Origin of the sequence: Promicromonospora sp. CA-289599 (assembly GCF_050936155.1) — a bacterium.
In the GTDB taxonomy this organism is placed as follows: Bacteria; Actinomycetota; Actinomycetes; order Actinomycetales; family Cellulomonadaceae; genus Promicromonospora.
On sequence record NZ_JBNJNI010000001.1, the window covers coordinates 4670192 to 4726695 of the forward strand.

50 protein-coding genes and 1 riboswitch (2 of these 51 running past the window's edge) are annotated in these 56504 nt (G+C 72.1%); of the genes, 34 read left to right on the plus strand and 16 right to left on the minus strand.

Going from position 1 to position 56504, the window contains the following annotated elements:
• The 5 genes from pyrH to ACQEVI_RS20825 all read left to right on the plus strand — a co-directional run.
• Positions 1-429: the 3' portion of a UMP kinase gene (gene pyrH, locus ACQEVI_RS20805; protein ID WP_116677620.1), read on the plus strand. The gene continues 291 nt to the left of window position 1, outside the view; 429 of the gene's 720 nt are visible here — the last part of the coding sequence; the start codon falls outside the window, past its left edge; the stop codon is at positions 427-429.
• Between the two features lie 125 nt (positions 430-554).
• Complete coding sequence (frr, locus tag ACQEVI_RS20810) at positions 555-1112, plus strand: ribosome recycling factor (protein WP_432902291.1); 558 nt, start codon at positions 555-557, stop codon at positions 1110-1112.
• A 50-nt stretch (positions 1113-1162) separates the two neighbouring features.
• Positions 1163-2005: a phosphatidate cytidylyltransferase gene (locus ACQEVI_RS20815; RefSeq protein ID WP_432902293.1), complete on the plus strand. Its 843-nt coding sequence runs from the start codon at positions 1163-1165 to the stop codon at positions 2003-2005.
• Between the two features lie 65 nt (positions 2006-2070).
• Positions 2071-3165, plus strand: a complete 1095-nt coding sequence (gene rlmN / locus ACQEVI_RS20820) for a 23S rRNA (adenine(2503)-C(2))-methyltransferase RlmN (protein WP_419707855.1) — start codon at positions 2071-2073, stop codon at positions 3163-3165.
• 5 nt (positions 3166-3170) lie between these two features.
• Positions 3171-3713: a DivIVA domain-containing protein gene (locus ACQEVI_RS20825; protein WP_116674497.1), complete on the plus strand. Its 543-nt coding sequence runs from the start codon at positions 3171-3173 to the stop codon at positions 3711-3713.
• Positions 3714-3814: 101 nt separating this feature from the next.
• Here the strand turns inward: ACQEVI_RS20825 and ACQEVI_RS20830 are convergent, their stop codons facing one another.
• The gene (locus ACQEVI_RS20830; RefSeq protein WP_432902295.1) at positions 3815-4210 is read right to left on the minus strand and encodes a MerR family transcriptional regulator; all 396 of its coding nucleotides are present in this window, start codon (positions 4208-4210) and stop codon (positions 3815-3817) included.
• Positions 4211-4268: 58 nt separating this feature from the next.
• On the opposite strand from ACQEVI_RS20830, the gene ACQEVI_RS20835 reads away from it, so the two are divergent.
• Complete coding sequence (locus ACQEVI_RS20835) at positions 4269-5570, plus strand: MFS transporter (RefSeq protein ID WP_432902297.1); 1302 nt, start codon at positions 4269-4271, stop codon at positions 5568-5570.
• Positions 5571-5639: 69 nt separating this feature from the next.
• Here the strand turns inward: ACQEVI_RS20835 and ACQEVI_RS20840 are convergent, their stop codons facing one another.
• Positions 5640-7004 (minus strand): hypothetical protein, encoded by a 1365-nt coding sequence (locus ACQEVI_RS20840; RefSeq protein WP_432902299.1) that lies wholly within the window; start codon positions 7002-7004, stop codon positions 5640-5642.
• Between the two features lie 130 nt (positions 7005-7134).
• Between ACQEVI_RS20840 and ACQEVI_RS20845 the strand changes: the two genes are divergently transcribed.
• Entirely contained in the window at positions 7135-7428 is a 294-nt protein-coding gene (locus ACQEVI_RS20845; RefSeq protein WP_432902300.1) for a hypothetical protein, read from the plus strand.
• 22 nt (positions 7429-7450) lie between these two features.
• Here ACQEVI_RS20845 and ACQEVI_RS20850 read toward each other — a convergent pair whose 3' ends face one another.
• Positions 7451-8749, minus strand: coding sequence for a DUF418 domain-containing protein (locus ACQEVI_RS20850; protein WP_432902302.1), 1299 nt, complete (start codon positions 8747-8749; stop codon positions 7451-7453).
• A 57-nt stretch (positions 8750-8806) separates the two neighbouring features.
• Positions 8807-10957, minus strand: a complete 2151-nt coding sequence (locus tag ACQEVI_RS20855; protein WP_432902304.1) for a DEAD/DEAH box helicase — start codon at positions 10955-10957, stop codon at positions 8807-8809.
• A 123-nt stretch (positions 10958-11080) separates the two neighbouring features.
• Between ACQEVI_RS20855 and ACQEVI_RS20860 the strand changes: the two genes are divergently transcribed.
• The gene (locus tag ACQEVI_RS20860; RefSeq protein ID WP_432902306.1) at positions 11081-11761 is read left to right on the plus strand and encodes a hypothetical protein; all 681 of its coding nucleotides are present in this window, start codon (positions 11081-11083) and stop codon (positions 11759-11761) included.
• 78 nt (positions 11762-11839) lie between these two features.
• Here the strand turns inward: ACQEVI_RS20860 and ACQEVI_RS20865 are convergent, their stop codons facing one another.
• Positions 11840-14881: a hypothetical protein gene (locus ACQEVI_RS20865; protein WP_432902307.1), complete on the minus strand. Its 3042-nt coding sequence runs from the start codon at positions 14879-14881 to the stop codon at positions 11840-11842.
• Between the two features lie 152 nt (positions 14882-15033).
• Here ACQEVI_RS20865 and ACQEVI_RS20870 point away from each other — a divergent pair, with 152 nt between their 5' ends.
• The gene (locus ACQEVI_RS20870; RefSeq protein WP_432902309.1) at positions 15034-16833 is read left to right on the plus strand and encodes a RyR domain-containing protein; all 1800 of its coding nucleotides are present in this window, start codon (positions 15034-15036) and stop codon (positions 16831-16833) included.
• A gap of 36 nt (positions 16834-16869) precedes the next feature.
• Positions 16870-18039 carry a 1-deoxy-D-xylulose-5-phosphate reductoisomerase gene (dxr, locus tag ACQEVI_RS20875; protein ID WP_432902311.1) on the plus strand — a complete coding sequence of 390 codons (1170 nt, stop codon included), beginning with the start codon at positions 16870-16872 and terminating at the stop codon, positions 18037-18039.
• A 54-nt stretch (positions 18040-18093) separates the two neighbouring features.
• Here the strand turns inward: dxr and thiD are convergent, their stop codons facing one another.
• The gene (gene thiD / locus ACQEVI_RS20880; RefSeq protein WP_432902313.1) at positions 18094-19068 is read right to left on the minus strand and encodes a bifunctional hydroxymethylpyrimidine kinase/phosphomethylpyrimidine kinase; all 975 of its coding nucleotides are present in this window, start codon (positions 19066-19068) and stop codon (positions 18094-18096) included.
• A riboswitch (TPP riboswitch) is annotated at positions 19058-19155 on the minus strand. It overlaps the preceding gene by 11 nt.
• An 8-nt stretch (positions 19156-19163) precedes the next feature.
• Positions 19164-19751 carry a TetR/AcrR family transcriptional regulator gene (locus tag ACQEVI_RS20885; protein ID WP_432902315.1) on the minus strand — a complete coding sequence of 196 codons (588 nt, stop codon included), beginning with the start codon at positions 19749-19751 and terminating at the stop codon, positions 19164-19166.
• A gap of 122 nt (positions 19752-19873) precedes the next feature.
• On the opposite strand from ACQEVI_RS20885, the gene ACQEVI_RS20890 reads away from it, so the two are divergent.
• Entirely contained in the window at positions 19874-20902 is a 1029-nt protein-coding gene (locus tag ACQEVI_RS20890) for an aldo/keto reductase (protein WP_432902316.1), read from the plus strand.
• 2 nt (positions 20903-20904) lie between these two features.
• Here ACQEVI_RS20890 and ACQEVI_RS20895 read toward each other — a convergent pair whose 3' ends face one another.
• Positions 20905-23211 (minus strand): hypothetical protein, encoded by a 2307-nt coding sequence (locus ACQEVI_RS20895; RefSeq protein WP_432902318.1) that lies wholly within the window; start codon positions 23209-23211, stop codon positions 20905-20907.
• Between the two features lie 149 nt (positions 23212-23360).
• Between ACQEVI_RS20895 and ACQEVI_RS20900 the strand changes: the two genes are divergently transcribed.
• From ACQEVI_RS20900 to ACQEVI_RS20910, 3 genes are all read left to right on the plus strand, one after another.
• Positions 23361-24683 (plus strand): M50 family metallopeptidase, encoded by a 1323-nt coding sequence (locus ACQEVI_RS20900; protein ID WP_432902320.1) that lies wholly within the window; start codon positions 23361-23363, stop codon positions 24681-24683.
• A 72-nt stretch (positions 24684-24755) separates the two neighbouring features.
• Positions 24756-25898 (plus strand): flavodoxin-dependent (E)-4-hydroxy-3-methylbut-2-enyl-diphosphate synthase, encoded by a 1143-nt coding sequence (ispG, locus tag ACQEVI_RS20905; RefSeq protein WP_432906037.1) that lies wholly within the window; start codon positions 24756-24758, stop codon positions 25896-25898.
• Positions 25899-25936: 38 nt separating this feature from the next.
• On the plus strand, positions 25937-26896 hold the full coding sequence (locus ACQEVI_RS20910; RefSeq protein ID WP_432902321.1) for a GNAT family N-acetyltransferase: 960 nt from the start codon (positions 25937-25939) through the stop codon (positions 26894-26896).
• A gap of 30 nt (positions 26897-26926) precedes the next feature.
• Here the strand turns inward: ACQEVI_RS20910 and ACQEVI_RS20915 are convergent, their stop codons facing one another.
• A complete protein-coding gene (locus ACQEVI_RS20915) occupies positions 26927-27859 on the minus strand; it encodes an Fpg/Nei family DNA glycosylase (protein ID WP_432902323.1) in 933 nt (310 codons plus the stop codon).
• A 195-nt stretch (positions 27860-28054) separates the two neighbouring features.
• Here ACQEVI_RS20915 and ACQEVI_RS20920 point away from each other — a divergent pair, with 195 nt between their 5' ends.
• The gene (locus tag ACQEVI_RS20920; protein WP_432902325.1) at positions 28055-29881 is read left to right on the plus strand and encodes a proline--tRNA ligase; all 1827 of its coding nucleotides are present in this window, start codon (positions 28055-28057) and stop codon (positions 29879-29881) included.
• 70 nt (positions 29882-29951) lie between these two features.
• On the opposite strand, the gene ACQEVI_RS20925 is transcribed toward ACQEVI_RS20920, so the two are convergent.
• Positions 29952-30917, minus strand: coding sequence for a DUF4439 domain-containing protein (locus tag ACQEVI_RS20925; RefSeq protein WP_432902327.1), 966 nt, complete (start codon positions 30915-30917; stop codon positions 29952-29954).
• 293 nt (positions 30918-31210) lie between these two features.
• Here ACQEVI_RS20925 and rimP point away from each other — a divergent pair, with 293 nt between their 5' ends.
• The 16 genes from rimP to ACQEVI_RS21005 all read left to right on the plus strand — a co-directional run bounded on the left by rimP (position 31211) and on the right by ACQEVI_RS21005 (position 50573).
• Positions 31211-31801, plus strand: a complete 591-nt coding sequence (gene rimP / locus ACQEVI_RS20930; protein ID WP_432902329.1) for a ribosome maturation factor RimP — start codon at positions 31211-31213, stop codon at positions 31799-31801.
• 1 nt (position 31802) lies between these two features.
• Positions 31803-32852 (plus strand): transcription termination factor NusA, encoded by a 1050-nt coding sequence (gene nusA / locus ACQEVI_RS20935; protein WP_432902331.1) that lies wholly within the window; start codon positions 31803-31805, stop codon positions 32850-32852.
• A gap of 144 nt (positions 32853-32996) precedes the next feature.
• Positions 32997-33206, plus strand: coding sequence for a YlxR family protein (locus ACQEVI_RS20940; protein ID WP_432906038.1), 210 nt, complete (start codon positions 32997-32999; stop codon positions 33204-33206).
• Between the two features lie 177 nt (positions 33207-33383).
• Positions 33384-36404 carry a translation initiation factor IF-2 gene (gene infB, locus ACQEVI_RS20945; protein ID WP_432902333.1) on the plus strand — a complete coding sequence of 1007 codons (3021 nt, stop codon included), beginning with the start codon at positions 33384-33386 and terminating at the stop codon, positions 36402-36404.
• A gap of 154 nt (positions 36405-36558) precedes the next feature.
• Entirely contained in the window at positions 36559-36999 is a 441-nt protein-coding gene (rbfA, locus tag ACQEVI_RS20950) for a 30S ribosome-binding factor RbfA (protein ID WP_357502040.1), read from the plus strand.
• Between the two features lie 135 nt (positions 37000-37134).
• Entirely contained in the window at positions 37135-38121 is a 987-nt protein-coding gene (gene truB, locus ACQEVI_RS20955; RefSeq protein WP_432902335.1) for a tRNA pseudouridine(55) synthase TruB, read from the plus strand.
• A 103-nt stretch (positions 38122-38224) separates the two neighbouring features.
• On the plus strand, positions 38225-39247 hold the full coding sequence (locus tag ACQEVI_RS20960) for a bifunctional riboflavin kinase/FAD synthetase (protein WP_432902337.1): 1023 nt from the start codon (positions 38225-38227) through the stop codon (positions 39245-39247).
• A gap of 61 nt (positions 39248-39308) precedes the next feature.
• On the plus strand, positions 39309-40742 hold the full coding sequence (locus tag ACQEVI_RS20965; RefSeq protein ID WP_432902339.1) for an ATP-binding protein: 1434 nt from the start codon (positions 39309-39311) through the stop codon (positions 40740-40742).
• Positions 40743-40788: 46 nt separating this feature from the next.
• Positions 40789-41469 carry an ABC transporter ATP-binding protein gene (locus ACQEVI_RS20970; protein WP_432902341.1) on the plus strand — a complete coding sequence of 227 codons (681 nt, stop codon included), beginning with the start codon at positions 40789-40791 and terminating at the stop codon, positions 41467-41469.
• Entirely contained in the window at positions 41466-43007 is a 1542-nt protein-coding gene (locus tag ACQEVI_RS20975) for a DUF6297 family protein (protein ID WP_432902343.1), read from the plus strand. The genes ACQEVI_RS20970 and ACQEVI_RS20975 overlap by 4 nt, the downstream gene beginning before the upstream one ends.
• Before the next feature lie 84 nt (positions 43008-43091).
• Positions 43092-44981, plus strand: coding sequence for a peroxidase family protein (locus ACQEVI_RS20980; protein ID WP_432902345.1), 1890 nt, complete (start codon positions 43092-43094; stop codon positions 44979-44981).
• A 165-nt stretch (positions 44982-45146) separates the two neighbouring features.
• Positions 45147-45416: a 30S ribosomal protein S15 gene (rpsO, locus tag ACQEVI_RS20985; protein ID WP_020016810.1), complete on the plus strand. Its 270-nt coding sequence runs from the start codon at positions 45147-45149 to the stop codon at positions 45414-45416.
• 219 nt (positions 45417-45635) lie between these two features.
• Complete coding sequence (locus ACQEVI_RS20990; protein WP_432902347.1) at positions 45636-47882, plus strand: polyribonucleotide nucleotidyltransferase; 2247 nt, start codon at positions 45636-45638, stop codon at positions 47880-47882.
• 1 nt (position 47883) lies between these two features.
• Positions 47884-49212, plus strand: a complete 1329-nt coding sequence (locus ACQEVI_RS20995; protein WP_432902349.1) for a M16 family metallopeptidase — start codon at positions 47884-47886, stop codon at positions 49210-49212.
• Positions 49213-49302: 90 nt separating this feature from the next.
• Positions 49303-50076, plus strand: coding sequence for a 4-hydroxy-tetrahydrodipicolinate reductase (dapB, locus tag ACQEVI_RS21000; RefSeq protein WP_432902351.1), 774 nt, complete (start codon positions 49303-49305; stop codon positions 50074-50076).
• Positions 50073-50573: a hypothetical protein gene (locus ACQEVI_RS21005; protein WP_432902352.1), complete on the plus strand. Its 501-nt coding sequence runs from the start codon at positions 50073-50075 to the stop codon at positions 50571-50573. The genes dapB and ACQEVI_RS21005 overlap by 4 nt, the downstream gene beginning before the upstream one ends.
• Before the next feature lie 23 nt (positions 50574-50596).
• On the opposite strand, the gene ACQEVI_RS21010 is transcribed toward ACQEVI_RS21005, so the two are convergent.
• The 6 genes from ACQEVI_RS21010 to ACQEVI_RS21035 all read right to left on the minus strand — a co-directional run bounded on the left by ACQEVI_RS21010 (position 50597) and on the right by ACQEVI_RS21035 (position 55320).
• Positions 50597-51559, minus strand: a complete 963-nt coding sequence (locus ACQEVI_RS21010; protein ID WP_432902354.1) for a TIGR03557 family F420-dependent LLM class oxidoreductase — start codon at positions 51557-51559, stop codon at positions 50597-50599.
• Between the two features lie 67 nt (positions 51560-51626).
• Positions 51627-52925, minus strand: a complete 1299-nt coding sequence (locus ACQEVI_RS21015; protein ID WP_432902356.1) for an MFS transporter — start codon at positions 52923-52925, stop codon at positions 51627-51629.
• A 108-nt stretch (positions 52926-53033) separates the two neighbouring features.
• Positions 53034-53501, minus strand: a complete 468-nt coding sequence (locus ACQEVI_RS21020; protein WP_432902358.1) for a hypothetical protein — start codon at positions 53499-53501, stop codon at positions 53034-53036.
• Between the two features lie 135 nt (positions 53502-53636).
• Positions 53637-54140 carry an N-acetyltransferase family protein gene (locus tag ACQEVI_RS21025; protein ID WP_432902360.1) on the minus strand — a complete coding sequence of 168 codons (504 nt, stop codon included), beginning with the start codon at positions 54138-54140 and terminating at the stop codon, positions 53637-53639.
• 101 nt (positions 54141-54241) lie between these two features.
• The gene (locus ACQEVI_RS21030) at positions 54242-54562 is read right to left on the minus strand and encodes an AzlD domain-containing protein (RefSeq protein WP_432902362.1); all 321 of its coding nucleotides are present in this window, start codon (positions 54560-54562) and stop codon (positions 54242-54244) included.
• Complete coding sequence (locus tag ACQEVI_RS21035; protein WP_432902364.1) at positions 54559-55320, minus strand: AzlC family ABC transporter permease; 762 nt, start codon at positions 55318-55320, stop codon at positions 54559-54561. Before ACQEVI_RS21035 ends, ACQEVI_RS21030 begins: the two co-directional genes overlap by 4 nt.
• 113 nt (positions 55321-55433) lie before the next feature.
• On the opposite strand from ACQEVI_RS21035, the gene rraA reads away from it, so the two are divergent.
• The 3 genes in view from rraA to dapA are tightly spaced (at most 28 nt apart) and all read left to right on the plus strand, a layout consistent with a single transcriptional unit that may run on beyond the window.
• Positions 55434-55898: a ribonuclease E activity regulator RraA gene (rraA, locus tag ACQEVI_RS21040; RefSeq protein WP_432902366.1), complete on the plus strand. Its 465-nt coding sequence runs from the start codon at positions 55434-55436 to the stop codon at positions 55896-55898.
• A complete protein-coding gene (locus tag ACQEVI_RS21045; protein ID WP_432902368.1) occupies positions 55895-56404 on the plus strand; it encodes an AAA family ATPase in 510 nt (169 codons plus the stop codon). Before rraA ends, ACQEVI_RS21045 begins: the two co-directional genes overlap by 4 nt.
• A gap of 28 nt (positions 56405-56432) precedes the next feature.
• On the plus strand, positions 56433-56504 hold the start of the coding sequence (gene dapA, locus ACQEVI_RS21050) for a 4-hydroxy-tetrahydrodipicolinate synthase (protein WP_432902370.1). It continues 900 nt past the right edge of the window; the window shows 72 of its 972 coding nt (coding positions 1-72); the start codon lies at positions 56433-56435; its stop codon lies off the right edge, out of view.

Below are 56504 nucleotides of genomic sequence, written 5' to 3' on the forward strand. Positions count from 1 at the left end.
ACGCGCGTACAGACCGCCATCACCATGGGGCAGGTCGCGGAGCCGTACATCCCGCTGCGCGCGATCCGGCACCTGGAGAAGGGCCGCGTCGTCATCTTCGGCGCGGGTGCGGGCATGCCGTACTTCTCCACCGACACCGTGGCGGTGCAGCGTGCCCTGGAGACGGGCTGCGAGCAGGTCGTCATGGGCAAGAACGGCGTCGACGGCGTCTACGACTCCGACCCGCGCCGCAACCCCGACGCCAAGAAGCTCGACCACCTCACGTACACGGACGCACTCGTGAACCGCCTCGGCGTCATGGACGACACGGCGCTGGCCATGTGCCGCGACAACAACGTGCAGATGCGCGTGTTCGGCATGGAGGGCGAGGGCAACGTGACCCGCGCGCTGGCGGGCGAGCCCATCGGCACGCTGATCACCTCGCGCTGAACGTCCTCGCGCTGTACGAGCACAGCGCGACCCGGGCCGCGGGAAACGCGCGAGCCTTTCGGTAGCCGGGCAAAGTGTCCGTAGAGTGGCCCCGGCACCACCCGTAGACGAATGAAGGAGCAGTGGTGATCGACGAGACCCTCCTCGAGGCCGAGGAAAAGATGGAGAAGGCGATCGAGGTCGCCAAGGAAGACTTCGCCGGCATCCGCACCGGTCGCGCCAACGCGGGGATGTTCAGCAAGATCACCGTCGACTACTACGGCGCGCCGACGCCGCTGCAGCAGCTGGCGTCGTTCAACATCCCGGACGCCCGCACCGTCATGGTCGCCCCGTTCGACAAGAGCTCGCTGCCCGCCGTCGAGAAGGCGCTGCGCGACTCCGACCTGGGCGTGAACCCGGCGACCGACGGCAACGTCGTCCGCGTGGTGCTGCCCTCGCTCACGGAGGAGCGTCGCCGCGACTACGTGAAGCTCGCCAAGACCAAGGCCGAGGAGGCGCGCGTCTCGGTGCGCAACATCCGGCGCAAGGCCAAGGACGAGCTGGACCGCGTCGTCAAGGACGGCGAGGCCGGCGAGGACGAGGTCACGCGCGCCGAGAAGGAGCTGGACAAGCTCACCAAGAGCCACGTCGACGTCATCGACCAGCTGCTCTCCACCAAGGAGAGCGAGCTGCTCGAGGTCTGATGTCCGCACCGCCTCGAGACAGATCAGAGCGAGACAATGCGCACACCGTCGTGAGTCCCGAGTCCGAGCCCGTACCGGCCCCGAAGCAGTCGCGCGCAGGCCGTAACCTGCCCGCCGCGATCCTGGTCGGCGTCGGTCTGCTCGGGATCGTCGGCGCGTCACTGTACTGGCGACCGGAGCCGTTCGTCCTCTTCGTGGTCCTCCTGATGTGGGCCGGACTGTGGGAGCTGCGCCAGGCGTTCGCGCGCCGCAACCTGCGCCTGCCGATGGTGCCCCTGTTCGTGGGTGCCGCCGGCATGATCGTCTCCGCGTACCGCGGTGGCGGGGAGGCCTTGTTCGTCGCCTTCGTGCTGACGGTCGCGGCGGCCGTGGTCTGGCGTGCGCTCGACGGGTCCGGCCTCGGCGCTGTCCGGGACTCCGCCGCGTCGGTCTTCGCCGCCGCCTACGTCCCGTTCCTGGCGGGGTTCGTGGTCCTCATGCTGGCGCAGCCCGACGGCGAGATCCGGGTGGTGCTGTTCATCCTCCTGGCCGTCGCCAACGACACGGGCGGCTACATCGCCGGCGCCACGCTGGGCAGGCATCCGCTCGCGCCGACCGTGAGCCCCAAGAAGTCGTGGGAGGGCCTGGCCGGCTCGATAGTGCTGGCCACCACGGTGGGCGTGCTCGGCGCCGTCTACGGGCTGGGCCAGAGCCCGGTCCTCGGGATAGCGCTCGGCGTCATGACGGCAATCACTGCGACTGTGGGCGATCTCGCTGAATCTCTGCTCAAGCGTGACCTAGAATTGAAGGACATGGGCTCATTGCTCCCGGGGCACGGGGGCGTGCTGGATCGCCTCGATTCGATGATCATCACAGCGCCCTTCGTCTATCTCGTGCTCTCGGTGGTTGCCTGATGAAAACTCCCCTTGCCCAGCCCGTCGTGCGTCCTTCGGACGAGACGCCGGCGATCCCGCTGCAGATGGCGCCGAAGCGCCGCGGCAAGCCCCCGAGGCACTTCGCCGACCTCACACCTGAGGAGCGCGTCGCCTCGGTGGTGGAGGCGGGCGAGCCGGCGTTCCGCGCCAAGCAGCTCGCCACGCACTACTTCACGCACTACACGAGCGACCCGGCGAAGATGACCGACCTCCCGGCGAAGTCCCGGGACGCGCTCGCGACCACCATGTTCCCTGAGCTGATGCGGCCCACCCGCAAGCTCGAGGCCGACGGCGGCACCACGGTCAAGACGCTGTGGCACCTGTTCGACGAGGCCAAGGTCGAGTCGGTGCTGATGCGCTACCCGCAGCGCACCACGCTGTGCGTCTCCAGCCAGGCGGGCTGCGGCATGGCCTGCCCGTTCTGCGCGACGGGCCAGCTCGGCCTGACCCGGAACCTCTCGACGGCGGAGATCCTCGAGCAGGTCCGCGCGGCCTTCCGCTCGCTGGCCGAGGGTGAGATCCCCGGCGGCGTCACGCGGCTGAACAACCTGGTGTTCATGGGCATGGGCGAGCCGCTGGCCAACTACAAGGCAGTGATCGAGACGGTGCGGACGCTGGTCGCGCCGCAGCCCGAGGGCTTCGGCATGTCGGCCCGCAACATCACGGTCTCCACGGTGGGCCTGGTCCCGGCGATGCAGAAGCTCACCAAGGAGGGCATCCCGGTGACGCTCGCCCTGTCGCTGCACGCGCCCGACGACGACCTGCGCTCCGAGCTGGTGCCGATCAACACGCGCTGGAGCGTCGACGAGACCCTCGACACCGCCCGGAACTACTTCGAGGTGACCGGCCGTCGCGTGTCCATCGAGTACGCGCTGATCAAGGACATGAACGACCACGCCTGGCGTGCGGACCTGCTCGGCGAGAAGCTCAACGCCCGCGGCCGCGGTTGGGTGCACGTGAACCCGATCCCGCTCAACCCGACGCCGGGTTCGATCTGGACCGCGAGCGACCGGGATGTCGAGGACGAGTTTGTGGCACGATTGCGCGGTCACGGGATCCCGACCACGATCCGTGATACCCGCGGGAGCGATATCGACGGGGCCTGCGGGCAGCTTGCGGCTGAGGAGGACGACGAGTGAGTGGGATGTTCAACAGCGTTCCCGCGATGCGCACCGGGTACGACAAGGACGAGGTCGACGAGTTCTTCGAGCACGCGCGGCAGGCGTACGAGGGACGTACCGCGGACCGGCTGACGAGTGCCGACATCCAGGCGTCCACGTTCGACCTGACCCGTGGTGGGTACAACACCCATGAGGTCGACGCGGCGCTCGACCGGCTCGAGGCGGCGTTCATCGCCCGGCAGCGCGCGGAGTACGCGGCGGCGCACGGCCAGCAGGCCTGGATGAACGCGCTCGCCGAGCGTGCGCGTTCGCTCTACGGGCGGCTGGGTCGGCCCGACGGCGAGAAGTTCGCGCCCGCCGACCGCGGTTCGCAGGGTTACGACAAGGACGACGTCGACGACCTGTGCGACCGGCTCATCGGGTACTTCGACCGGCAGGAGCCGCTGACGGCGGGCGACATCCGGTCGGCGACGTTCGGGCGCGCGCGCGGTGCGGACGCCTACGACGAGGCCTCGGTGGACGCGTTCCTGAGCCGTGCGGTGGAGGTCCTGCTCGGCGTGGAGTAACACTCTGGTCAGGGACCGGGGTGACGAGAACGGGGTTGTGTTCCCGCTGGGCTTCCAGCGGAACACAACCCCGTTCTCGTCGGCTCCTGCCTGCCTCTGGGTCAGGGAGTCAGCGCGGGCTCTGCTGCCTCGCGGAGGAGGACCTCGTTCTGGGTCGCCTTCAGGAACGAGCGGATCGAGTCCCGGCTCCGGGTCAGGCAGTCGATGCGCTCCTGGACGCCGACCAGCTCCCTGGCCAGCTGTTCGGCCACATCGCGCGGGCACGTCGGCTCGTCGCGGGCCGCGGCGAGCTCGGCGTCGAGCAGCACCTTGACCAGCCGCGTCGGGATGCCGGCCTGGACCAGGCCCGCCACGCGGGACACCCGCTCCACGTGAGCCTCGGTGTAGGTGCGGTAGCCGTTCGGCGCACGATCCGCCTCGAGCAGGTCCTGCTGTTCGTAGTACCTGATCAGGCGGGTGGTCACGCCCGTCCGGGCGGCGAGCTCACCGATCTTCATGCTTGCCTCCGGGCAGGGCTTGACATTGACACCAATGTCAAACTTTAGCGTTGCCGACATGGAGAAAACAGGCACCACGACGGGCACCGCACCAACCGTCCGGCTGGTCCTCACCGACCCGCAGGACGCGGGCGTCTCGAACCGCCCCACCGACGCACTGCCCTGGCCGTCCCTGCTCGTCCTGGGCGCCGGGACGCTCCTCATGGTCACTGCCGAGATGCTGCCGACAGCCGTGCTGGAGCAGATGAGCACGGGCCTCGGTGTCGCCGAGTCGAGCACCGGCATGCTGGTCTCGGTGTGGGCGGCGGTCGTGGTCGTGCTCAGCTTCCCGCTGGTGCGGCTGACGCGCGGCAGGGACCGCCGCGCCGTGATCGCCGGCGGGCTGGCCGTGCTCGCGCTCTCGTCGGCCCTCACCGCCCTCGCACCGACGTTCCAGCTGGCGGTCGGGGCGCGGATCCTGGGCGCGGCAGCGGTCGGGCTGCTGTGGGCCACCACCAACGCGCACGTCGCCGACCTGGTCCCCGACCACCTGCTCGGGCGCGCCGTCGCCGTGGTGCTCGGCGGGGCGACCCTGGGGATGGTCGTGGGCACCCCGCTCGCCAGGCTCGTCGCCGACGCCGCCGGCTGGCGGGCCGCCTTCGGGGCCCTCGCGGTCCTCGGCGTCCTGGGGGCCGTCGCGGTCCGGCTGGTCGTCGCGCGGGCGTCGGTCCCGGAGGTCCCGGAGGTCCCGGTGGGCGCGACGGACGCTACGGACACGACGGACACGACGGCGGACGGCGCGGAGCCCGGCCCGGGCGCGCAGGCGCCTGGGGGCATGGTTCCACTGCTCGCAGTGACGGGGCTCGTGGCGCTGGTGCTGGTGGGCCACTACGGCGCGTACACCTACATCACACGCCTGACGGAGGCGCCGTCCGAGGCGCTGCCCGGCGGGATGAGCACCCTGCTGCTGGTGTTCGGGCTCGCCTCGGCGGTGGGCGTGGCACTAGCGGGCCGGTTCGGTAACCGGACCGGCCCCGCCCTGGTCGTGAGCGTGGCCGCGACCGCGCTGACCGTGGCAGCGCTGGGTATCGTCGACGTGCATCCGGCGGTGGGGATCGCCGTCGTCGTGGCGTGGGGGGTCGTGTCAGGCGGCATGCCGCCGTTCGCCCAGACGCTGATCCTGCGGCTGGCCGGACCCGAGCGACGCTCGTTCGCCGGCGCGCTGATCCCTGTGCTGTTCAACGGCGGGATCGCGGTCGGTGCCGCGCTCGCGTCACTCGTGGTGGCCGGCTCGGGTGTGGCGGCGCTGCCCCTCCTGGCGGCCGTGGTGGTGGCCGCGGCCGCGATCGGCCTGACCCTGTCCCTCCGCCGCACCGCATGACGAGAACGGGATGGTGTTCGCGGGGGGAGCGCCCCGGCGAACACCATCCCGTTCTCGCTGCCGTAGGCGTCAGCAGGACGGTGCCACCGGGGCCGACGTTCCTGTGAATACGTAGGCGCCCGAGACCCAGTTGCCCGGCCCGATGCGGTTCCACACGTTGGTGGTGCCGAAGGTCCCCGTGATCCTGGCGCCGCGCGCGGTGCACTCGATCACCACGTTCGCGTAGTTGCCGGCCTGTCCGACGGCGGGGTAGTCCGTGCTCGGTCCCGAGCGCACGTTGAGCGGACCGCTCTTGGTCCTGACGACACCCTTGGGGCCGTCTCCGGTCCAGAGGTAGGTGACGGTGGTCCAGGCGTTGTCGGTGAGCCCGACGGCGTCCCAGAACGTGCCGTCCCCGAGGTCGATACCCGCCGGGTTGGCGACCTGGCGGCCGAACCCGTCGCGCCCGCGGTTGTAGTCGTCCTGGTAGGCGGCCTGCGCCTGCGGGCGGCCCCGGGGCAGGTCGGACCAGGACTGACGCGTCTCGCCCCCGTTCCAGTAGTCGTCGGTGGTGTTCCACGGTCCGACGTCCCAGACCGGGGCGTACGCGCAGCGCCCGGTGCTCTCGGCGCAGACCCGCACCGAGTAGCTGCCGGAGTCCTTCGACGACAGCCCGCGCCGGGACGGCAGCGCGACGAAGTGGTCCCGCGAGGTGATGACGTGGCCGTTCGCGGTGGTCCCGCCCACCAGGCCCTCGCGGGTGGCGAAGACCTTGTACGAGTCCGCGACGCCCGTCGGCGCGGCCTCTCCCTCCGCGTCCTGCAGCGACTGCGACCGGCGGGCCTCGGGTGTGAGCGTCACCTCCCGCACGGCCGGGCCGGTGCCGTCCTCGCCGACGAGCGTGACGCGCGCCTGGACCGTCTCGGCGGGTGCGGGGAGTGGGGAGCCCGCCGGCACCCACTCGGTCCAGGAGTCGGGGCCCTGGTCGGTGAGCCGGCCGCGGACGTCGACCAGGACGGAGGTGCCTGCCGGGGCCGTGGCGTCGACGTCGGCGGTGACGACGCTCGCGGGGGAGTCGAGGACCTTCGGCTCCGTGACCAGCTGGCCGGACGTCTCCTGGTGCGCGCTGCCGCCGTCGGCGCTGCCGCCGTCGGCCCTGCCGTCGTCCGACACAGCGGAGCCGCCGGACGTGCCGGCGGGGTCCAGGCGGAGCGCGCCGCCGGAGTGGCGCACGCCGGCGTCGTCGTCGGTACGGGTGGCGAGGTCGACGGACCAGGCCTGCCCTGCGGCGTCCGGACCGGCGGCACGCGTGACCGTCGCGACGGCGGTCCCCGAGGTGACCAGGCCCGAGGTCACCAAGCCCGTGGCGATCAGGCTGGAGGCGATCAAGACGGCGCAGGTCTTGGCGGTCAGCGCGGCGGCACGGCGTCGGGTCCTGCGTACCTGGGTGAGCATGTGCTGAATCTAAGCGGCTCGGTATTTCACCCGCGCGGTGAAGCGGGAGAAATCTCGGGACGCCGGTTCGCCGGGCCGGTGCCCGAGCAGCTCGTCCGGTGGTGCATGATCGGGGAAGTACCCCAGAGTGATGACGAGCAAGGAGAACGACGTGTCCGAGTTCCTGGCCGACAAGCCCGGCAAGTTCGACCTCGACGGCGACGGCATCGTCGACGTGGAGGTGGCCGACACCGACGGCGACGGCGTCGTCGACGCCCAGTTCGAGGACTACGACGCCGACGGCGTCCCCGACGTCGAGCTGCACGACACCGACGGTGACGGGCGGCCCGACGTCGTGGTGGAGACCGCCGGCGGGACGCAGACGATCTCCGTGGACACCGACGGCGACGGCGAGGACGACGCCGTCGACTCGTTCCCGGCCTGAGCCTGAGGGCTCGGCCCGCGGTTCAGGCTCCTGGCTGAACCGGTGCCGGACGCTGCGTCGGCCGGCCGTACGCCAGCCGGCGCAGCGCCACCTCGGCCGGCCCGCGCCGTCCGGTGCGCTCCTGCCAGACGGCGAACACCACGGTCAGCGCCCAGACGCCCAGGGCGAACAGCAGCATGCTCCACGAGGAGAGGTGCTGGCCCAGGCCGAGGCCCCAGGCCGCCAGGATCGGCGCGCACAGCACCGACTGCAGCAGGTAGGACGTCAGTGACCGCTTGCCCACCGCCTGGACGGCCCCGGCGAACGGCCCGTCCGTGGTGAACAGGTTGTTCGACGGCGTGCCGCTGCGGCGCAGGGCGACACGGTGGCCGATGAGGCCGAACAGCGCGACGTAGCCCAGGCCGCCGAAGAAGCCGGTGAGGATCTGCACGGGCAGGAAGACCCAGGCCGCGTGGTCGGGCACGGCGAGGACGCCGACGTGGTCGAGTGCGGACGGCAGTGGGCCGAGCCAGCCGATGGCGATGCCGACCACCGCGACCCGGCGCAGCAGCGGCAGGTGCTCACCCGGGTTCTCGAGGATGCGTCGCCGCCCGGCCCAGAAGGCGAGCAGCAGCATCATCGGGACGACGAGGAAGAAGAGCCCCTGGCCGACCGTGCCGAAGACCCAGAAGCCCAGGCGCTCGAAGATCGACACCAGGTACGAGGTCGACTCCATCGACTCCGTGGACGGGCCGGTGGTGTCCGAGAGGATCGCCTGCGCGATCGGGTCGTCCGCGGGGATCTGCGCGGTGAAGTACGAGCCGATCACGGCGAACACCGTGCCGATCGCCAGCAGGCCGCCGAAGACCCAGGTCCACACGAGCAGCGTGCGGTCCTTGACCTCGAAGAACAGCCACACCATGAGCAGGCCGGCCAGGCCGTAGGCGCCGAGCACGTCGCCCATCCAGAGCAGCGCCGCGTGCACGAACCCGAACGCGAGCAGGAGCCAGTTGCGCTTCTGCAGGAGCTTGCGAGCCGTTGCCTCCGACGTCCCGGAGGACACCTGGCGGTTGTAGAGCTGCATCATGCCGTAGCCGAAGAGGAACGCGAACATGGGGTAGGTCCGCATGTCCACGAACACGATGATGAGGAAGTCGGCGACCTTGTCGACGGCCGAGCCGTCGATGGGGTGCGACACCCAGGGGTTCGTCTCGCTGCCCCACAGGTAGTAGGGCGTGTTGGCGATGGCGATCAGCAGGAGCATGAAGCCGCGTGCGAGGTCGGGCGCCGGCGAACGCTCGGCGGCCTGGACCGGACCCCGGGTCAGAGCTGTGGTGGACATGGGTACATCTCAGCAGGCCGGGGGCCTGACCGCGAGCAAAAGAGCGGACTTTCGCCGTTACGCCGCGGGCTCGGCCAGCCGGGTGCGTTCCTCCTCGACGATGCGCCGGGCGAGCTCGGCATCGGCGACGTCGGTGGCGCCCGGCGCCACGGCCACCGTCGAGCGGCCGGCGTACTCGGCGAACAGCTCGGCTTTGGTGCCGAGGATCTCCAGGAGCCGCTCGTCCACGCTGTTCTCGATCAGCAGCCGGTGCACCTGCACGGTGCGGACCTGACCCATCCGGTGCGCCCGCGCGATGGCCTGCGCCTCCACCGTCGGCTTGACCTGCGGCTCGCACAGGATCACCACCGAGGCGGCCTGGATGTTGAGCCCGACGCCGCCCGCCTCGATCTGGCTCACCAGCACCTTCGGCTCCGGCGCGGAGGTGAACTCGTCGACCAGCTCCTGCCGCCGCCGGGCGGGGACGGATCCCGTGATGGGGCCGACGGCGAGCGGGCCCAGCTCGGTCAGCACGGTCTCGATCACGTCGCGGAAGAACGAGAAGACGACGACCTTGCGGTTGTTGTCCATCGCCTCGGCGACGATCTCGCGCAGCCGCACGAGCTTCGCCGTCGGCTCGGGGGCCTGGACGAACGCCGCCCGGCGCATGTCGGCGAACGAACGCTTCAGCACGGCCCGCCGGTAGGCGGCGCCGTCGTGCTTGCCGAACCGCTCCCACTCGTCGACCTGGACCAGCTCGGGCAGCTCGGTGAGCACGTCCTCCTGGTTGCGCCGCAGGTACACCGTGGAGACCGACCGGCGGAACGCCGCGGCGCCCGCCAGGCCCGCCGCCGGGTCTATCGAGTCGGCGACGTCGGGCTTGAGGTACCGCACGAGGCTGCGGAACTCGTCGACGGTGTTCTCCATGGGCGTGCCCGACATGAAGAGCACGCGCTCGGCGGCGCCGGCCCAGGCCGCGGTCCGTTCCGAGCGCTGCGCGGCGGGGTTCTTCACGTAGTGCGCCTCGTCCACCACGAGCAGTGCGGGCCGGGGCAGCCCGGCGGCGCGCAGGTGCCCGAGCTGCGGGAAGGTGACGATGCCGACGCCACCGTCGGCGACCCAGGTGCGGATGCCGGCGTCGCGTTCGTCGCCCTGCAGCACCCGGACCGCGAGCCGGGAGTGCGCCGAGACCTCGCGGGCCCAGTTCGCCGCGACGCTCGCCGGGCAGATCACGAGGAAGTGCCGGCGGCCCCGGGCGGCCAGGTGCGCCATCACGGCGATGGCCTGGACCGTCTTGCCGAGCCCCATCTCGTCACCGAGGATCGTGCGCCGCTGCACCAGCGCGTACCGCGCGCCGAACGCCTGGTACCCGCGCAGGGAGACGGTCAGCAGCGAGGTGTCCAGGTCCTGGGCCGACACCTGGTCGACGACGTCCTCGGGCAGGTAGCCCTCCGCCGCCTCGACGTCGACGCCGAGGTCCACGAGCTCGCCCAGCGCCGTGTAGTAGGCGGCGGCACGGGCCTCGTAGTCCCGCCACACCTCCGCGTCCGACGTGCCCGTCAGCGTGCGGTCCAGCCGGCGCAGGGCATCGGTGACGCCCGAGTCGTCGAGCCCGTCGACCGTCTCGCGGAGCGTGGTCAGTGCGGAGTCGGCCGCGGCGGTGCGCTCGCGGCCGGCGAAGAACCGCTTGACGAGGGTGCCGCGCAGGGCGCCCACCTCGGCCAGGCGGGCCAGCCGCGGGACGTCGACGTCGAGCCGCTCGCCCCAGGCGTCGAAGAACCGGGCGACGTGCTCGTGCGTGTGCAGCGCGCGCACCAGGTCGGTCGCGAGCGGATCCGCGGGGTCGGCCTCGATCCGGAAGGTGAGCGCGTCGTCGACGGCGTCGAAGATCTGCTGGGCCGCCTCACGCAGCAGGCGCGCGGTCTTGGGCCCGACGCCGGCGATCGCGTCGAGCTCCTCGTGGTCGGCGTGCAGCACCTGGGCCACGGTCCGGAACCCGGCCGACTCGACGAGTCCCACCCGCACGCGTCCGGTGCTCACCTCGCGGATCCGATCGACGGGTACCTCTGCCAGCTCCGCCAGCACCCGGGCGTCCCGGGCGGCGCGGTACGCGACGCGCACCCGTTCAGGGGCCGCGCCGCGCTCGGTCAGCGTCTCCGCGCCCAGGGCGTGCCGGGTGCGGGCCTCCTCGAGCAGCTCGCGGGCGGCAGCACGTGACCAGGTGTCCATGGCGGCTGACGGTACTGGGTGCGTGCCGCTGCGACGTACTCGCACACGCCGTCGCACCCCCGTCCATACCGGGACTGAACGCCCGTTCTGGTAGTTTCGTCGCACCGTGGACAGGAGGAACGAGTGAGCACGGACGCACTGCCGCAGCAGGCACAGGCGACGCAGGTCACCGCAGCAGGGGAGACGACGGCCGAGGTGGCGCCGGTCGCTGTCGACAGCGATATCGAGAGCGGTATCGAGAGTGGTCAGGCCCCGACGCCCGTCGCGGGTTCTGAGCAGACTCCCGAGCCGGTCCAGGCCCCGGAGCAGGGCGAGGCACCGGAGCGCGCGGAGAACCTCGAGACGCGCACGGCAGCCAGGCTGCACGAGCTGGTGGTCTCGGGCGCGGAGAAGTTGCCCGGCGAGACCGGCAGCACGGTGTCGAAGATCGCCGTGGCGCTGCTGTCGTTCGGCAGCCAGGCCGCGGCGAAGGAGCAGGACAAGCCGACGACGAAGCTCGTCGGCGAGGCCGTCCAGCTGTACAAGAGCCTGGACGACGAAGACCCGACCAAGCAGCGCGCGGTGCTCGAGCACGCGCTGGAGACGTTCACGACGTCGACGATCGGTGGCAAGGAGCGCTCGCAGGTGCTGGAGGTCGCCGAGGAGGCGATGAACCTGTGGGGCAAGCTGCGCGGGACGTCTTCGGACCTCGCGAAGTCCGACGCCGCGGTCTCCATGCGCTCGCTCACCAGCGTGCTGCGCAAGGAAGGCCGCGACGAAGAGGCGGACGAGACAGAAACCGAGGCCAAGCGCCTGGAATCCTGACCGCACACCTCGTTGAGTGCTGGACATTCGCCCTCTTGTGCGTCATTGAGGGGCGAATATCCAGCACTCAATGCGGGGTCAGGGGGAGCAGGCCGGGTCGGTCGCCAGGGTGACGCCTTCCGGCATGTCGTCCGGCGTCGGGGCACGGCCTGCCATGGCGCACGCCCGGGCGATCATCTGGTCGTCCGAGAAGGTCCAGCCGGTGGTGACCCCGTGGTCCTGGACCACGAGGAGCTGTCCGTCGGCCGCGTGCACGTCACCCGGCGCCACCTCGCCGCCCGGTGCGTAGGAGTACAGGCTCGTGGCGAGCTCACCCATCTTCTGCCCGGTCTCGATGTCGAAGAACGCGAGCGCGGGGCCCCGGTTGCGCGCCACCAGGTTGGGCCCGGGCAGCACCGCCATGACGTCGCCGTAGGTGCCGGCGAGGTCGAGCGACTCGGGGTCGCCAGGGCCGGTGACCGGGCGCAGCCGCACCGTCGAGTCGAGGCCCAGCGTGACCAGCTGGTCCGGCAGGGCCGCCCCGTCGGTGCCGCCGATCATGTGCACCTGTGCCACGCTGCTGCCGCGTACCGTCCACACGTCCGTCTCGCCCCGGGCCGCGGCGTCGAGGTCGGCCACCCGGAGCGAGAAGTCGCGCGGCGCGACGGCCACCTTGCTCCCGTCGTCGGCGACGGCGACCCGGCCGGGCGCCGTCCACCCGGGTTCGAGCCGCGGCGTGGTGCCCAGGGGGCCCGGCACGTGCACGGCGCGCTCCTGGAGCCCGGCATCGAGCAGGTGCAGCCCGGAGCACGCGTCGACCAGCAGGATGTCGTCGCGCGTGCGCTGGGCGCTGACGACGGTCGCGCAGGCCGGGTCGCCCTGGTCCAGTCCTGGCGCGACCAGGTCGCGGAACCCCGCCTCGTACCCGGCGGTGGTGCCGCCGCCGGTCCGGTAGGCGTCGCCCTCGGGCGTGACGAGCAGGAGGCTGTCCCGGTCCAGCCAGACGGGCAGCAGCGGCCGGCCGACGTCCGGGCTGTCGGCGGGCAGCGTCACGGTGCCGCGCCCGTGGATGGTGACGGTGCCGTCCGACCAGGACGCCGCGGTGTTCGCCGTCCCCGTCGGCCCGTCCCGGTAGGTGGCGAGGACCGCGGCCGGGCCGGCCGGGCCGTCGTCCGCGGCTGGTTCCCCGGCGTCCTCCTCGGATGCCGCCGCGGCCGCCGCGCCCGCAGAGTCCGGCAGCGGCACGTCCCCGTGGGTGTCGGCGGTGGACCACAGCGCGATCCGGCCGTCCGACGCCGCCACGACCCGGTCGGTCCCGACCAGGACCGGCGGGCCGGTCCGCTGGACGCCGGTCAGGTGCCAGGTCCGCCGCAGGTCGGCGTCGTCGGCGATCTCGCACGCGACGAGCCCGTGGTCGGTGGCGATCAGCGCCCGCGTGGTCTCGTCGTCCATCGCGACCACCTCCGGGTCTGACCAGACGTGCGGCACCGGGCAGTCCGCGGAACGCACGGAGCCGTCGGCCCAGTGGTGCACGGTGATCGTGGTGCCGTCCTCGTCGGAGCGCAGCGTCGCCCAGTCGTTCAGCGAGGGGGACGGGACCGCGCCGTCGGGCAGCTTCACGGTCCCGGCGTGGGTCAGCTCCAGGGTGTCGAGGCTGCGGACCTCGAGGGTGTCCGCCGCGGCGTCGGCCACGGCAAGGGTGCGGCTGGAGCCGACGGCGAGGGACGTGACCGCCAGCTCCGTCTCCACCTTGCTGCGGAACGCCAGGCGCTGCTCGTGCGGCCGCCGGGAACCGGCGTCCGACTCCAGGACCGCGAGGTCACGACCCGCGAGGTTGATGCTGCCGATCCGGTTCCTGCCGCTGGTGGCGTCGTGCCACGCGATGAGGAGCGTGTCGCCCTCCGGGGTGACCGCCACCGCCGTCGCACCCGGCAGGTCGAGGTGCGTCTGGCGGCTCGTGCTGCCCTCGGGGAGCGGCCCGAAGCGCCCGACGGTCACGCCGAGGTCGTCCACCGCGGCGACCACCGTGCCGTCCGCGCTCCCGGCGACGAGCGGGCCGGCGCGCCCGGACCCGGTCACCGTGCCGAACGGCGTGCGGTCGCCGCGCAGGACGGTGGGTTCGCCGTCGTCGGGGTTCCACCGCACGAGGTCACCCCTGTCGGTACGCCCGACGATGCCTGTGCCGGTCGGTGCGACGTCGGCGAGCCCCGTCTCCTCCGGCACGTCGACGGTCCGGAGCAGGTACGGGTCGGCGGGCTCGTTCGCCGTCACCGCGTTGAACAGCGCCGTGCGGGTCTGCCCGTCCCGGAGGCGTTCGACCGCCTCCACCGCGAGCAGCTGCGCCACCGCGGGATCGTCCTGGTGCACGACGTGCGACGTCGCGCCGAGCAGGTGGGCGGCGTTGGCGTTCACCGCCTCGTTCGCCCGGGACGCCTCCCGCAGGGCGTATCCGGACGCGGCGACGGACACGGCCAGCATGACGCCGAGGGCCGTGATCGTCAGCCGGCTGACGAGGTTGGCCGAACCCTGGCGAGCGATGTGGGCGCTCAGGATCTCCTCGGTGCTGACGTCCGGGCCGCGCAGCGGGGCGACGAGCTCGGCGAGCGCCGTCGCTCGGTCCGGATGGCGCCGCCAGAACCTGCGCCGCTGGCGCAGCCGGGTCAGGTCGGTCCACTTGGGTTCACGGTCGATCCGGTCGGCGAGCGGGGCGGGCAGTGCGGTGGTGCTGATCTTGTCGATACTGCGCGCTGACCGGTCCCAGACGATCTTGCCGCTCGTCAGCGCGACCAGAAGGGTCTCGGGTTCCCGGTGCTCGAGCCACCAGGCCACCTCCTCGGCCACGAAGTGGGAGCTCGCGGCGCCCTCGGAGGCGAGCAGGATGAGGTAGTCGGAGTGCTCGAGCTTGCGCTTGATGGAACCCCAGAGGCTGGGGTTGTTCGCCAGGCCGGTCCGGTCCAGGAAGATGCGCAGGTCGCGGACGTCGTCGCGTTTGTCGAAGTCGAGGAGCTGCGTGTGGAAGTCGGGCGCGAACTCGCCGTCGGAGTCGCGGCTGTAGGACAGGAAGGCGTCGTACCCGTCGGTGCGCGGCGCGACGGACGCCCGGGCAGCGGGTAGCAGGCCGCGGACTCTCCGGTCGGTCATCCTTGCCCCCCGCTGTTCTCCTCGGCGAATGTCGCGGACCGGAGAGAAATGCATCCCCTGTGTGTAATGTCGCCGCTGGTCATGACGCTAGCGACCTTTAGCCTGAAATGCACCGTTAGGTGTGCTGGTGGGTCGGACGAGAGGGGCACGAGATGGCGGCACCGGAGCTCGTGATTCCCCGCGGCGGACCGCGCCGGCTGCGCGTGCGCCGGTCCTGGGTGCGTGCGGGCTTCACCGCGCTGTTCGGCGTGGCCTTCGCACTGGGCCTGTGGGGCTTCTCCGTCTACCGGTCCTCCCCGGACTTCGTCTGGGGCACCACCGGGTGGGACGTCGTCTACTACTCCGTCCAGCTCTTCGTGCTCGGTGCGGAGGCCACCAACGACGGCGGCGACCTGCCCTGGCAGCTCCAGGCCGCACGGTTCCTCGCCCCGGTCGCCACCGGCTACGCCGTCTTCGAGGCCGTGCGCTCCCTGTTCGCCGACCAGATCGCGGCGATGCGCACCCGTCGGATGCGCGGCCACGCCGTGGTCGTCGGGCGCACACCGGCCGCCGACCTCATCGCCGAGGCGCTCGCAGCCCGGGGCGCGCCCGTCGCGCGGACCGCAACAGGGGACACGGCGTCGCTGCGCAACGCCGGTATCTCCGGCGCCGCGGTGCTCTACGCGTGCGAGCGAGAGGACGACGAACCCGGCGTCAACGTGCTCACGGTGGCGGTGGCCAACCGTGCGGAGCGGGATCCCGCCCTGCCGGGCCTGCGCCTGAACGCCCACGTGAGCGACCCCGAGCTCGCGCTCGCCCTGCAGGCCCGCCACCTCAGCCACCCGCAGCCGGGTGTGGACTTCTTCACGCTGGGCGAGCTCGTCGCCCGGTCCCTGGCCCGGCGCGACCAGACGGTCGCGCGCGGCGCCACACCCCACGTCTCGGTGGTCGGGCACGGCACGTTCGGCAGGGCGCTCGTCGTGGCGTTCGCGCGGCTGCGGAGCGTCGAGATCGCGTCCGGCGGCGAACCGCTCACGGTGACCCTCGTCGGTCCCGGTGCCCGCGTCGCGGCGCAGGCGCTGCGGGCACGCTGGCCCAGCGTGCGGGCGGCCTGCCGGCTCGTCCCGGTCGAGACGTTCGCCGAGGTGCGCGCGATCGGCACGCCCCAGCGGGTCTACGTGTGCCACGACGACGACGGGGACGCGCTCCGGCACGCGCTGCGGGACAGCGACCTCTGGCGTGCCGGCGAGGGCGCCGTCGTGCTCCGCCTCAACCGCCTCGCGGGCCTCGGCGGCCTGTTCGGCACCCACGACGGCGCGATCCTCGACGACCTCGGCGGGCGGCTCGACGTCGTCGAACCGGGCACGCTGCTGCGCAGGGCGACCGCGCCCGGCGTGCTGGTGCACGACGACGTCTACGACCTCATGGCCGTCTCCGCCCACCTGACCTACCTGCGCAACCAGCGCTCGCGCGGCGTGGCCTGGGAGAGCACCCCGGCGATGGTCTCGTGGGTCGACCTGTCCGACGACCTCCGGGCCGCGAACCGAGCCCAGGTGCGCGCCATCCCGGACCGGCTCCGCCAGATGGGCTGCACCGTCGCACCCGCCGGCGACGGCGAGCACGGCCGGATCCCAGAACCCGTGGTCGACGCCCGCGCCGTCGACGAGCACGAGCGGTGGATGGCCGAGAAGGCCGCAGCGGGCTGGACCTACGGGCCCCAGCGGGACGACGCCCGGCGTCTGCACCCGGACCTGCGACCCTGGGAAGAGCTGTCGGAGGCGGACCGCGAGAAGGACCGCGCGGCGATCCGTGCCATCCCGGTGATCCTCGCGGACTTCGGCCTCCACGTGGTCCCGCTCGTCGACGACGCCGGCTGGGAGGCCGCGGGCGAGCCCGTCCCGGACCCCCGAGGCGTGGTCAAGGGCTGGCGGATGTTCGGCCGCGGCCGCGCGGAGCCGGCCGCCGGCGACTGACCAGGACCGGCACCGCGGGCTGACAGGATGTGCACCATGCGAAGCGTCACCCTCCTCGGCTCCACCGGTTCCATCGGCACGCAGGCCATCGACGTCATCGGGCGCAACCCCGAGCGGTTCCGGGTGGACGCCCTGTCCGCCGGCGGCTCCGACCTGCCGCTCCTCGCCCGGCAGGCCGCGTCGCTCGGCGTGCGCGCCGTCGCGGTGGCCGACGCCGCCGCCCGCCCGACCCTGCTGGACCTGCTCCGGGAGGCGGGCGCCGACGGCGTCGAGGTGCTCGCCGGACCGGACGCCGCGACCGAGCTCGCCGGCCGGGGGAGCGACGTCGTGCTCAACGGCATCACCGGGTCAGTGGGCCTGCGCCCCACCCTCGCCGCGCTCGCCGCCGGCTCGACGCTGGCGCTCGCGAACAAGGAGTCGCTGGTCGTCGGGGGCGCGCTGGTCAAGGCGGCGGTGCGGCACGAGGGCCAGATCGTGCCGGTGGACTCGGAGCACTCCGCCATCGCGCAGTCGCTGCGCTCGGGTGCGTCGTCCGAGGTCCGCAAGCTCGTCGTCACCGCCAGCGGCGGACCGTTCCGTGGCCGCACGCGCGCCGAGCTGCGCGACGTCACGCCCGCGCAGGCCCTGCGGCACCCCAACTTCTCGATGGGGCGCGTGGTCACCACCAACTCCGCGACCCTGGTCAACAAGGGCCTCGAGGTGATCGAGGCGCACCTGCTGTTCGACCTGCCGTTCACCGCGATCGACGTCGTGGTGCACCCGCAGCAGATGATCCACTCGATGGTCGAGTTCGCCGACGGCTCCACCATCGCCCAGGCCGGGCCGCCGCGGATGCTCGTGCCGATCGCGCTGGGCCTGTCGTGGCCCGACCGCCTGCCTGACGTCGACGTGCCCATCGACTGGACCCAGGCGTCCACCTGGGAGTTCGCCCCCCTGGACGACGACGCCTTCCCCGCCGTCCGCCTCGCCCGGCAGGTCGGCGAGGCCGGCGGCACGCACCCCGCCGTCTACAACGCCGCGAACGAGGTGTGCGTGGACGCGTTCCACGACGGGGCCATCGGCTTCCTCGACATCGTCGACACGGTGGCCGCCGTCGTCGAGGCGCACGAGACGACGGACGCCGGCGACGCGACGTCGGTCGAGGGCGTCCTGGAGGCCGACGCCTGGGCCCGCGCCCGCGCGGCGGAGCTCCTCAAGACGATCTGACGGGGCGCGACGAGTCCGACCACGGTGCTGACTCGGCGCCTGCAGTCCGCCGAGTCAGTGGCCTGGTCGGACCGGGGCGCTGACTCGGGGACTCGGGGCCGCCGAGTCAGTCGGTCGGTGGCGGGCCGACCCGAAGCCGTGGTCGACCGGGCCGTGGCCGCGCCAGGGACCGGGCGTGGTGCCCGTCCCGCCGACGACCAGGTCGTCCGCGGCGCGCAGGGCTCCGGTCAGGTAGTCCTTCGCCGCGCGTACGGTGGGCTCCCACCCGTCGTGCCGGGGGCGCAGGACCGCGCACGCCGAGCTGAGCGTGCAGCCCGTCCCGTGCGTGTTCCGCGTGGGGATCCGCGGGGCGGTCAGGGCGACGACGCCGTCCGGGCTGCTGCCGGGTCCGAGGCCGGCCCCCGCGAGGTGGTCGACCGACTCCGCCGAGTCCAGGTGCCCGCCCTTGACGAGGGCGAACCGTGCCCCGAGCTCGAGGAGCGCACGCGCCTGGTCGGCCGCCTCGCGATCGTCCCCGGCCCGTTCGGCGCCGAGCAGCACCGCTGCCTCCGGCAGGTTCGGCGTGACCAGGTCGGCCAGGGGCAGCAGCTCGTCGCGCAGCACGGCTTCGGCGTCGGGCGCGAGCAGGCGGTGGCCCGACGTCGAGACCATCACCGGGTCGAGCACCACGTAGGGCATACGCCCGGCGGCCCGCAGGTCACGCAAGGCCGCGGCGACGGCCCGGCCGACGGCGGCGTCCGTCGTCATGCCGATCTTCACGGCGTCCACCGCGACGTCGGCGAACAGGGTCTCGAGCTGCGCGGTCACCATGTCGGCGGGCACGGGCAGCACCCGCGCCACGCCGGTCGTGGACTGGGCGGTCAGTCCGGTGAGCACCGCGCAGCCGTACCCGCCGAGCGCCGCGAAGGTCTTCAGGTCGGCCTGGATCCCCGCGCCGCCGGAGGGGTCCGAGCCGGCGATCGCCAGCGCCACGACCGGGTGCCCGGGCGGTCGGGTGCGGGATGCGGAGTCAGGCAGGACGGAGCCCATGAGGCGTTCCCTTCGCTAGAATTACCTAGAGCAGGTTCCACGGGTGCGTCTCAGCCAGGCTGGTGCCCGGCGCCCCGCGCCATTTCGGCCCCACCCTACCCAGCGGTCTGCCCGGCCCCGTACTGCAGCCCGTCCACGAGCAGGTCGATCATGCGCCGGCCGTGCTCCGGCTCCTCGTCACCCATGGGCAGGTTCAGCTTGGACACGGCGTACAGGAGGTCCTGGGGGCTGACGACGGCACGGATCGCCCCCGCCTCGACAGCGGCGTCGAGCAGGGAGCCGAGGGCCGGGCCGAGCCGGCCGAGGAAGTAGCCGGGCAGCGCGTCGAACGCCGGGTCGCCCGAGTGCAGGGCCGAGGCGAGGCCGCGCTTGGTCGCGAGGAACTCCGTGTACCGGTGCAGCCACCTCTCCAGGGCGTCGACCGGCCCGTGCTCGGCCGCCAGCGCGGAAGCGGCGTCGGCGGTGGCGTCGACCTCGTGCTGGAACACGGCCTTGACCAGGTCCGAGCGCTTGGGGAAGTGCCGGTACAGCGTGCCGACGCCGACGCCGGCCAGGTCGGCGATCTCCTTCGCGGGCGCATCCACGCCGGACGTGCCGAAGGCCGACTTGGCGGCGTCGAGCAGCGAGTCGATGTTGCGTTGCGCGTCGGCGCGCAGGGGCCGCGGCGCTGTGTTCTGGGTCACTCCACTCCATCCCTTGCTATCCGGAACGCCTTTCCATATAGTTCTGGAAGAGCGTTCCGCTTAGCTCCAGAGTACGACATCGCCGGAGCGCTCACCAGACCTCTCGACCCCAGGAGGGCCCCATGCAGTACCGCAACCTCGGCCGGACCGGTATCAAGGTCAGCCCCTACGCGCTCGGCGCGATGATGTTCGGCGCGGTCGGCAACCCCGACCACGAGGAGTCGATCAAGATCATCCACAAGGCCCTCGACTCCGGCATCAACTTCGTCGACACCGCCGACTTCTACTCGCACGGGGAGTCCGAGGAGATCGTGGGCAAGGCGCTCAAGGGGCGGCGCGACGACGTCGTGCTCGCCACCAAGGTGCACCTGCCCATGAGCGACGACCCCAACCACCGCGGCAACTCCCGCCGCTGGATCATCGCCGAGGTCGAGAACTCGCTGCGGCGCCTGGGCACCGACTACATCGACCTCTACCAGATCCACCGCCCCGACCCCGAGACCGACGTCGAGGACACGCTGGCGGCGCTGACGTACCTGATCAGCTCCGGCAAGGTGCGGGCCATCGGCTCGTCGACGATGCCCGCCGCCGAGATCGTCCAGGCCCAGTGGGTGGCAGAGCGGCGCGGCCTGGAACGCTTCAGGGCCGAGCAGCCGCCGTACTCCATCCTGAACCGGGGGATCGAGCGCGACGTCCTGCCGGTCGCCCAGCAGTACGGCATGGGCACCCTGGTCTGGAGCCCGCTCGCCGGAGGCCTGCTCACCGGCCGGTACCGCAAGGGGCAGGACAACGACACCCACCGGGCGCAGTTCGGGTTCGAGCACCTGCGCGACGAGCAGCGGCTCGACGCCGTCGAGCAGCTCGTCCCTGTCGCCGAGGACGCGGGCATCCCCCTGAACCACCTGGCGATGGCGTTCACGATCGCCCACCCGGGCGTCACCTCCGCGATCATCGGCCCGCGCACCATGGAGCACCTGGACAGTGCCCTGGCCGGTGCCGAGGTAGTCCTGAGCGACGAGATCCTGGACCGGATCGACGCGATAGTGCCGCCCGGCACCGACGTCGGCCGCCTCGACATGGCCTACGACCCGCCCGCCATCCAGCAGCCGCTCCTGCGCCGCCGGCCGGCGGCGCAGCGCGCGGCCGCCTGAGGTCAGCGCCCCCGCGTCCAGTTGAACACCGCCACGCCCGTCACCAGCGCGCCGATGGTGACCAGGGCGGTGGCGGTGACGGCCTGGAGCGGGCCGATCAGGTCGGCGTCCAGCGCGACCTGGACGGTCCCGATCAGGGCGTAGACGCCGGCGAACACGGTGATGGCGGACAGCGTGCCGTCCATCAGCCGACGGCGCCCGCGCTCGCGCTTGGCCTCGGCAGCCCGCTCCCGGTCCCCGTGCAGGCGTTCGAGGGCCGCGAGCCGCGCGGCGATCGGCTCCTGGAGCAGCTCGCGCAGCCGCTCGGTGACCACCGCGGCCTGCTGCTCGAACCGCGACGCGTGCAGGAGCTGGTTCAGCATCCTGGACTCCAGGGCGGAGGCCAGGAACGTGGGCGAGGTGATGGTGGTCAGCGTGGCCCGGACCTCCGAGGCGAACTCGTGCAGGCGCAGCTGTTCGCGGATGAGCCGTTCCTTGCGCTCGGCGAGATCGGCGCCGTTGTTGACGTCGTGGTCGGCGAGCATCGTCGCGACGATCCGCAGGTGGTCGGCGAGGGTGGCGTTCCACGCGCTGAAGAGCCCGTTCAGGCTGGCGACGAACTCCGCGAGCGAGCCGTACTGGGAGATCTTGAAGTGTGCGGTGCCGGCCAGGGCGACCGTCGTGGAGTTCGTGGCCACCGCGACGACGTCGCCCAGGTGCCGCACCCCCTCCAGCAGCACGGGGTTGCGCTGGCGCAGGGTCCAGTCGCACAGCGTTGCGGTGCCGTAGGAGACCGGCTGGAGCAGCACCTGTGAGCCGAACGCGGCGAGCAGCTCGTCGCCCATGGCGACCGGCGTGCGCTCCGCCCGGGGCGCGGCGGGTCCCCGCCCGCGGCTCGCCTCGTAGACGGTGGTGACGACGTGCGCCCGCCCCTGTGCGATCTCGGTGCCCTCGTGCACCAGGTCGGCGGTGGCGCGCTGGAGCAGGTCGGCGAGGTCGAACAGGCGCTCGGGGGGTGGGCTGCCCGCGTGGTCGACGTCGACGGGTGCGCCGTCCGGCGAGATCCAGCGCACCCGGATGTCGGCGTGCAGGTTGGACAGCCGGAACCGGGCGTCCCGGACCTGCTGCGGCGACTGCTCGCGCGCCGAGTAGCGGAACCGCACGTAGTGGTTGCCGAACTCGGTGAACCGCACGTCGCAGGACAGCTCGGCGATGAACGAGCCGTCGGGCTGTTCCAGGCGCACGTTCGGCATCGACAGCGACACCCCGCCGTACGGGCGGGCGGCCCGGTCGACGCTCGCCCAGACGTCGTCCATCTTGAGTCGGCCCCGCACCGCGAAGGCCTGGACGCCGAGCAGCTCGGGCCGCTCGTCGCGGTCGGCGAGCTCGCGGATCGCTGCCACGGCGGCGGTGGGGCTGACGTCCCGCAGGCCGAACGGGTAGATGTAGACGGTCCGCAGCCGGTCGAGCGTGAGCCAGGGGGAGTCGAGGTTGCGGTGCAGCTCCGTCAGGTGCATCCGGTAGGCGCGCAGCTCGCTGGCCAGTATGTAGTTGAGGTGCCGGTCGGTCTCGGCGGCCCGCAGCCCCTCGAGCGCGGGGGCGAGCCGGGACGGCTCGCCGGTCATCGCGTCGTCGGCGGCCCCGGTGGCCTCCGACAGTGCGCGGAAGTACCGGATGCGGGTCACGGCCTGCGGCACGAGCGCGCGCCGGAACGGCGACCTCGGGTCCGGGATGGCACGGGCGGCGCGGAGCAGGTCGCCGCACCGGTCGCCGGCCTGCGCGGCGGCGTCGGCCAGCCGGGGCAGGCTGCCCGCGCTGCGGGCGGCCGAGGTGTGCATCTGGGTGATGAGGGTGCGCAGCAGCACGGCGACGGCGTCACCTTCTGCCCGGCAGACGTCGTCGGGCGCGCTGTCGCGGCACGTCGCCCAGGTCTCGACGAAGGCGCGCAGCGGGACGATGATCCGTCCGTGCCGGAAGGTGTACTGCAGGGCGTCGCTCGCCTGTGACCACAGGTAGACGCCGAGCAGGGCGGCGGCCCGCGGCTGCGCGACGACGGCGGTCAGCGCGGCGGCGGTCTGCGGGCCGCGCGGGTCGCCGGGCAGCGGGTGGCGGCGGTTCGGCGCCTCGCCGTCGTCCCCCATGTTCCAGCGGGACGCCGCCCAGATCGCGCTGACGTCGACGCCGATCTCGCGCAGCTGCCTGGCGACCCGGGAGTCGCCGTCCGCGGCGTGCCAGGCCTCCGTCTGGAACATCGACGTAAGGCTCTCCGTGAGGGAACCAGGACCGTACGTGTGCAGCTCCCGGAACTCAGGGACGGACGAAACCGGCATACCGTCACGTTAATGACCGGTAACCGATGTCACAACGAAATGCCATGAGAAGTGCCACGAAACCGCAGGGGAGTGAACGACAGGTGGGCGTCGCGGGGGAGGCGCGCACCGCCTTTCGAGGGCGTCAGCAGGTGCCGTAGTCTCGGTCCGTGAGCATCGTTCCGCACATCATCGGTGTGCTCGTCCTCCTCCTGGGCGTCATCGTCTCCGTCGGGCTGCACGAGCTGGGGCACATGATCCCGGCGAAGAAGTTCGGGGTCCGCGTGAGCCAGTACTTCGTGGGGTTCGGGCCCACGCTCTGGTCGCGGACCAAGGGCGAGACGGAGTACGGGCTCAAGGCGATCCCGCTCGGCGGGTTCGTGCGGCTCGTCGGCATGATGCCGCCGGCGCCGGCCGGCACGCGCCGCGGCACCGGGTTCTGGAGCGAGCTCGTCGCCGACGCCCGCGACGCGTCGGTCGCGGAGGTGCGCCCCGGTGAGGAGCACCGCGCCTTCTACAACCTCTCGACGCCCAAGAAGCTGATAGTGATGTTCGGCGGGCCGTTCGTGAACCTCGTGATCGCCACCGTCCTGATCGGTGTGGTCCTGATGGGTTACGGCACGCTGACCGTCTCCACCACGGTCGCCCAGCTCTCGGAGTGCGTGCCGGCGTCGGTCACCTCCAGCGCGACCGGCGACGACTGCGAGGGGCAGCCGGCCGCACCGGCCGCCGCGGCCGGCCTGGAGCCGGGCGACGAGATCGTCGCGTTCGGCGGCGCCGAGGTGCACAGCTGGCAGCAGCTGGTCGGCCTCATCAACGACTCCGCCGGTCAGACGTCCCAGGTCGCGGTCCTGCGCGACGGCGAGCGGGTCACACTCGCGGTGACCCCGGCCAGGGCCGACCGTCCGGTGGTGGACGAGCAGGGCACCGCGGTCGTCGGGGCCGACGGCGAGCCCGTCGTCCAGCCCGGCGGTTTCGTGGGCTTCTCGCCGCTCCAGGTGCGCGAGCCGCAGCCGCTCTCCAGCGTCCTGCCCGCCGTGGGCGAGCAGACCTGGCAGACGCTGACCATGGTCGCCACGCTCCCGGTCCGCGTGGCCGAGGCCGCGACCCAGGCCTTCACCCCCGAGGAGCGTGCGCAGGACTCCGTGCAGTCGATGGTCGGCGTCGCCCGGATCAGCGGCGAGATCATGGCCCTGGACGAGGCGATCCTCGACCGCGTGATGATCTACCTGAGCCTGCTCGCGAGCCTCAACATCGCACTGTTCGCCTTCAACATGATCCCGCTCCTGCCGCTCGACGGCGGGCACCTGGTCAACGCCCTCTACGAGGGCGGCAAGCGGACGCTCGCCAGGGTGCGCGGGGCGGCGGTCCTGCCCGGCCCCGCGGACGTCGCCCGGATGACGCCGGTGGCCTATGTGGTCTTCCTCATCCTGCTCGGCGTGGGCGGCGTCCTCATCGTGGCGGACCTGGTGGATCCCGTGCGGATCACGTGATGCCAGACACGATGTACGTTTCGCACCTTCCGAAGCAGGGATACTGATCTCGTGAGCGCAATCAGCCTCGGCATGCCGGCAGCACCTCCGCCGGTACTCGCCCCCCGCCGCAAGACTCGAAAGATCAAGGTCGGCAAGGTGGAGGTGGGTGGTGACGCACCCGTGAGCGTGCAGTCCATGACCACCACGCCCACCACCGACATCAACGCGACCCTCCAGCAGATCGCGGAGCTCACGACGGCAGGCTGCGACATAGTGCGCGTCGCCGTCCCGACCTCCGACGACGCGGACGTGCTGCCGATCATCGCGAAGAAGTCCCAGATCCCCGTGATCGCGGACATCCACTTCCAGCCGAAGTACGTCTTCCAGGCGATCGACGCCGGCTGTGCGGCCGTCCGGGTCAACCCGGGCAACATCCGCAAGTTCGACGACCAGGTGGGCGAGATCGCCCGGGCCGCGAAGGACGCCGGCATCTCGATCCGCATCGGCGTCAACGCGGGCTCGCTCGACAAGCGCCTGCTGGCCAAGTACGGCAAGGCGACGCCCGAGGCCCTGGTGGAGTCCGCGGTGTGGGAGGCGAGCCTCTTCGAGGAGCACGACTTCCACGACTTCAAGATCTCGGTCAAGCACAACGACCCGGTGATCATGGTCCGTGCCTACGAGCTGCTCTCCGAGCGCGGCGACTGGCCCCTGCACCTCGGCGTCACCGAGGCGGGCCCGGCGTTCCAGGGCACCATCAAGTCGGCCACGGCGTTCGGCGCGCTGCTCAGCAAGGGCATCGGCGACACGATCCGCGTCTCCCTCTCGGCCCCGCCGGTCGAGGAGGTCAAGGTCGGCAACCAGATCCTGCAGTCGCTCAACCTGCGTCCCCGCAAGCTCGAGATCGTGTCGTGCCCGTCCTGCGGTCGCGCCCAGGTGGACGTCTACACGCTCGCCGAGAAGGTCACCGCCGGCCTCGAGGGCATGACCGTCCCGCTGCGCGTCGCCGTCATGGGCTGTGTGGTGAACGGGCCGGGCGAGGCGCGCGAGGCCGACCTCGGTGTGGCGTCCGGTAACGGCAAGGGCCAGATCTTCGTCAAGGGTGAGGTCGTCAAGACCGTCCCGGAGTCGATGATCGTCGAGACACTGATCGAAGAGGCGATGCGGATCGCGGATGCGATGCCTACGCCGGAGAATGATGTGCAGGCCGGCCCGCCTGTCGTATCGGTCGGCTGAGAGTCTGATCCAAGACGGAGCAGTGGACGGAGCAGAGCATGGCTCGCTGGCGCACCCCGGTACCCGCCGGAGCGCGCCCCGACGGGCCTGCTCAACCGGGCGAACAGGGCATTCTGCCGCAGCGTGGCCGGCCTGATGTCGCCCGCCCGCTGACTCGCGCGGACCTGGCGCAGGCCCTGCGGGTGTGCGCGGTCGACCCGGTCTCGTCGGTCCTCGCGACCGCCCGTCTGGAGATCGCGGCGCGCGCCGGTTTCGGCGCCGCCTCGGGTCAGGCCTGGGGTTTCCCCGCCGTCGGAAAGCTCGAGGCGGTGTGCTGGGCCGGCGCCAACCTGGTGCCGGTGATCCCGATCTCCGATCCGGCCCGGCGGGCCCAGGCGGTAGCCGCGTTCGCCGAGCTGGCGCGCGTGCACGGGCGCCGGTCGTCGTCGATAGTGGGGGAGCAGTGGGCGGCGCTGGGGCTCTGGGAGCACCTGTCGCCCCACTGGCCCCCGGCCCGCGACGTGCGTGCCGACCAGCCGTCCATGGCCATCGGGACGGCGCCGTCGCTCGCGCCGGAGCCCACCGTCCGCCGCTCGGTGCCCGCCGAGCTGAGCCTGGTGCTGCCCGCGTGCGTGCGGATGTTCACCGAGGAGGTCGGCTACTCGCCGGTCGCCTCGGGCGGGTCCGCCTACGCCGAGCGGGTACGGGCCCTCATCTCGGAGGGACGCTCCTTCGTCCGTGTGGTGCCCGACGGCGGCGGGCGGCCCGCCGTCGGCTTCAAGGCGGAGCTCGGGGCGGTCGCCGGGGGAGTCGCCCAGGTCCAGGGCGTCTGGGTGGAGCCTGCGTTCCGCGGCCGTGGCTGGTCCGAGTCGGGGATGGCGGCGGTGGTCGCCGCGACGCGCGCGTCCATCGCGCCGGTGGTGTCGCTCTACGTGAACGCCTACAACGAGCGGGCGGTCGCCGCCTACCGGCGGGTGGGCTTCGAGCAGGTGGGCACGTTCGCGACCGTGCTGTTCTGATCTGACGTCCGTGCGGGCCAGCCGTGCGGGTCAGCGCAGCAGCTTGGACATGCGGCGGTCCGCGAGGGGCTTGCCGTCCGTCTGGCACGTCGGGCAGTACTGCATGCTCCGGTCGGCGAACGACACCTCGTGCACCGTGTCGCCGCACGGCGTCCCGTCCCAGCCGGGGCAGGGCAGCCCGGTGCGCCCGTGCACCCGCATCCCGGCGCGCTTGGCGTCCTTGAGCTCTTTGGCAGGCTTGCCCGAAGCCGCCGCGATCGCCTCCGCGAGCACCTCGCTGATCGCGGTGTGCAGGCGGGCGGTCTCCTCCGGGGTGAACGACCGCGTCAGCTTGTACGGGCTGAACCGGCTCGCGTGCAGGATCTCGTCGCTGTAGGCGTTGCCGATGCCCGCGATGGCGCGCTGGTCCCGGAGCAGTCCCTTGACCTGCTGATTCTTCGCAGAGAGGAGGCCGGCCAGGACCTCGGTGGTGAACTCCGGGGACAGCGGCTCCACACCCAGGGACGCGATCATCTCGATCTCGGCGGGGTCGCGGACCACGTGCACCGCCAGCCGCTTACGGGTCCCGGCCTCGGTGAGGTCAAACCCGGAACCGTCGTCGAGCCGCACGCGCAGCGCGAGGACCGCACCACGGCCGGAACTGCCGAGCGACGGCCGGACCTGCTTGGTCGACAACGCGTCCGCCCAGCGCACCCATCCGCCCCGCGAGAGGTGGAAGACCAGGTGGAGCGGGGCGCCGTCGGACGCCGCCGAGCCCGGGACGGAGCCTGGGGCGACCACGACGTCCAGCCACTTGCCGTGCCGTGCGACATCGCTCACCTCGCCACCGGCGAGCGCGTCGACCGGCGGGTCGTACGTCTTGAGCGCGGCGATCGAGCCGACCTCCACCCCGGCGACCGTGCGCCCGGACGCCCGGGCGCGCAGGAAGTCGGCGAGCGCGGCGACCTCGGGCAGCTCCGGCATGGCCTCATCCTCCGGCGCATCCCGCCCCGCGGCAAGGCCTACTGGGAACGGGCCCGGCGGCGTCGAACCGCAAGGTGCGAGTCCATCCATGCCGTGATGGACGCGTGTGTTGCGGTTCGACACCCGGGTGGTGAGGAACTTGCGGTTCGGAATTTCCGGCGAGCCGCAGCGGCCCGCGCGGATAGGCTGTGCCCCATGTCTTCCGCACGCCTCATCCAGGGCGACGTGCTTCGCATGTCGTCCCTCTTCGTCCGTACCCTGCGCGAGGACCCGGCCGAGGCCGAGGTCGCCAGCCACAAGCTCCTCGTGCGGGCCGGGTACATCCGCCGGGCCGCCCCGGGCATCTACTCGTGGCTGCCGCTCGGCCTGCGGGTGCTGGCCAAGATCGAGGCGATCGTCCGCGAGGAGATGCTCGCCATCGGCGGCCAGGAGGTGCACTTCCCGGCGCTGCTGCCGCGGGAGCCCTACGAGGCCACCGGCCGCTGGGAGGAGTACGGCGCCGGCCTGTTCCGCCTCAAGGACCGCAAGGGCGGCGACTACCTCCTCGCGCCCACGCACGAGGAGATGTTCGCGCTCCTGGTCAAGGACCTGTACTCGTCGTACAAGGACCTGCCGGTCACGCTGTTCCAGATCCAGACCAAGTACCGCGACGAGGCGCGCCCCCGCGCCGGCCTGATCCGCGGGCGCGAGTTCATCATGAAGGACTCGTACTCGTTCGACGTCAAGGACGAGGGCCTCGAGGTCAGCTACCAGAAGCACCGCGAGGCGTACGAGAAGATCTTCACGCGCCTGGGCCTGGAGTACGTGATCGTCTCCGCGATGTCAGGCGCCATGGGCGGCTCCCGCTCCGAGGAGTTCCTGAGCCCCTCGCCGATCGGCGAGGACACGTTCGTGCGCTCGCCCGGCGGCTACGCCGCCAACGTGGAGGCGGTGGTCACGCCCGTCCCCGAGGCGATCCCGTACGACGACGCCCCCGCGGCCCACGTCGAGGACACGCCGGACACCCCCACCATCGCGACCCTCGTCGCGCTGGCGAACGAGAAGTTCCCGCGCCCCGACCGGCCCTGGACCGCCGCCGACACCCTGAAGAACGTGGTGCTCGCACTCGTCCAGCCCGACGGAACCCGCGAGCTCGTCGTGGTCGGCCTGCCCGGCGACCGCGAGGTGGACCTCAAGCGCATCGAGGCCGCACTTGCCCCCGCCGAGCCCGAGGCCGCCACCGAGGAGGACTTCAAGAAGTTCCCCGCGCTGGTCAAGGGGTACATCGGCCCGCAGGCGCTCGGCCCCCAGGGTGCGCAGATCGAGGGCGCCGACGGCGAGAAGGTCCCCGCCGTCCGCTACCTCCTCGACCCCCGCGTGGTGCCCGGCACCCGCTGGATCACCGGCGCCAACGAGCCCGGCAAGCACGTGTTCGACCTCGTCGCGGGCCGTGACTTCACGGCCGACGGCACCGTCGAGGCCGCCGAGGTGCGCGCCGGCGACCCGGCGCCCGACGGTTCCGGCCCGCTGGAGCTCGCCCGCGGCATCGAGATGGGACACATCTTCCAGCTCGGCCGCAAGTACGCGGAGGCGCTGGGCCTGGTCGTGCTCGACGAGAACGGCAAGCAGGCGGTCGTCACCATGGGCTCCTACGGCGTCGGCGTCACGCGCGCGCTCGCCGCGCTCGCGGAGGCCAACCACGACGAGAAGGGCCTGGCCTGGCCCGCGCACGTCGCCCCGGTGCACGTGCACCTGGTCGCGGCGGGCAAGGGCGCCGAGATCTTCGAGGCCGCGGAGTCGATCGCGACCGACCTCGCCGCCCGCGGCGTCGAGGTGCTCTACGACGACCGCGCCGGCAAGACGTCACCGGGCGTGAAGTTCAAGGACGCCGAGCTGCTCGGTGCCCCGCTGGTCGTCGTCGTGGGCAAGGGGCTGGCCGACGGCCTGGTCGAGGTCCGGCCGCGCGTCGGCGAGGCGGAGCAGCTCCTCGTGGCCGACGTCGTGGACACGGTGGCGGAGAAGGTAGCGGCCCTCCTCGCCTGAGCGGTCTCGCTGGTCGAGCCCGTCGAGACCGGTCTCGACACGCTCGACCAGCGGGAGTCGGTCCCGGAGCTCAGGCGCGTTCGGGGAGGCCCGGGAACGGGATCGCCGGGGCGCCCCACTGGGCCGCTGCCAGCGTGGTGTCCGTCAGGAGGGCGACCAGGACGGCGCGGGTGCCCGGTTCGGCCACGCCGACCAGCGTCGCGTAGTTCTGCGTGAGGTCTTCCTCGACGTCGCGGGCCAGGTCCGGCGTCGCCGTCTCCGACCCGGGTACCGTGTAGGCGACCCGGCGCGGGTCCTGGTCGGTCCCGTCCACGCCCGCCAGGAGGGCCCAGGCCTGGGCCCGGGCCCGGTGCACGCGGGCTCTGTCGTAGGCCCGGGTGCGGACCTCGCCGTCGGCCTGCGCCGCACGCACCTCGAGGGCGTAGGCGGCGGTGTCCTCGCCCAGGACCAGGGTGGCGAGCTCCTCCGCGGACAGGCCGGCGGGTACTGCCGCGAGCTCCTCCGTGGCCGACGCCGGAGTCGCCGCGGCCTGCTCGCCCTCGCTCTGCTCGACGTCGGCCGCGGACGGCTCGGGGATCTGCGTCGAGGGGAGCTCGGGGCCGCGCTCGCCCGTCAGCCGGGCGAGGTCCCGGGCGTACCGCGCCTGGGCGGCCGACACGGAGCCGAGCAGGCGACCGAGAGGGCCCGACTGGGCCTGGTCGGCGGCGGCACGGGTGCGGGTCGCGGCATCGCCGAGCGAGGTGACGACCGTTCCGGGCGTCTGCTCCGGAACGGTCGCGGAGGGCGAGGCACCCGATCGCTCGGTCACTATGTCGCCCAGGCCGGAGTCGTACTCGCCACCGAGCTGCTCTGCCTGCAGGGTCGTGGCCTCGGCGATGGCCGTGAGCTCGGCGGCCACGTCGGCCTCGACCCCCTCGGCCACCGCTGCGGCGCCGGCCTGGTCGGCGACGAGCAGGGCATCGGCCACGGCGGTGCGCCGCACCACCTCCACCGCATCCGGGACCGGCTCGGTGGGCGGTGGCGACTCGAGTCGCACGCCGCAACCTGAGAGAATGATCGCGCAGGTCAGGGCCAGCGCGGTCAGGGCTGACCGGCTTCGGGTGCGGGCCCTCGGGCCGTTGGGGTTCATCGTGGCCGATGATGTCATGTTCCGGAAGCCGAATCGCGCCCTGACCGATTGCGGTCGGGTCACGGACATCACGTTCTACGCGAAGTGCCGAGGCCCGGCGCTTCGTTACGCTTGACGCAGACAACAACAGCACATCGGTCGAACCGTTCCGGCTCGAACCGTGCCCCCGCGCACGTGGGGGAGCCGACGGGAGGCAGTCGATGACACAGCAGGCGGATGCGGTCCGCGAGGTGGTAGGCCCGGTGGTCGAGGCAGCGGGGCTGTACCTCGAGGAGGTGACCGTCACCCGGGCGGGGAGCACGTCGGTGGTGCGGATCACCGTCGACCTGCCGGACGACGCCCTGGGCAGCCTCGACTCCGACAGGCTCGGCGACGCCTCGCGAGCCATGTCGGCGGCACTGGACGAGGACGACGTCGTCTCCGGTGCCTATACGCTCGAGATCTCGACGCCGGGCACGTCCCGGCCGCTGACCGAGCTGCGGCACTACAAGCGCGCTCGGACCCGGCTGGTCACGCTGAAGATGATGGACGGCAGCCGCGTCGAGGGGCGGCTCACCGACGTGCTCACGGGCGGTGACGGCGACGTCCTCGTGCTCGACGGCGACAGCCGGATCCCGCTGGGCGACGTCCGCCGGGGCAAGGTGGAGGTCGAGCTCAAGAAGCTCGACGCCCAGGATGCCGAGGTATCGGAACTGGGCGAGAGTGCAGGTGAAGACACCGACGACGACTCGGACGGTGCTGGTTCTGACAACGCGACCGAGGGTCACCCCGGCCGCAACGAGGAAGGCTGACATGGACATCGACATGACGACCCTGCGGATGCTGGAGCGCGAGAGGGACCTCAGCCTGGACATCCTCGTCGCGGCCATCGAGCAGGCGCTCCTCTCGGCCTACCACCGCACTCCTGACGCGTACAACCGCGCCCGCGTAGAGGTGGACCGCGCGTCGGGCCACGTGACCGTGTGGGCCCGCGAGGAGCTCCCCGCGGCCGAGGACCCGGAGGACCCCGAGGCCCGCCCCGTCGTCGAGTACGGGCCCGAGTTCGACGACACACCGCAGGACTTCGGCCGTATCGCCACCGCCACGGCCCGCCAGGTGATCGTGCAGCGGCTGCGGGACGCCGAGGACGACCAGGTGCTGGGTACCTTCCGCGGCAAGGAGGGCGAGGTGCTGGCCGGCGTCATCCAGCAGGGCCGCGACCCGCGCATGGTGCTGGTGGACGTGGGTGGCACCGAGGCGATCCTCCCGCCGCACGAGCAGGTACCCACCGAGGAGTACGTGCACGGCGAGCGGCTGCGCGCCTACGTGGTCGAGGTGAGCCGCGGAATGAAGGGCCCGCAGATCACGTTGAGTCGTACGCACCCGAACCTCGTGCGGAAGCTCTTCGAGCTCGAGGTACCGGAGATCGCGGACGGCTCGGTGGAGATCACCGCCATCGCCCGCGAGGCGGGGCACCGCACCAAGATGGCGGTCCGCACCCGGGTGGCCGGGCTCAACGCCAAGGGCGCCTGCATCGGCCCGATGGGCGCGCGGGTCCGAGCGGTGATGGCCGAGCTGCACGGTGAGAAGATCGACATCGTCGACCACAGCGACGACCCGGCGTCCTTCGTGCAGAGCGCCCTGTCGCCTGCGCGTGTGTCGTCCGTCACAGTGGTGGACGCCGATGCCCGCGCCGCACGCGCCATCGTCCCCGACTACCAGCTGTCCCTCGCAATCGGTAAAGAGGGGCAGAACGCCCGGCTCGCCGCGAAGCTGACGGGCTGGCGCATCGACATCCGCTCCGACGAGGCCGCCGACGCCGACGCAGGTGGCGCGGGTGCCGGCACGCAGAGCGGCCGGTAACGCCCGGTGGGCCGGCGCGGTAGACTGTCTGAGTCTGGGCCACGTGCCCGTCCTTCGACATACCCCGTTCCACCCGTCAAGGGGCCGGTGCGCACGTGTGTCGGATGCCGGGAGCGCGACCAGCGGTCTGCACTCCTGCGTCTGGTGCTGGACACCTCGATGCATGATGACGCCGTGGAAGCCTCACGGCGCATCGTCATCGACGTCCGTGCCTGCCTGCCGGGTCGTGGTGCCTGGGTTCACCCGGAACCGCGGTGCCTGGAGCTCGCTGAGCGTCGCAGGGCCGTGTCACGCGCACTGCGTGTCGACGGGCCCCTCGACCTCGGTGAGGTACGAGCACACCTCGGCCAGTGAGTGCAACAACCGCAGGACTGTTCCGACCGGACGCCACCGTGCGTCGGGCCGAATTATGCGATTCGTCGACAAGGAAGCGGGTCAGACGCCGATGGGCACCCGATGAGCCCCCAGCGATGAGTACTCAGTACTAACGGTGGTCCTTCCTGTCTTGGGATGGACCGAGACAGGAGAGTTGTGGCTAAGGTCCGCGTCTACGAGCTCGCAAAAGAGCTCGGAGTGGAAAGCAAGACCCTGCTTGGCGAGCTGAAGTCGGCGGGCGAATACGTTCGCTCGGCGTCCTCCACGCTCGAGCCGCCCGTCGTGCGGCGCATGCGCGACAAGTTCCCTGCCGGTGGCGCAGCTGGCCCGTCCGAGAAGGACGCGGCGAAGCCCACGCCGAGCGCACCCAAGCCGGCCGCGAAGCCCGCGGCCCAGAAGCCTGCCGAGCCGACCCCGGCTCCGGCGCCTGCACCCAGCAAGGCAGAGGCCGCGCCGACCCCGGCGCCCGCCCCGGCCCCCAGCCCTGCTCCGGCTCCGAGCCCCGCACCGGCGGCACCCGCCCCGGCCCCGGCTCCGGCAGCTGAGAGCCAGGCGACGCCCGCGGCGTCCGCCACGTCAGCAGCAGGCCCCAAGCCTGGTGCGCCCAAGCCCGCCGCGGCCCCCAAGCCCGGTGCGCCGAAGCCTGCCGCCGCTGCGCCCTCCGGCGCGCGTCCGGCACGGGACGGCAACCGTGGTGGCCGTCCCGGTGGCGACCGTCCTGGTGGCGGCAACCCGCGTCCGGGCAACAACCCGTTCGCGACCAGCCAGGGCATGCCCCGTCCCGGTGGCGGCCGTGGCCGCCCGGGTGCAGCAGGCCCCGGCGGCGGCAGCGGCGGCGGCAACGAACGTCCCGCGGCCGGCGGCAACCCGCGTCCGGGCAACAACCCGTTCGCCCCCAGCCAGGGCATGCCGCGTCCGGGGCAGCGCCCCGAGCGCACCGAGGCTCCCAGCGGCGAGCGCTCCGGCGGTCCCCGTCCGGGTGGCCCGCGTCCTTCGGCTCCCCGCCCCGGCGGTACCGGTGGCGGCGGTCCGCGTCCGAACCCCGGCATGATGCCGGGCAAGACCAACATGCCGCGTCCGGGTGACCGCCCGGCTCCGGGTGGCGGTCGTGGCCGTCCCGGTGGCGGCGGTGGCCGTCCCGGCGGTGCCGGTGGCGGCGCTGCAGGCGCAGGCGCTCCGGGTCGTCCCGGTGGCGGCGGCGGCTTCGGCGGCCCGCGTCGCGGTGCCGGTGGTCGCGGTGCGACCCAGGGTGCCTTCGGGCGCGCCGGTGGCAAGCCGGTCCGCGGACGCAAGTCGCGTCGGGCGAAGCGCCAGGAGTTCGAGGCCATGCAGGCCCCGTCGCTCGGCGGCGTGCAGGTCCCGCGCGGCAACGGCACCACCACCGTCCGGCTGCGCCACGGTGCGTCGCTGAACGACTTCGCGGACAAGATCGACGCGAACCCCGCGGCGCTCGTGACCGTGCTGTTCCACCTGGGCGAGATGGCCACGGCCACGCAGTCGCTCGACGAGGACACGTTCGGCACGCTGGCCACGGAGCTCGGCTACCAGATCGAGATGGTCTCGGCCGAGGAGGAGGACCGCGAGCTGCTCGGGGCCTTCGACATCGACCTGCAGGCCGAGGAGGACGACGAGTCCGACGAGGACCTGGAGATCCGTCCGCCGGTCGTGACCGTCATGGGTCACGTCGACCACGGTAAGACCAAGCTCCTCGACGCGATCCGTAACGCGGACGTCGTCGCGGGCGAGCACGGCGGGATCACGCAGCACATCGGTGCGTACCAGATCACGCACGAGCACGACGGCACCGAGCGTGCCATCACGTTCATCGACACCCCGGGTCACGAGGCGTTCACCGCCATGCGTGCACGTGGTGCGCAGGTCACCGACATCGCGATCCTCGTGGTCGCGGCCGACGACGGCGTGATGCCGCAGACGGTCGAGGCCCTGAACCACGCGCAGGCAGCAGGTGTGCCGATCGTGGTCGCGGTGAACAAGATCGACGTCGAGGGTGCCAATCCGTCGAAGGTCCGTCAGCAGCTCACCGAGTACAACCTGGTGGCCGAGGAGTACGGCGGCGACACCATGTTCGTCGACGTCGCGGCGAAGCCGGGCATCGGTATCGACAGCCTGATCGACGCCGTCCTGCTCACCGCGGACGCGTCGCTCGACCTGCGGGCGAACCCGACCAAGGACGCACGCGGTGTGGCCATCGAGGCGAACCTCGACAAGGGTCGCGGTCCGGTGGCGACGGTGCTGGTCCAGGCCGGCACGCTGCACGTCGGTGACGCGATCGTCGCGGGTACGGCCTACGGCCGCGTCCGTGCGATGTTCGACGAGCACGGCAACGCGGTCGAGGCGGCCACCCCGGCCCGCCCGGTCCAGGTGCTGGGTCTGACCAGCGTCCCGGGCGCCGGCGACACGTTCCTCGTGGCGCCCGACGACCGGACCGCTCGCCAGATCGCCGAGAAGCGTCAGGCGGCGGAGCGTGCGGCGACGCTGGCCAAGCGCCGCAAGCGGATCAGCCTCGAGGACTTCGACGTCGAGCTCAAGAAGGGCAAGGTCGAGAGCCTCAACCTCATCCTCAAGGGCGACGTGTCCGGTGCCGTCGAGGCACTGGAGGACGCGCTGCTCAAGATCGATGTGGGCGAAGAGGTCGAGCTGCGTGTCATCCACCGTGGTGTGGGTGCGATCACGCAGAACGACGTCAACCTCGCGACCGTCGACAGCGCCGTGATCATCGGCTTCAACGTGAAGTACGGCGAGCGCGTCGAGGAGCTGGCGGAGCGCGAAGGCGTCGACGTCAAGTTCTACTCGGTCATCTACCAGGCGATCGAGGACGTCGAGGCGGCTCTCAAGGGCATGCTCAAGCCGGAGTACGAGGAGGTCCAGCTCGGGACCGCGGAGATCCGCCAGGTCTTCCGTTCCTCGAAGTTCGGCAACATCGCCGGTTCGATGGTTCGTTCGGGCAGCATCCGCCGCAACTCGAAGGCGCGTGTGCTCCGCAACGGCACGGTCGTGGGCGACAACCTCACCATCGAGTCGCTGCGTCGTGAGAAGGACGACGTCACCGAGGTCCGCGAGGGCTTCGAGTGCGGTATCGGTCTCGGGTCGTTCAACGACGTCAACGAGGGCGACACCATCGAGACCTTCGAGATGCGTGAGAAGCCGCGCGTCTGACGCTCCCCGCTGAACCGGAGCCCGGTGCACGTGTCAGACCCGGACCCACGTGTCAGACGTACAGGTCACTCAGGTGACCTGTACGTCTGACACGTCCGGGAGCTTCTGACACGTGCACCGGGCTCCGGCTCGGCGACCCCGGAAAGGAAAATGGATGGTCGACTCCCCGAGATCTCGTAAGCTCGCCGACCGCATCAAGGTGATCGTCGCGCAGATGATCGATACGCGGATCAAGGATCCGCGGCTCGGTTTCATGACGGTCACGGACGTCCGGGTGACCGGCGACCTGCAGAACGCCTCGGTGTTCTACACGGTCTACGGCTCGGACGAGGAACGGGAGGGGACGGCCGCGGCGCTGAAGAGCGCCACCGGCCTGATCCGCTCCGAGGTGGGCAAGCAGACGGGCATCCGCCTGACGCCCACGCTCGAGTTCCACCTGGACTCCGTCCCGGACACCGCCGCCAACCTCGACGCCGCTCTGATCGAGGCTCGCAAGCGCGACGCCGAGCTCGAGGCGCTGCGTGCCGGTGCCCGGTACGCGGGCGACGAGGACCCCTACAAGAAGCCGCGCGAGGCCGACGAAGAGTCCGAGTGACCTCCGTCCTGACCCTCGCGGGCTGCGCCGACGCCACCTGACGTCCGGCCGGAACCAGTACGTTCCGGACGGCGCGGGTGGCTTCGTCGTCTCCCGGCGCCGCGTGTCCCCCTGAGCCACTGGATACTGATACCCATGATTTCTCCCACCCCGCAGGCGCCGGTGCGCCGTCCGACGGCCGCCGACGGCTTCGTCGTCGTCGACAAGCCGGAGGGCTGGACCAGCCACGACGTCGTCGGGCGCATGCGGCGCCTCGCCGGGACCCGCAAGGTCGGCCACGCCGGCACGCTCGACCCCATGGCGACCGGTGTGCTCGTGCTGGGCATCGGCAAGGCGACCCGCCTGCTCACCTACGTGGTGGGTGCGGACAAGGACTATGACGCGACGATCCGGCTGGGTGTCGCGACCACGACGGACGACGCCGAGGGTCAGGTGCTGTCCGTGGCCGGGCCCGGCGCCGTCGAGCGGGTGGACCGGGCCGCGCTGGACGCGGGCATCGCCGATCTCACGGGCGACATCCAGCAGGTGCCGACGTCGGTGTCCGCCATCAAGGTGGACGGCAAGCGCGCGTACGCGCTGGTCCGGGCGGGGGAGTCGGTCGAGCTGGAGGCGCGACCGGTCACCGTGTCCCGCTTCGAGGTCCTGGCCGTCCGCCCGGCCACGGCGACGGTGCCGGACGAGCTCCCCGCTCGCGACGTGCCCGTCGTCGACGTCGACGTCCGCGTCACCGTCTCCTCCGGGACCTACGTGCGCGCCCTGGCACGCGACCTGGGTGCGGCCCTCGGCACCGGCGGGCACCTGACGGCGCTCCGCCGCACCCGCGTGGGCGGCTACGACCTCGCCGGTGCCCGCACGCTGGAACAGCTGGAGGCGCAGGCCGACGCCGACGGCACGCTGGCCACCCTGCCGATGGCCGAGGCGGCCCGGGCCACGTTCCCGGTCCGCGAGCTGGACGAGGACGAGGTCCGGGCGCTTGGCTACGGGCAGTGGGTGACGCCGTCGGGCCGCCCGGAGGTGGTGGCGGCGCTGTCGCCGTCGGGCACCCTGGTGGCGCTGCTGGAGGACACCCGGCGCCGGGGTGACGACCTCGCCAAGCCCGTGCTGGTGCTCGCGGCCCGCTGAGCACGGATACGCCCGGCTCCGGCTAGGCTTTCAGGGATCGGTGCGGTCAGTCGCGTGTGCGACCGCCGCACCCGCGCCACCCGATTCATGAGGAGCAACCCGCGTGCAGCTGTGGACGGACCTGGAACAGGTTCCCCCGGGATTCGGGCCATCTGTGGTGACGATCGGCAACTTCGACGGCGTCCACCGCGGCCACCAGGCGGTGCTCGACCGCATCCTCCGGCTCGCCCGGAGCGAAGGGGCCAGCGCCGTCGCGGTGACGTTCGAGCCGCACCCCTCGGCCGTGCACCGGCCCGAGTCGGCTCCGGAGCTGATCACCGGCCTGCAGGACAGGCTGGCGCTCATGGAGCGCACGGGCCTGGACGCGACGCTGGTCGTGAACTACACGCTCGACTTCGCCGCCCAGACGCCCGAGGAGTTCGTCTCCCGGTACCTGGTCGACGGCCTGGGCGCCCGCACGGTGGTGGTGGGCCACGACGTGCGCTTCGGCAAGCAGAACGCCGGCACGCTCGCGACGATGGTCGAGCTCGGCGGGCAGCACGGCTTCGAGGTGGTCGCCATCGACGACGTCGGCGACTTCCTGCCGCCCGAGGGCGACGGGCACCAGCGCTGGTCGTCGACGGCGGTGCGCGCGCTGCTCGCGGAGGGCGACGTCGACCAGGCCGCCGACGTGCTCGGCCGGCCGCACCTCGTGCGCGGCACGGTGGTGCACGGCGACGCCCGGGGGCGCGAGATGGGCTTCCCGACCGCCAACCTCGGCGACATCACCGGGCTGGTCCCCGCCGACGGCGTCTACGCCGGCTGGCTGCGCCGCGGCACGGCCGCGACCTGCGCGAGCCTCGCCGGACCGGAGGGTGACCGCGCCGCCGTGTCCGGTACGGGGATGGGGCAGGAGGAGATCCTCCCGGCCGCGATCTCCGTCGGCACCAACCCCACGTTCGACGGTGTGGAGCGCCGCGTGGAGGCGTACGTGCTCGACCGCACCGACCTCGACCTGTACGACCAGACGGTGGCGCTCGAGTTCGTGGCCCACCTGCGGCCCACGCTGCGCTTCGACGGCATGGAGCCGCTCATCACCCAGATGAACGACGACGTGGCGCGGGCTCGCAAGATCCTGCGGGCGTAGACGCCGGCCGTAAACTAAGATTGGATCTTAGTAATATTCAATCTTAGTTAAGGAGCCTTAGATGCGGTTTCACGGTCGGGAAGCTGACCTGCGGCGGCTCGCAGGACTGCTGGAAGCCGTCGAGGCGGGGACCGGCACCACCCAGGGCAGGGCCGCGATCATGACCGGCCGCCGTCGGGTCGGAAAGTCGCGACTCGCGCAGGAGTTCTGTGACCGCACCGACGGCGAGTACCTCGTCTTCCAGGCAACCCGCGGGCGCAATGCCATGGCCGAGCGGCGCGAGTTCCTCGCCTCGCTCACCCAGTCGGGCCTGAATGCGCCTGCCATCTTCGCCCACCTGAGCCCGCCGGACTGGAACGGCACGTTGCGAGCGCTCGCCGAGTTCCTGCCGGACGACAAGCCGACGGTCGTCGTGCTCGACGAGGTCCCATGGTTGGTCGAGCAGGACGCGGAGTTCGAAGGAGCGCTCCAGACGGTCTGGGACAAGCATCTCTCGGCGAAACCTGTCCTGCTTCTGCTCATCGGCAGCGACCTGTCCGTCATGGAGGCCTTGCAGACGTACGGTCGCCCCTTTTTCGGGCGGGCGACGAAGATCGACATCGCACCCCTGAACGTGGCTGATGTCCAGGAGATGACCGGCTTGAGTGCTGCGGATGCGGTCGACGCTCACCTGATCACCGGTGGATTCCCCGAGATCGTCCAAACCTGGGGGTCCGGACAGTCCCGGGTGGAGTTTCTCCGGGGAATGCTCGGCGACCCGCTGTCGCCGCTGCTCGTCGCGGGCGAGCTGTCGCTGCTCGGCGAGTTTCCCGAGTCCTCGCGCAGCAGGGCGATCCTCGAAGCCATCGGCGACGGCGAGCGTACGTTCACCACCATCGCCGCCGCTGCAGGGAACTCCGGCGCTCTGCCCGCCGGCACCTTGAACCCCCTGCTCCGGACGCTGGAGGCGAAGCGGATCGTCGAGACTGACCTCCCGCTGTCGACGGCGTCCGACACGAAGAACAAGCGGTATCGCATCAGCGACCCGTACCTGCGCTTCTGGCTCGCCTTCCTGCGCCGTGCGATCCCCTTCGTCGAACGCGGGCGGGGCGACGTGGCGTTGGATCGGATCGAGCGGTCGTGGTCGACCTGGCGCGGCCGGGCGGTGGAACCGCTCGTCCGGGAATCGCTGATGCGCATCCTGCTGGACTCCGAGTGGCCCGATGTCGAAGCTGTCGGGGGCTGGTGGAACCGGCAGAACAACCCCGAGGTGGACCTGGTCGGCGCCGACCGCACGCCAACGGCACGACACGTGGAGTTCATCGGATCGGTGAAGTGGTACGAGACCGACACGTTCGGGACGCACGAGCTCGGGGACCTCGCCCGCGCCCGTGGTGTTGTGCCAGGGACCGGCGACGACACACCCCTCGTCGCTGTCTCACGGTGCGGTGTGGGGCAGGGGCTTCCGCTGGCGGCGCACTGGGGGCCTGACGAGATCGTCGGAGCATGGAGATGAGGCCGGGAGCGGGAGAACCAGCCGGGGTTCGTGCGTTGAGGTGGGCATGACGCTCCTCGAACTGTCCGACCTGGTCGTCGGGTACGGCGGCAATGCCGTCTGCCCGCCGGTCTCGCTCACGCTGGCCCCCGGCGACGTCGTCGCCGTGATCGGTACCAACGGAACCGGCAAGTCCACCCTGCTGCGCACGGTGCTCGGTCTCCAGGAGCCGCTCTCGGGCACGGTCAGCGCGTTCGGGCGGGCGGTGGACGAGCGCGAGCGAGGGTTCCGCACTCGGGTCGCGGGCGTGCTGGACGACGACGCGTTCTTCCCCGGCGTGACCGTCCGGGAGCACCTGGTGCTCACGGCGCGGGGCCACGGCGTGCCCGACTCCGGCGCGATCACCGACCAGGTGCTCGACCACGTGGGCATCAGCGGGCACGGCGGCGCGATGCCGCACACGCTCTCGTCCGGGCAGCGCCGCCGGTTCCTGCTGGCGAGCGCCCTGGTCCGGCCGCGCGACCTGATCGTCCTCGACGAGCCGGAGCAGCGCCTCGACACCGCCATGCGCGCCCGGCTCGGCGACCTGCTGCGCGCCGAGGCCGACGCCGGCACGGCGGTCCTGTTCGCGACGCACGACGACCGTCTGCTCGCCGCGACCGGCGCGAGCGCCCTGTACCTGTCCGACGACGGTGCCGTGCTGCTGCCGCCCGCCGAGGCCCCGGGCGTGCTGGCGGGCTTCCGATGACCCGCGAGCCGGGCGCCGTCGGCCCGTCCCCGCTGCCCCGGCTGGCCGGGGACGAGGAGGAACAGCTCACCGGTGCCGAGCTGCGCCGGCTGACCGCGCGTGTGCGGGCCCACAACCTGCCCGCCGAGGCGGGCCGGGTGGCGATGGACATCGGCGAGGTGGTGATCTCCCTCGCCATAGTCACGCTGTACTTGTGGGGGTTCGGGGCGCCCGTGCGGGAGCTGCTCGGGTCCGACGCGACCCGCTTCGGGCTCGGACCGGGACTGATCCAGGCGATGGTGCTCGCGCTGGCGGTCGTGGCGGGTGCGGTGGTCGCGCTCCGCGTGGGTCCGGCGGGTCTGCCCGCCGCCGGGGTGCGCTGGTGGGTGCCGACCCCCGCCGACCGCGCGGGCCTGGCCTCACCGTCGGTGGTCCGCACGGTGCTCGCCGGAGTCGGTGCCGGCCTGGTCGCGGGCGGCGTACCGGCGGCCTTCGTGGGCGTGGGCCTCACCGGGATCCTCGCCGACGCCGCGTTCGGCGGCGCGCTCGGCCTCGTGGTGGTGGCCGGCACGGGTGTGCTCCAGGTGACCGGGGCGGCGTCGGGTGTCCGGGCCGGGCGGGTGCTCGTCCCGCTGCTCGCCGCCGTGCCGGTCGCCGGGCTCGGCCTGGCGCTCTGGGCCCCCGAGTGGGCGGCCTGGTCCGTGCCGTTGCCCGTGCTCGCGGCGGTGGTCGTCGTGGGCGGTGCGGCGCTCGCCGTCTGGGCCACCCGCCTGGATCTGCTCCGGGCCGGCGAGCTGCGCGCCCGCGCGTCGGCCGCGATGCAGGCCTCGGCAGCCCTGCTCTCGCTCGACAGCGGCGGTATGAGCCGCGCGCTCCTCAGCGGCGGCCCGACGGCGTCGCGCGTGCTGCCCTGGCTGCCCGGCACGGCCCGCGGCCCGGCCGGCGCCCTGCTCGCCGCCGACGCCACCCTCCTGGTCCGTTCGCCCGCGGCCCTGGCCGGGCTGGTCGCGCTCGCCGCCACCGGAGCCGTCGCTGTCCAGGTGCCCGTGCTGGCGGACGGGATAGGGCTCTGGGCGGTCCTCGCGTGCGTCGGGTACGCGGGGGCGCTCGCGGGCGCCGTCGGGCCGCGGGCGGCGGGGGAGAACCCGCGACTTGACTCGCTGGTGCCGCTGGGTGCCCGTGCCACCCGGGCCGTGCGCACCGCGTGGCCGGTGCTGACGGCGGCCGTGGTGCTGCTGGCGGTCGCCGCGACGGTCGGGGGCGGGCAGTGGCTGGCGATGGCGGTGCCCGCCGCCGTGGTACTCGGGGCCGCCGCCGTACGGACCGCCTACCGCGGGCCCGTGCCGTGGGACGTGCCGATGATCGCGACGCCCGCGGGCGGTGTGCCGACCGGGCTGGTGCTGCACCAGTTCAAGGGGCTCGACCTGGCGGTGCTGGGCACGCTCCCGCTCGCGTGGGTGGCCGTCTCCGGGGTCGTGGCGCCGTCGCTGGTCGCCGTCCAGGTGCTGTTCGCGGCAGGCGCGGTGCTGTGGGCGGCGCACGTCAAGCGGACCGGCTGATTCGGGTCTGGCCGAATCGGTCACGGGCGGGGGTGCCGTGCTCTCTGAGTTGGTGAAGGCCTTCACCCCAGAGAAGGAGAGATCATGGTCCAGACCACTGAGGCGCCGCCCCAGGGCGACCCGAACCATGCCCCCCACGAGGCGGTCGACCTGGCGCAGACGCCGGCCGGTCGCACGGTGCGGCGGATCGGGCACGGTGGTGTGTTCGTGCCCGCCGACCCGGACGACGCGGCGGAGCCGCACGAGAGCACGGCGACCCTCATGCCACGCACCGAGGCGGCCGTGCGGCGCGACCTGCGCGAGGACCGCTTCGACGCGACGACGTCGTTCGACTACCTGCTGAGCGGTCTGGCCGCGAACTACCCGGAGGGCCACCTGCCCGTGGGTGGCGGTCGCCTGAAGGAGACCCGGGAGGCGCTGATGCGGCTCGGGGCCGCCATGATCGAGCCCGCCACCGCGCCCGGGCCGCTCGACGCGACGGTCCCCGCCGTCTACACCTACTGGGGCCAGTTCATCGACCACGACATCACCCTGAACACGAACGGGCCCGACGACGGCTCCGGCCCGGGCGGCGACAAGGCGCTCGGCGACGTCGTCAGCGACCCGTTCCGCGTGTTCCGGCCGAAGACCGTCGTGCGCAGCCTCCACAACGGCCGGGTCCCGCTGCTGGACCTCGACAGCCTCTACGGCTCCGGCCCGCGCTTCGCGGGCGAGAAGGACCGCGGCACCACCCGCAGCGAGGCGGCATACGTGCCGGACTCGGCCAAGCTGCGGCTCGGCAGGGTCGACACCGAACCGCTCGGGCCGTTCTCGCTCGTGGCACCCGGCGACGACCCGCAGCGCGACCTGCCGCGCAGCACCGAGCCGGGCAGCGAGCGCATGCCGCTGATCCCGGACAGTCGCAACGACGAGAACCTGGTCGTCGCGCAGTTCCACGTCGCGATGATCCGGTTCCACAACGCCACCGTCGACTGGGTGGCGCGGCACGAGCCGTGGTCGGCGACCACGCAGCGCGAGCTGTTCGACCGCGCGCAGCAGCTCGTCCGGTTCCACTACCAGTGGCTGGTCGTGCACGACTACCTGCGCACGCTCACCAAGCCCGGCGTGCTGGACGCGGTGCTCGCGACGGGGCCGAAGCTGTTCCGGCCCGCGCGTCGCGTGGCGATGCCGCTGGAGTTCGCGGTGGCGGCGTTCCGGTTCGGGCACTCGATGGTGCGCGGCACCTACGACTACAACGTCAACTTCACGCGCAACGGCCCGGGTGGGCCGGCGACGCTGGACCAGTTCTTCCAGTTCACGGGCAACGGCGGTCTGTCGCCGAGCCCCACGAACCCGCTGCCCGCGCTGCCGTCGAACTGGCCCATCGAGTGGGCGCGGTTCACCGACAAGGGTGACGCCGCCGCCTTCCGCAAGGCCCGCAAGATCGACCCGTTCCTTGCCGACGGTCTGGGTGACCTGCTGAACGAGGGCAACGGGGCCGCCGGCCCGGTGCGGGCGCTGCTGAAGCATCTCGCGCAGCGCAACCTGCTGCGCGGGTACATGCTGGCGATCCCGACGGGCGAGGCGGTGGCCAAGGCGCTCCGGGCCCGGCCGCTCACGCCGGAGCAGCTCCGGCAGAACGCGTCGCCCGAGCTGGTGGCCGCGCTCGACGACCTGGACGGCACGCCGCTCTGGTACTACGTCCTCAAGGAGGCCGAGATCCAGGGCAACGGCAACTTCCTGGGTGAGGTCGGCAGCCGCGTCCTCGTGGAGACGTTCCTCTACCTGCTGCGGCTGGACGACGAGTCGTTCATGCGCCGCCCCGGCCGCGACTGGACACCGGCGAACGGCGTCCGGTTCGACGACCGGCGCCTCATCACGACGCTCCCGGACCTGCTGGCGTTCGCGGGCGTCCTCCCGATCAGGCAGGACCAGGCGGGCCGTCCGATCTTCCGCCGCACAGGTGACGGCTACGCAGGCCACGACGGGGCGTGAGCCGACGGCGGACGGTGCGCGCGACGTCACAGGTCGCGCGACGTCCGCCGTCGGGCAGAAAGGCCTGGCACTGGTAATGTGGTACTGCCGTCTGAACGGCCGCGGATCGAGAGCGCCCCGGTGAACTAGTCCCGGAGCACCGCGCAACGACACTGAAGGAGAGCCATGCCGCTCGACACTGCCACGAAGCAGCAGATCATTTCCGAGTACGGAACCAAGCCGGGCGACTCGGGCTCGCCGGAGGTGCAGATCGCGCTCCTCACGCAGCGCATCAAGGACCTCACCGAGCACCTGAAGGAGCACAAGCACGACCACCACAGCCGTCGTGGTCTGCTGCTCCTCGTGGGCCAGCGCCGTCGTCTCCAGGGTTACCTCAAGGGGATCGACATCGAGCGCTACCGCGCCCTGGTCGACAAGCTCGGCCTGCGCCGCTGACATGACGCCTACCAGCCCGGCCCCCGCTGCGGGGGCCGGGCTGGTCTGGTGAGATGCTGTAGTACGACAACAACGCGCCGCCCGTGACCTCGTCCGGTCCTCGGTAGTGGCTTCCCGAACACCTCGCCCCGTGGCGAGCGGCGGTTCGGTAGGCCTCGATCGATGACCGTCGGGCACGGGGGCGTTCCAAGAGAACACCCCAACAGAAGGAGGGCACCCGTGGAGGGTCCCGAGATCCAGTTCGCCGAGGCCGTCATCGACAACGGTCGCTTCGGCACCCGTACCGTCCGGTTCGAGACCGGACGCCTCGCCAAGCAGGCCGGCGGTGCTGTCGCCGCCTACCTCGACGGCGAGACCATGCTGCTGTCGACCACGACGGCCGGCAAGCACCCGAAGGACCAGTTCGACTTCTTCCCGCTGACGGTGGACGTCGAGGAGCGGATGTACGCCGCCGGGCGCATCCCCGGCTCGTTCTTCCGTCGCGAGGGTCGCCCGTCGACCGACGCGATCCTGACCTGCCGCCTGACCGACCGCCCGCTGCGCCCCCTGTTCGTCAAGGGCCTGCGCAACGAGGTCCAGGTCGTCATCACCGTCATGGCGCTGCACCCGGACGACGCGTACGACACCCTGGCGATCAACGCCGCGTCGGCGTCGACCCAGATCTCCGGCCTGCCGTTCGACGGCCCGGTCGGTGCCGTGCGCATCGCGCTGGTCGACGGCCAGTGGGTCGCGTTCCCCAAGTACTCCGACAAGGAGCGCGCGGTCTTCGACATGGTCGTCGCCGGTCGTGTCGTGGGTGACGACGTCGCGATCGCCATGATCGAGGCCGAGGCCACCGACAACGCGTGGACCCTCATCAAGAACGACGGCGTCGCCGCGCCGACCGAGACCGTCGTCGCCGAGGGCATCGACGCGGCCAAGCCGTTCATCAAGGCCCTGTGCGACGCGCAGGTCCAGCTCGCCGCGCAGTCCGGCAAGGAGACGCAGGAGTTCAAGCTCTTCCCGGACTACCAGGACGACGCGTTCGCGGCCGTCGAGGCCGCCGTCTCCGCGCCGACGCGCGAGGCGCTGACCATCGCGGACAAGCAGGACCGCGAGAACAAGCTCGACGAGCTCAAGGCCGGGCTGCAGGAGCAGCTGGCCGGGCAGTTCGAGGGCCGCGAGAAGGAGCTGTCGGCTGCCTTCCGCTCGCTGCAGAAGAAGCTCGTCCGCCAGCGCGTGCTGACCGAGGGCGTCCGTATCGACGGCCGTGGCCTCGCGGACATCCGCACCCTCTCGGCCGAGGTCGAGGTGCTGCCCCGCGTGCACGGTTCGGCGATCTTCGAGCGCGGCGAGACCCAGATCCTGGGTGTCACCACGCTGAACATGCTCCGCATGGAGCAGCAGATCGACTCGCTCGGTCCGGAGACGCGCAAGCGCTACATGCACAACTACAACTTCCCGCCGTACTCGACCGGTGAGACGGGCCGCGTGGGCAGCCCGAAGCGCCGCGAGATCGGCCACGGTGCGCTCGCCGAGCGTGCCCTGGTGCCGGTCCTGCCGAGCCGCGAGGAGTTCCCGTACGCGATCCGCCAGGTGTCCGAGGCTCTCGGCTCCAACGGCTCGACGTCGATGGGCTCGGTGTGCGCGAGCACGCTGTCGCTGCTCAACGCCGGTGTGCCGCTGCGTGCGGCGGTCGCCGGTATCGCGATGGGCCTCGTGTCCGACACCGTGGACGGCGAGACCCGCTACGCCGCGATGACGGACATCCTGGGCGCCGAGGACGCGTTCGGTGACATGGACTTCAAGGTCGCCGGTACCAAGGAGTTCGTCACGGCCATCCAGCTCGACACGAAGCTCGACGGCATCCCCGCGTCGGTGCTGAGTGCGGCACTCGGCCAGGCTCGCGACGCGCGCCTGACCATCCTCGAGGTGCTCGACGAGGCGATCGACACGCCCGACGAGATGTCCCCGAACGCCCCGCGCGTCATCTCCGTGAAGGTTCCGGTCGACAAGATCGGCGAGGTCATCGGGCCGAAGGGCAAGATGATCAACCAGATCCAGGAGGAGACGGGCGCGGACATCTCCATCGAGGACGACGGCACCGTGTACATCGGTGCTGTCGACGGACCCTCGGCCGAGGCCGCCCGCGCGGCGATCAACGCGATCGCCAACCCGCACGTCCCCGAGGTGGGCGAGCGGTTCGTCGGAACCGTCGTCAAGACGACGTCGTTCGGCGCCTTCATCTCGCTCTCCCCGGGCAAGGACGGTCTGCTGCACATCAGCCAGATCCGCAAGCTCGTGGGTGGCAAGCGCGTCGAGAACGTCGACGACGTGCTGTCCATCGGCCAGAAGGTCCAGGTCGAGATCGGTGAGATCGACCCGCGCGGCAAGCTGTCGCTGGTCGCCGTGACCGACGAGGACGAGTCGGCTCCGGCCGACGCCGTCGAGCCGGCCACCGAGGCCACCGCATCAGCGGACGCCTGACATGGCGTGGCACCTGCCGCTCGTCCCCACGGGCGAGCCCGGTGCCGAGCTGACCGCCGGGCAGGACGGGGCGACCATTCGTCGCTCCGTCCTGCCCGGCGGTGTCCGTGTACTCACCGAGCACATGCCGGGCCAGCGCTCGGCGACGGTGGGTGCGTGGATCGGCGTCGGCTCGCGGGACGAGACCGACGGCCACTTCGGCTCGACGCACTTCCTGGAGCACCTGCTCTTCAAGGGGACCGCACGGCGGTCCGCGATGGACATCGCCGAGGCGTTCGACGCCGTCGGCGGTGAGGCGAACGCTGCCACCGGCAAGGAGCACACCTGCTACTACGCGCGGGTGCTCGACTCCGACCTGCCGATGGCGGTCGACGTCATCTCCGACATGGTCACCTCCGCGCGCCTGGATGCCGACGAGCTCGAGACCGAGCGCGGCGTCATCCTCGAAGAGCTCGCGATGAACGACGACGACCCGACCGACGTCGTGCACGAGCAGTTCTCCGCCGTGGTCCTGGGCGACCACGCGCTGGGCCGCCCGATCGGCGGCACGCCCGAGACGATCAACGCCGTCCCGCGCGCCGCCGTCTGGGACCACTACCGCTGGAACTACCGGCCGGAGACCCTCGTGGTCACGGCCGCGGGCGGTATCGACCACGACAAGCTCGTGCAGCAGGTGACCCAGGCGCTGACCGACGGCGGGTGGGACCTCGACGCCGCCGTCGCGCCGCGTGACCGCCGGGGGACGACCGAGGACCGCACGGGCGTGCCGGAGGCGGGCGCCGAGCTGACGGTGAAGCGTCAGGTCGAGCAGGCCAACATCATCATCGGGTCGACCGGTATCTCGGCGACGGACGACCGGCGCTTCGCGCTGTCCGTGCTTAACGCGGTGCTGGGCGGCGGCATGTCGTCCAGGCTGTTCCAGGAGATCCGCGAGAAGCGGGGCCTGGCGTACTCGACGTACTCGTTCGCGTCCGCGCACGGCGGGCTCGGCACGTTCGGCCTGTACGCGGGCTGCGCTGCCGCCAAGGCCGACCAGGTCACGGAGCTGCTCGTCGAGGAGCTGGAGAAGCTCGCGAACGACGGGATCACCGAGTCCGAGCTGAAGCGGTCGATCGGGCAGCTGTCCGGCGGTACCGTGCTCGGGCTGGAGGACTCCGGGTCGCGCATGAGCCGCCTCGGCAAGGCCGAGCTCGTGTACGGCGACCTGCTGTCGCTGGAGGAGTCGCTGGAGCGCATCCAGGCGGTCACGGCGACAGAGGTCCAGGAGCTGGCGGCAGACCTGGCCGCCCGCCCCAGATCGATCGTCCGCGTGGGCCCTTTCAACAACTGACGTCCCGTTGAGTGCTGGGTATTCGCCCCTTCAGAGCCGCTGGAGGGGCGAATATCCAGCACTCAACGAAGAACTAGAGGGTGGTAGATCGTGAGTGACATCAAGGTGGCGGTGCTCGGCGCGGCCGGGCGCATGGGCACCCAGGCGTGTGCGGCCGTCGAGGCCGCGGACGGTCTGGAGCTGGTCGCCAGACTGGACCACGGCGACACGATCACCAGCGAGACGCTCGGCGGGGCCGACGTCGCCGTCGACTTCACCATCCCCGCCGTCACCGAGGCCAACGTGCACGCGGTGCTCGACGCCGGTGTGCACGCGGTGGTCGGCACCACCGGCTGGGACGACGACTCGCGTGCCCGCGTCGCGGCGCACCTCGCCGAGCTGTCGCCCCGGGGGACGGGCGGCACGGGCTCGCTCGGTGTGCTCATCGCCCCGAACTTCGGGCTGTCGGCGGTGCTGGCGATGACGTTCGCCGCGAAGGCGGCCCGGTACTTCGAGTCCGCGGAGGTCATCGAGCTGCACCACCCGAACAAGGTGGACGCCCCGTCCGGTACCGCCAGGCACACGGCCGCGGCGATCACCACGGCCCGCGCGGAGGCGGGCCTTGGGCCGTCGCCCGACGCGACGGAGACGGGCTGGGAGGCCCGCGGGGCCGACGTCGACGGGGTGCGCGTGCACGCCGTGCGGCTGCGCGGGCTCGTGGCGCACGAGGAGATCCTCTTCGGCAACGAGGGGGAGCAGCTCATCATCCGGCAGGACTCGTTCGACCGGTCCTCGTTCATGCCCGGCGTGCTGCTCGCGATCCGGTCGGTGGTGTCCCGCCCGGGGCTGACGGTCGGCCTCGAGCACGTGCTGGACCTGTCGTGACCGACCCGGAGACCCGCAGCGCGGGCCGCAAGCTGCCCAAGGGGCTGCCCGGCACGCTGGCCGTCACCGCGCTGCTCGCGCTGTACATCTGGCAGATCGCGGGGCGCGGCATCACGATGGTGCGCGCCGGCGAGCCCGTGCTGATCGCGATCGGCCTGGCGGTGCTGATCATCCCGCTGCTGGTCATCGGGCTGATCGTGCGCGAGTACCGGCTCGCGGCGACGGTGCAGACCATGGCGGACACGCTGTTCGCCGAGGGCGACCTCCCCGTGGACGACCTGCCCCGGTCACCGGGCGGGCGCATCGACCGGGCCGCCGCCGACGAGGCGTTCGAGCCGCGGCGCGCGGCCGTCGAGGCCGCGCCGGAGGACTGGCGCGCCTGGTACCACCTCGCGTTCGCGTACGACGCCTCGGGAGACCGCCGTCGGGCCCGCGAGGCCCTGCGCAAGGCCGCGGGGTTCTACCGCGCCAAGCCGGCCCCGGCCGCCCAGGGTTAGCCTCGCCGCCAGGACCGGCCCGGCTAGAGCGCCCGCAGGCGCTCCACGAACGGCCCGGCCGCCTCGGCGAGAAACCGGTCCTGGTTGTGGTCGCCCACCTGCACTATCGCGAGGTCGGTGAACCCGGCGTCCAGGAACGGGCGGGCGCTCTCGGCGAGCTTGTCCAGGTCCGGCCCGCAGGCGATCGACGACGCGACGTCCTCCGGCCGCACGAACTGCGAGGCTCCGGTGAACCCGGCCGGTGTGGGCAGGTCCGCGTTCACCGACCAGCCGCCGCCGAACCAGCGGAACTCCGAGTGGGCGCGCTCTATCGCCTTGTCCTCGTCCGGATCCCAGCAGATCGGCACCTGGCCGAACACCCGCGACCCACCGGAGTGCTTGGCGTTCCAGCCCGTGACCACGTCGGCGTCGGGCATCGCCTGGACCAGGTGGTCCGCGAGCGGCGCGAACCGCTCGACACCGTGCTTGCCCGAGAGGGCCGCGCCGATCTGTACCCCGGCGTCCGGCACGTCCCAGAGGCGCGCCGAGTCGACCCGGAAGTACTCGCCCTCCCACGTGACCAGCTCGCCCGTGAGCAGCTCGCGGATGATGTGCATCGCCTCCTCGAGCATGTCCTGGCGGACGGCGATGGCGGGCCAGCCCTCGCCGATCACGTGCTCGTTGAGGTTCTCGCCCGAGCCCAGCCCGAGGGTGAAGCGGCCGTCGGCCAGGAGCTGGAGCGTCGCCGCCTGCTGTGCCACCACCGCCGGGTGGTACCGCATGGTCGGGCAGGTCACGAACGTCATCAGCTCGACCCGGCTCGTCGCCTGGGCCACCGCGCCCAGGAGCACCCATGCGTTGGGTGCGTGTCCCTGCTCGGGGAGCCAGGGGGAGAAGTGGTCGCTGGAGAGCTCGAAGTCGAAGCCCGCCTCCTCGGCGGCGACCGCGTACCGCAGCAGCTCCCGCGGTCCGCTCTGCTCGGTCATGAGGGTGTACCCGATGTGCATGATGTGCTCCTTACCGCGTCGTCCTCACGACGATAGGCAGGAGTGGTTGCCGCTCGCTGCTCGGGCCCTAGGCGGCGTCGGGCACCAGGTCGGACTCCACGTCCGGCTGGGTGGGCACCCAGCGCACCATCACCAGCACGAGCCCGACGACGAGCAGGGCCGCCGTGAGCATGAACGGATAGGTGCGGTCGATCCCGGAGAGCCAGCCGGAGATCCAGCCGAACGGCGCCGCGGCGAGCATGATGCACGTGCGCTGGAGTGCCATCACCCGCGAGCGTTCGGCCTGGTCCACGTGCAGCGCCACGAGCGACTCCGAGAGCATGAACAGCATGCCCGCCCCGAAGCTGTCCAGGAGCAGGCACAGGCCGAGGAACGCGTACGTCGCCGCCGTCGCGCCGCCGGCGGACGCAGGGATGGCGACCAGCACCACCTGACCCGCGAGGTGGACCCCGAACCCCCACAGCGTGGCGCGCCTGAGGTCGACTGCGGTGGTCAGGAGCGGGATGAGCGTGAAGAAGAAGACCACCGACAGGATGGAACGGACCATCGGGAAGAAGGGCAGCAGGGCGTCCGGCACGTGCAGGTGCTGGCTGGCCACCACCTGCCAGAACGTGCCGTTGACGAGCGTGACCGCGGCGGTCAGCGCGGCCACTGCCAGCGCGAGGAGCGAACCGCGCGAGCGCAGCAGCAGGCCCAGCGCGCCGCGGTACCCGGCCAGCATGCGCCACACGCTGTGCCCGCGGGTCGCGGCCATGCGGACGCGGCCCTGCCGGGTCTCCCGCGACCACAGGTAGAGCCAGACGATCTTCACGGTCATCACGACCGCCGCGTTGACGTACAGGATGCGCACGGCGGGTTCGAGCCCGAGCTGCGCGACCAGGACGGCGGCCAGCGGCGCGAACAGGGCCGAGCAGTCGGCCGCGACCTTGACCAGCGAGTAGATCCGGGTGATCTGGCCCCGTTCGGCGTCCTCGACCATGAGGCAGTCCCACGAGTTCTGCGTGACCTGCAGGGCGCCGTTCACGAGCGACGCCGCGAGGAAGAACCAGAAGTTCTCCGCGAACGCCCACAGCACGCACGGGATCACCCAGGCGATCACGTCGAACCACGCGGTCGTGGCACGCCGGCCCAACCGGTCGGTGATGATCCCGCCGGCCAGCCCGAAGAAGACCTGGGACAGCATCGCGACGGTCGCCAGGAACCCGATCTGCTGGTCGTGCAGGCCCAGCGCCAGCATGAACACCGACGCGTACGGCAGCACGAGGGCCATGGACAGGCCCCACAACGGCTCGGTCCACACGCAGGCGCGAGGGTTGCCACGGAGCTCGACGAAGGTCCGCCAGAGCGGGTTGGGGGTGCGGATCACCGGGTCAGTGAAGCACCTCCACGGCTCAGAGGTCACGCTGCTTTCAAGCGGCGCTCACCGGCAGGACGGCACGCTCCATGCGCACTCGGTGCGCGTCATTGGTGCCCGTCATTCGGTGAGGCTCGTCCAGCAGTAGAGCCCGTATCCCTGGTCGGCCGCGCGGGCGGCGAGCGCCGCGAGCGGCAGCAGCGCCTCGGCGAGCTGGCGTGGCGGGACGGCGGGCGTAGCGGTGGCGTGCCACTCACGGGCCACCCGGGCCAGGCGGGCGGGCGCGGCGGACGCGAGGTCGTCGGCGAGTATCTGCGAGACGGTGACGATCCACGGCCCCTCGTCGCCTCCGCTGCAGACCAGCGTCCCATGTCGCGGATGCGCTGTGACCTCGCCGTAGGGTCGGCCGGACAGCGCACCGGCGAGCCCGCCGAGCATCACGAAGGGGTCCATCGAGGGCACCTCGACGGCGTCGAAGCGCGGCAGGTCGGTGCGCTGGTCCGGGTCGGCCGGCCCGCCTGGTGCGCGGAGTGCCGTCGCCGCCACCTCATCGCTAGGTGCGGCGAAGTACTCCGTGCGTATCCCCATGAAGGTGATGGTCGCAAGGCCGTGTCACGGGACTGTCACGCGGGCGTGAAACCTGCGATTCGCTGGGTGGGCAGGTCGGTGGGCACGGTGGTGGGCAGGCCGGTGGGCACGGCTACGGACCGGACGGCGCAGCCGTCAGATCGCGGCGGACCAGCGGTGCTCGACGACCTCGCGGACCCCCGTCGCGAGGGTGCGGCTGCGGCCGTCCTCGCCGAGCCCGCTGGAGTCCAGGAAGGCGGCGCGCGCGGTGTCGTCCGCCAGGGTCCAGGTGGTCACGGTCTCCGAGCCGTCGGAACGGAGCCGGTCGACGGCGGCCGCGAGCAGACGGGAGCCGTGCCCTGCGCGCTGGGCCTCGGGCAGCACCTCGAGCGACAGCACCTGACCGGGTGAGACGGCGGCGAACCCCACGACGTCGGGCCCCGCGAGCGCGACGAACACCGCGAAGCCGGGGCCGGGCGGCGAGGTGATGGCCGACGACCAGCGCTCCCGCATGGCGGGCACGTCGAGCGCGTCGATGACCCCTTCGCCGAGCACGCCGGTGGCGCGCCATGCGGCGACCTGCACGTCGGTCACGGCGGACTCGTCGCCGGCGATCGCTGGGCGGACGGATACGTCGGCGGTCTCGCGAAACAGTGCCACGCGGCCACCCTAGCTGCCCGACGCGTCGTCAGGATGACCATGTACCTGCTGCCAGGCGCGGCTCGATCCTGGCAGCAGGTACATGGTCATCGGGAAGGGCTTCAACCCCAGCCGAGGGCGCGGAGGCCCGCGGCCGTGGCTGCCGCCAGCACCACCACCAGGATGAACGGGGCGCGCAGTGCGAGCGCGAGCGCCGCGACCGCCAGGGCGGGCACGCGCGCGTCCACCGTCAGGGTGCGCCCGTCGGCGAACCCCTGGACCACGACGAGGGAGACGAGCAGCGCCACCGTGACGAGCGCGGTGACCCGCTGGACGCGCTCGGAGGCCAGCCAGCCGCGGGGGATCAGGTGCCCGCCGAGCTTGAGGGCGTAGCAGGCCAGGGACGCCACCAGCACGGTGGTCCACAGGACGGTGGTGGTCATCGGGCAGGCTCTCTGTCGGTCTCGTGGTCGGTCTCGTGGTCGGTCTGGCTCTCGGGCCGCCCGGCGGCGGTCGCACCGGGGACGGACGGCGCGACCAGGCCCACGACGATCGCGACCGCTGCCGCGGCGAGCACCGGGATGCCCGGCGGGACCAAGGGGATGAGCGCGGCGGTGGCCACGACGGCGAGCCCCGCGACGAGCTGGGCACGGCGCGGTGCGAGCCGCGGCCAGACCAGGGCCAGGAACGCGGCGGCGGCCGCCGCGTCGAGGCCCCAGGCGCGTGGGTCGCCGAGTGCGTCGCCCGCGAGCGCGCCGAGGAGCACGAACACGTTCCAGAGCACGAAGACGCCGACGCCGGTGACCCAGAACCCGATCCGGGAGGCCGCGGGCTCCGGCTGGGCGACGGCGACCGCCGTCGACTCGTCGATGGTGACGTGGGCGGCGGCGAGCCGGCGCCAGCCGCGCACCTGGAGCAGCGGCGAGACCACGGCGCCGTACAGGGTGTTGCGCAGGCCGAGCAGGGCCGCGGTGGCGACCGCGGCGACGGGAGTGCCCGCCGCGCCGATGACACCGATCAGGGCGAACTGCGAGCCGCCGGAGAACATGAGCAGGCTCAGGGCCATGGTCGGGCCGAGGCCGACCCCGGCGGCGACCGACAGGGCGCCGAACGAGATGCCGTACAGGCCGGTCGCCACCGAGACGCTCACGCCCTGGCGGACGGCTGCGCGGGCCGCCGGATCACTGGGGAGGACGTTCACGCAGCGAGGCTACGTCGTCGTCGGGCGGACTCGGCGCGCCGCCCGCCCGCCGGACGGGTCCGCAGCGCCACTGAGTAGGGTGCTGGCGCACACCCTTCCACGAGAGGATCACGATGACGGCGACCGCCGACCTGTACGACGAGCACGGCGAGGCGCTGGCCTCGCTCCCGGTCCAGCTGCGCGACTTCGGCGGGGTGCGGAGCTTCTCCGGCCCGGTACGCACCGTGCGGTGCTTCGAGGACAACGGCCTGGTCAAAGCGGTGACGCAGACCCCTGGCGAGGGCGCTGTGCTCGTCGTCGACGGTGGCGGCTCGCTCCGCAGCGCCCTGATGGGTGACCTCATCGCGGCCGCGGCGGTGGAGAACGGCTGGGCCGGCGCGATCATCCACGGCGCGATCCGCGACTCCGTGGCGATCGGCGGGCTGCGCCTGGGGGTCAAGGCGCTCGGCACCAACCCCCGCAAGTCGTCGAAGACGGGCGCGGGCGTGCTGGACGAGACGGTGGAGATCGGCGGCGTCGTGTTCCGCCCCGGCGCCACCGTGTACGCCGACGAGGACGGCGTGCTGGTCGAGCGGTGACCCACGGCGCGCGGCTGATCCTGCTCAACGGCCTGCCGGGCGTCGGCAAGTCGGCGGTCGCGGCGGCCTGGTCGGCGCGGCACCCCGGCACGCTCTGCCTCGACATCGACGTCGTGCGGGCGCTGATCAGCGGCGACGCACGCAGCACAGCGGAACCGGCTCGGGCCCTCGGGCTCGCCATGGTGACGGTGCACCTGCGCGGCGGGGACGACGTCGTGGTGCCACAGCTCGTGGCACGATCCGACCAGGTCGCACGCTTCGCGGACGCCGCCGCACGCGCCGGCGCTCGCTTCCTCCACATCCTCGTCGAGGCGCCCGACGACGTGGTCGCGGACCGGGTCGCCGCGGACGCCGCGCCCCACCGCCAGGGCCTTGACCCGACGGTGTTCGCCACCTTTACGGCGGGCCTGCACGAGGTAGCCCGGAAGCCAGGCGTGCAGCGGCTGACCAACGACGAGATCGCCTCCGCCGTCGACCGGCTGGAAGCGCTTGTGGGACGGCGGTGATCGGGGCGGTAAACGGTACGGTAGAGCCATGGTTCTTCCCACTGACCCGGCGCGCCCGTTCGGCGCGGTCCTGACCGCTATGGTCACCCCGATGACGCCC

What these genes read in the sequence shown, in the direction of transcription:
- rlmN (WP_419707855.1), top strand. Translation starts at nt 2,071, where the DNA reads ATGGCGCCGAAGCGCCGCGGCAAGCCCCCGAGGCACTTCGCCGACCTC.
- ACQEVI_RS20825 (WP_116674497.1), top strand. Translation starts at nt 3,171, where the DNA reads ATGTTCAACAGCGTTCCCGCGATGCGCACCGGGTACGACAAGGACGAG.
- ACQEVI_RS20830 (WP_432902295.1), bottom strand. Translation starts at nt 4,210, where the DNA reads ATGAAGATCGGTGAGCTCGCCGCCCGGACGGGCGTGACCACCCGCCTG.
- ACQEVI_RS20835 (WP_432902297.1), top strand. Translation starts at nt 4,269, where the DNA reads ATGGAGAAAACAGGCACCACGACGGGCACCGCACCAACCGTCCGGCTG.
- ACQEVI_RS20840 (WP_432902299.1), bottom strand. Translation starts at nt 7,004, where the DNA reads ATGCTCACCCAGGTACGCAGGACCCGACGCCGTGCCGCCGCGCTGACC.
- ACQEVI_RS20845 (WP_432902300.1), top strand. Translation starts at nt 7,135, where the DNA reads ATGACGAGCAAGGAGAACGACGTGTCCGAGTTCCTGGCCGACAAGCCC.
- ACQEVI_RS20850 (WP_432902302.1), bottom strand. Translation starts at nt 8,749, where the DNA reads ATGTCCACCACAGCTCTGACCCGGGGTCCGGTCCAGGCCGCCGAGCGT.
- ACQEVI_RS20855 (WP_432902304.1), bottom strand. Translation starts at nt 10,957, where the DNA reads ATGGACACCTGGTCACGTGCTGCCGCCCGCGAGCTGCTCGAGGAGGCC.
- ACQEVI_RS20865 (WP_432902307.1), bottom strand. Translation starts at nt 14,881, where the DNA reads ATGACCGACCGGAGAGTCCGCGGCCTGCTACCCGCTGCCCGGGCGTCC.
- ACQEVI_RS20870 (WP_432902309.1), top strand. Translation starts at nt 15,034, where the DNA reads ATGGCGGCACCGGAGCTCGTGATTCCCCGCGGCGGACCGCGCCGGCTG.
- dxr (WP_432902311.1), top strand. Translation starts at nt 16,870, where the DNA reads ATGCGAAGCGTCACCCTCCTCGGCTCCACCGGTTCCATCGGCACGCAG.
- thiD (WP_432902313.1), bottom strand. Translation starts at nt 19,068, where the DNA reads ATGGGCTCCGTCCTGCCTGACTCCGCATCCCGCACCCGACCGCCCGGG.
- ACQEVI_RS20890 (WP_432902316.1), top strand. Translation starts at nt 19,874, where the DNA reads ATGCAGTACCGCAACCTCGGCCGGACCGGTATCAAGGTCAGCCCCTAC.
- ACQEVI_RS20895 (WP_432902318.1), bottom strand. Translation starts at nt 23,211, where the DNA reads ATGCCGGTTTCGTCCGTCCCTGAGTTCCGGGAGCTGCACACGTACGGT.
- ispG (WP_432906037.1), top strand. Translation starts at nt 24,756, where the DNA reads ATGCCGGCAGCACCTCCGCCGGTACTCGCCCCCCGCCGCAAGACTCGA.
- ACQEVI_RS20910 (WP_432902321.1), top strand. Translation starts at nt 25,937, where the DNA reads ATGGCTCGCTGGCGCACCCCGGTACCCGCCGGAGCGCGCCCCGACGGG.
- ACQEVI_RS20915 (WP_432902323.1), bottom strand. Translation starts at nt 27,859, where the DNA reads ATGCCGGAGCTGCCCGAGGTCGCCGCGCTCGCCGACTTCCTGCGCGCC.
- ACQEVI_RS20920 (WP_432902325.1), top strand. Translation starts at nt 28,055, where the DNA reads ATGTCTTCCGCACGCCTCATCCAGGGCGACGTGCTTCGCATGTCGTCC.
- rimP (WP_432902329.1), top strand. Translation starts at nt 31,211, where the DNA reads ATGACACAGCAGGCGGATGCGGTCCGCGAGGTGGTAGGCCCGGTGGTC.
- nusA (WP_432902331.1), top strand. Translation starts at nt 31,803, where the DNA reads ATGGACATCGACATGACGACCCTGCGGATGCTGGAGCGCGAGAGGGAC.
- rbfA (WP_357502040.1), top strand. Translation starts at nt 36,559, where the DNA reads ATGGTCGACTCCCCGAGATCTCGTAAGCTCGCCGACCGCATCAAGGTG.
- truB (WP_432902335.1), top strand. Translation starts at nt 37,135, where the DNA reads ATGATTTCTCCCACCCCGCAGGCGCCGGTGCGCCGTCCGACGGCCGCC.
- ACQEVI_RS20965 (WP_432902339.1), top strand. Translation starts at nt 39,309, where the DNA reads ATGCGGTTTCACGGTCGGGAAGCTGACCTGCGGCGGCTCGCAGGACTG.
- ACQEVI_RS20970 (WP_432902341.1), top strand. Translation starts at nt 40,789, where the DNA reads ATGACGCTCCTCGAACTGTCCGACCTGGTCGTCGGGTACGGCGGCAAT.
- ACQEVI_RS20975 (WP_432902343.1), top strand. Translation starts at nt 41,466, where the DNA reads ATGACCCGCGAGCCGGGCGCCGTCGGCCCGTCCCCGCTGCCCCGGCTG.
- ACQEVI_RS20980 (WP_432902345.1), top strand. Translation starts at nt 43,092, where the DNA reads ATGGTCCAGACCACTGAGGCGCCGCCCCAGGGCGACCCGAACCATGCC.
- rpsO (WP_020016810.1), top strand. Translation starts at nt 45,147, where the DNA reads ATGCCGCTCGACACTGCCACGAAGCAGCAGATCATTTCCGAGTACGGA.
- ACQEVI_RS20995 (WP_432902349.1), top strand. Translation starts at nt 47,884, where the DNA reads ATGGCGTGGCACCTGCCGCTCGTCCCCACGGGCGAGCCCGGTGCCGAG.
- ACQEVI_RS21010 (WP_432902354.1), bottom strand. Translation starts at nt 51,559, where the DNA reads ATGCACATCGGGTACACCCTCATGACCGAGCAGAGCGGACCGCGGGAG.
- ACQEVI_RS21020 (WP_432902358.1), bottom strand. Translation starts at nt 53,501, where the DNA reads ATGGGGATACGCACGGAGTACTTCGCCGCACCTAGCGATGAGGTGGCG.
- ACQEVI_RS21030 (WP_432902362.1), bottom strand. Translation starts at nt 54,562, where the DNA reads ATGACCACCACCGTCCTGTGGACCACCGTGCTGGTGGCGTCCCTGGCC.
- rraA (WP_432902366.1), top strand. Translation starts at nt 55,434, where the DNA reads ATGACGGCGACCGCCGACCTGTACGACGAGCACGGCGAGGCGCTGGCC.